This is a genomic window from Listeria sp. ILCC797, from assembly GCF_900186185.1.
In the GTDB taxonomy this organism is placed as follows: domain Bacteria; phylum Bacillota; class Bacilli; order Lactobacillales; family Listeriaceae; genus Listeria; species Listeria goaensis.
In genome coordinates, this window is sequence record NZ_FYBS01000015.1 from 1 (window position 1) to 47984 (window position 47984).

The 47984-nt window shown below is 41.4% G+C and carries 48 protein-coding genes, 14 tRNA genes and 1 rRNA gene; 12 read left to right on the forward strand and 51 right to left on the reverse strand.

The window, feature by feature from the left end:
- The 11 genes from BN1609_RS12630 to BN1609_RS12670 form a co-directional block, all read right to left on the reverse strand.
- Positions 1-226, reverse strand: a 226-nt coding sequence (locus tag BN1609_RS12630; RefSeq protein WP_369821891.1) for a hypothetical protein, incomplete at its 3' end; no start/stop codon positions are given.
- Positions 223-363 (reverse strand): hypothetical protein, encoded by a 141-nt coding sequence (locus BN1609_RS13940; protein WP_159458335.1) that lies wholly within the window; start codon positions 361-363, stop codon positions 223-225. The genes BN1609_RS12630 and BN1609_RS13940, both read right to left, overlap by 4 nt.
- Before the next feature lie 241 nt (positions 364-604).
- Positions 605-1432: a carbohydrate ABC transporter permease gene (locus tag BN1609_RS12635; protein WP_088809397.1), complete on the reverse strand. Its 828-nt coding sequence runs from the start codon at positions 1430-1432 to the stop codon at positions 605-607.
- A gap of 13 nt (positions 1433-1445) precedes the next feature.
- Positions 1446-2351 carry a carbohydrate ABC transporter permease gene (locus tag BN1609_RS12640; protein ID WP_088816402.1) on the reverse strand — a complete coding sequence of 302 codons (906 nt, stop codon included), beginning with the start codon at positions 2349-2351 and terminating at the stop codon, positions 1446-1448.
- Positions 2352-2370: 19 nt separating this feature from the next.
- On the reverse strand, positions 2371-3624 hold the full coding sequence (locus tag BN1609_RS12645; RefSeq protein WP_088816403.1) for a sugar ABC transporter substrate-binding protein: 1254 nt from the start codon (positions 3622-3624) through the stop codon (positions 2371-2373).
- A gap of 96 nt (positions 3625-3720) precedes the next feature.
- A complete protein-coding gene (locus tag BN1609_RS14130; protein ID WP_255377387.1) occupies positions 3721-3855 on the reverse strand; it encodes a hypothetical protein in 135 nt (44 codons plus the stop codon).
- 16 nt (positions 3856-3871) lie between these two features.
- Positions 3872-4741 carry a sugar phosphate isomerase/epimerase gene (locus BN1609_RS12650; protein ID WP_088809400.1) on the reverse strand — a complete coding sequence of 290 codons (870 nt, stop codon included), beginning with the start codon at positions 4739-4741 and terminating at the stop codon, positions 3872-3874.
- Complete coding sequence (locus BN1609_RS12655; protein WP_088840928.1) at positions 4738-5718, reverse strand: Gfo/Idh/MocA family protein; 981 nt, start codon at positions 5716-5718, stop codon at positions 4738-4740. The genes BN1609_RS12650 and BN1609_RS12655 overlap by 4 nt, the downstream gene beginning before the upstream one ends.
- A complete protein-coding gene (locus BN1609_RS12660; protein ID WP_240310420.1) occupies positions 5715-6194 on the reverse strand; it encodes a hypothetical protein in 480 nt (159 codons plus the stop codon). The genes BN1609_RS12655 and BN1609_RS12660 overlap by 4 nt, the downstream gene beginning before the upstream one ends.
- Positions 6194-7351 (reverse strand): Gfo/Idh/MocA family protein, encoded by a 1158-nt coding sequence (locus BN1609_RS12665; protein ID WP_255377388.1) that lies wholly within the window; start codon positions 7349-7351, stop codon positions 6194-6196. The genes BN1609_RS12660 and BN1609_RS12665 overlap by 1 nt, the downstream gene beginning before the upstream one ends.
- Before the next feature lie 8 nt (positions 7352-7359).
- Complete coding sequence (locus BN1609_RS12670; RefSeq protein ID WP_088816421.1) at positions 7360-8286, reverse strand: AraC family transcriptional regulator; 927 nt, start codon at positions 8284-8286, stop codon at positions 7360-7362.
- A 209-nt stretch (positions 8287-8495) separates the two neighbouring features.
- Between BN1609_RS12670 and BN1609_RS12680 the strand changes: the two genes are divergently transcribed.
- Positions 8496-9521 carry a Gfo/Idh/MocA family protein gene (locus BN1609_RS12680; protein WP_088840929.1) on the forward strand — a complete coding sequence of 342 codons (1026 nt, stop codon included), beginning with the start codon at positions 8496-8498 and terminating at the stop codon, positions 9519-9521.
- A 133-nt stretch (positions 9522-9654) separates the two neighbouring features.
- Here BN1609_RS12680 and BN1609_RS12685 read toward each other — a convergent pair whose 3' ends face one another.
- The 7 genes from BN1609_RS12685 to BN1609_RS12715 are packed head-to-tail and all read right to left on the reverse strand — an operon-like array spanning position 9655 to position 17799.
- Positions 9655-11286 (reverse strand): phospho-sugar mutase, encoded by a 1632-nt coding sequence (locus BN1609_RS12685; RefSeq protein ID WP_088825958.1) that lies wholly within the window; start codon positions 11284-11286, stop codon positions 9655-9657.
- Positions 11271-12347, reverse strand: a complete 1077-nt coding sequence (locus BN1609_RS12690) for a glycoside hydrolase family 130 protein (RefSeq protein ID WP_088809406.1) — start codon at positions 12345-12347, stop codon at positions 11271-11273. Before BN1609_RS12690 ends, BN1609_RS12685 begins: the two co-directional genes overlap by 16 nt.
- 3 nt (positions 12348-12350) lie before the next feature.
- Positions 12351-13265, reverse strand: coding sequence for a DUF1861 family protein (locus BN1609_RS12695; protein WP_088809407.1), 915 nt, complete (start codon positions 13263-13265; stop codon positions 12351-12353).
- A 1-nt stretch (position 13266) separates the two neighbouring features.
- On the reverse strand, positions 13267-14772 hold the full coding sequence (locus BN1609_RS12700) for an alpha-amylase family glycosyl hydrolase (protein WP_088816406.1): 1506 nt from the start codon (positions 14770-14772) through the stop codon (positions 13267-13269).
- A gap of 13 nt (positions 14773-14785) precedes the next feature.
- Positions 14786-15619: a carbohydrate ABC transporter permease gene (locus tag BN1609_RS12705; protein ID WP_088809409.1), complete on the reverse strand. Its 834-nt coding sequence runs from the start codon at positions 15617-15619 to the stop codon at positions 14786-14788.
- A complete protein-coding gene (locus tag BN1609_RS12710; RefSeq protein WP_088816407.1) occupies positions 15606-16484 on the reverse strand; it encodes a carbohydrate ABC transporter permease in 879 nt (292 codons plus the stop codon). Before BN1609_RS12710 ends, BN1609_RS12705 begins: the two co-directional genes overlap by 14 nt.
- Positions 16474-17799, reverse strand: a complete 1326-nt coding sequence (locus tag BN1609_RS12715) for an ABC transporter substrate-binding protein (RefSeq protein ID WP_088809411.1) — start codon at positions 17797-17799, stop codon at positions 16474-16476. Before BN1609_RS12715 ends, BN1609_RS12710 begins: the two co-directional genes overlap by 11 nt.
- A 242-nt stretch (positions 17800-18041) precedes the next feature.
- On the opposite strand from BN1609_RS12715, the gene BN1609_RS12720 reads away from it, so the two are divergent.
- Positions 18042-19064 carry a substrate-binding domain-containing protein gene (locus BN1609_RS12720; protein WP_088816409.1) on the forward strand — a complete coding sequence of 341 codons (1023 nt, stop codon included), beginning with the start codon at positions 18042-18044 and terminating at the stop codon, positions 19062-19064.
- A 77-nt stretch (positions 19065-19141) separates the two neighbouring features.
- On the opposite strand, the gene BN1609_RS12725 is transcribed toward BN1609_RS12720, so the two are convergent.
- Positions 19142-19642 (reverse strand): GNAT family N-acetyltransferase, encoded by a 501-nt coding sequence (locus BN1609_RS12725; RefSeq protein WP_088809413.1) that lies wholly within the window; start codon positions 19640-19642, stop codon positions 19142-19144.
- Positions 19643-19755: 113 nt separating this feature from the next.
- Here BN1609_RS12725 and BN1609_RS12730 point away from each other — a divergent pair, with 113 nt between their 5' ends.
- Both BN1609_RS12730 and BN1609_RS12735 read left to right on the forward strand, forming a co-directional pair.
- The gene (locus tag BN1609_RS12730) at positions 19756-20346 is read left to right on the forward strand and encodes a biotin transporter BioY (RefSeq protein WP_088809414.1); all 591 of its coding nucleotides are present in this window, start codon (positions 19756-19758) and stop codon (positions 20344-20346) included.
- A gap of 62 nt (positions 20347-20408) precedes the next feature.
- Positions 20409-21107, forward strand: a complete 699-nt coding sequence (locus BN1609_RS12735) for a Crp/Fnr family transcriptional regulator (RefSeq protein WP_088816410.1) — start codon at positions 20409-20411, stop codon at positions 21105-21107.
- A 37-nt stretch (positions 21108-21144) separates the two neighbouring features.
- On the opposite strand, the gene BN1609_RS12740 is transcribed toward BN1609_RS12735, so the two are convergent.
- From BN1609_RS12740 to BN1609_RS12755, 4 genes are all read right to left on the reverse strand, one after another.
- Complete coding sequence (locus BN1609_RS12740; RefSeq protein WP_088840930.1) at positions 21145-21972, reverse strand: acyltransferase; 828 nt, start codon at positions 21970-21972, stop codon at positions 21145-21147.
- Between the two features lie 118 nt (positions 21973-22090).
- The gene (locus tag BN1609_RS12745) at positions 22091-22546 is read right to left on the reverse strand and encodes a DUF523 domain-containing protein (protein WP_088840931.1); all 456 of its coding nucleotides are present in this window, start codon (positions 22544-22546) and stop codon (positions 22091-22093) included.
- 82 nt (positions 22547-22628) lie between these two features.
- Entirely contained in the window at positions 22629-23540 is a 912-nt protein-coding gene (locus BN1609_RS12750; RefSeq protein ID WP_088809418.1) for a pseudouridine-5'-phosphate glycosidase, read from the reverse strand.
- Complete coding sequence (locus tag BN1609_RS12755; protein WP_088809419.1) at positions 23537-24655, reverse strand: carbohydrate kinase; 1119 nt, start codon at positions 24653-24655, stop codon at positions 23537-23539. The genes BN1609_RS12750 and BN1609_RS12755 overlap by 4 nt, the downstream gene beginning before the upstream one ends.
- 282 nt (positions 24656-24937) lie before the next feature.
- Between BN1609_RS12755 and BN1609_RS12760 the strand changes: the two genes are divergently transcribed.
- From BN1609_RS12760 to BN1609_RS12780, 5 genes are all read left to right on the forward strand, one after another.
- Entirely contained in the window at positions 24938-26131 is a 1194-nt protein-coding gene (locus BN1609_RS12760) for a glycine betaine/L-proline ABC transporter ATP-binding protein (RefSeq protein WP_088816412.1), read from the forward strand.
- A complete protein-coding gene (locus BN1609_RS12765; RefSeq protein ID WP_088809421.1) occupies positions 26124-26975 on the forward strand; it encodes a proline/glycine betaine ABC transporter permease in 852 nt (283 codons plus the stop codon). Before BN1609_RS12760 ends, BN1609_RS12765 begins: the two co-directional genes overlap by 8 nt.
- A gap of 11 nt (positions 26976-26986) precedes the next feature.
- Positions 26987-27883 (forward strand): glycine betaine ABC transporter substrate-binding protein, encoded by an 897-nt coding sequence (locus BN1609_RS12770; protein WP_088816413.1) that lies wholly within the window; start codon positions 26987-26989, stop codon positions 27881-27883.
- A 256-nt stretch (positions 27884-28139) separates the two neighbouring features.
- Positions 28140-28835: a cAMP-binding domain-containing protein gene (locus tag BN1609_RS12775; protein WP_088809423.1), complete on the forward strand. Its 696-nt coding sequence runs from the start codon at positions 28140-28142 to the stop codon at positions 28833-28835.
- Between the two features lie 5 nt (positions 28836-28840).
- Positions 28841-29506: a Crp/Fnr family transcriptional regulator gene (locus tag BN1609_RS12780; protein ID WP_088840932.1), complete on the forward strand. Its 666-nt coding sequence runs from the start codon at positions 28841-28843 to the stop codon at positions 29504-29506.
- 55 nt (positions 29507-29561) lie between these two features.
- On the opposite strand, the gene BN1609_RS12785 is transcribed toward BN1609_RS12780, so the two are convergent.
- Positions 29562-31016, reverse strand: a complete 1455-nt coding sequence (locus BN1609_RS12785) for a lytic polysaccharide monooxygenase (RefSeq protein ID WP_088840933.1) — start codon at positions 31014-31016, stop codon at positions 29562-29564.
- A gap of 291 nt (positions 31017-31307) precedes the next feature.
- On the reverse strand, positions 31308-32069 hold the full coding sequence (locus BN1609_RS12790; protein WP_088809426.1) for an SDR family oxidoreductase: 762 nt from the start codon (positions 32067-32069) through the stop codon (positions 31308-31310).
- A gap of 161 nt (positions 32070-32230) precedes the next feature.
- Here BN1609_RS12790 and BN1609_RS12795 point away from each other — a divergent pair, with 161 nt between their 5' ends.
- Positions 32231-32800, forward strand: a complete 570-nt coding sequence (locus BN1609_RS12795) for a TetR/AcrR family transcriptional regulator (protein ID WP_088825952.1) — start codon at positions 32231-32233, stop codon at positions 32798-32800.
- Here BN1609_RS12795 and BN1609_RS12800 read toward each other — a convergent pair.
- From BN1609_RS12800 to BN1609_RS12820, 5 genes are all read right to left on the reverse strand, one after another.
- The gene (locus BN1609_RS12800; protein WP_088825951.1) at positions 32783-33496 is read right to left on the reverse strand and encodes a 16S rRNA pseudouridine(516) synthase; all 714 of its coding nucleotides are present in this window, start codon (positions 33494-33496) and stop codon (positions 32783-32785) included. The two genes, BN1609_RS12795 and BN1609_RS12800, sit on opposite strands and share 18 nt — an antisense overlap.
- A gap of 231 nt (positions 33497-33727) precedes the next feature.
- Complete coding sequence (locus tag BN1609_RS12805; RefSeq protein ID WP_088809429.1) at positions 33728-33958, reverse strand: hypothetical protein; 231 nt, start codon at positions 33956-33958, stop codon at positions 33728-33730.
- A gap of 249 nt (positions 33959-34207) precedes the next feature.
- Complete coding sequence (locus tag BN1609_RS12810; protein WP_088840934.1) at positions 34208-34558, reverse strand: hypothetical protein; 351 nt, start codon at positions 34556-34558, stop codon at positions 34208-34210.
- Positions 34559-34638: 80 nt separating this feature from the next.
- Positions 34639-36411: an ABC transporter ATP-binding protein gene (locus tag BN1609_RS12815; protein ID WP_088809431.1), complete on the reverse strand. Its 1773-nt coding sequence runs from the start codon at positions 36409-36411 to the stop codon at positions 34639-34641.
- Positions 36404-38131: an ABC transporter ATP-binding protein gene (locus BN1609_RS12820; protein ID WP_088809432.1), complete on the reverse strand. Its 1728-nt coding sequence runs from the start codon at positions 38129-38131 to the stop codon at positions 36404-36406. Before BN1609_RS12820 ends, BN1609_RS12815 begins: the two co-directional genes overlap by 8 nt.
- Before the next feature lie 293 nt (positions 38132-38424).
- Between BN1609_RS12820 and BN1609_RS12825 the strand changes: the two genes are divergently transcribed.
- Both BN1609_RS12825 and BN1609_RS12830 read left to right on the forward strand, forming a co-directional pair.
- Positions 38425-39201, forward strand: coding sequence for an ABC transporter ATP-binding protein (locus BN1609_RS12825; protein ID WP_088809433.1), 777 nt, complete (start codon positions 38425-38427; stop codon positions 39199-39201).
- Positions 39191-40987 (forward strand): ABC transporter permease, encoded by a 1797-nt coding sequence (locus BN1609_RS12830; protein WP_088840936.1) that lies wholly within the window; start codon positions 39191-39193, stop codon positions 40985-40987. The genes BN1609_RS12825 and BN1609_RS12830 overlap by 11 nt, the downstream gene beginning before the upstream one ends.
- Positions 40988-41270: 283 nt before the next feature.
- Here the strand turns inward: BN1609_RS12830 and BN1609_RS12835 are convergent, their stop codons facing one another.
- The 21 genes from BN1609_RS12835 to rrf all read right to left on the reverse strand — a co-directional run bounded on the left by BN1609_RS12835 (position 41271) and on the right by rrf (position 47976).
- Entirely contained in the window at positions 41271-41675 is a 405-nt protein-coding gene (locus BN1609_RS12835) for a VOC family protein (protein ID WP_088811077.1), read from the reverse strand.
- 29 nt (positions 41676-41704) lie between these two features.
- Complete coding sequence (locus BN1609_RS12840) at positions 41705-43273, reverse strand: amidohydrolase (RefSeq protein ID WP_088840937.1); 1569 nt, start codon at positions 43271-43273, stop codon at positions 41705-41707.
- Entirely contained in the window at positions 43260-44501 is a 1242-nt protein-coding gene (locus BN1609_RS12845) for an MFS transporter (protein WP_088839353.1), read from the reverse strand. Before BN1609_RS12845 ends, BN1609_RS12840 begins: the two co-directional genes overlap by 14 nt.
- A gap of 107 nt (positions 44502-44608) precedes the next feature.
- Complete coding sequence (locus BN1609_RS12850; RefSeq protein ID WP_088811080.1) at positions 44609-45082, reverse strand: GNAT family N-acetyltransferase; 474 nt, start codon at positions 45080-45082, stop codon at positions 44609-44611.
- The gene (locus BN1609_RS12855; RefSeq protein WP_088839355.1) at positions 45079-45510 is read right to left on the reverse strand and encodes a MarR family winged helix-turn-helix transcriptional regulator; all 432 of its coding nucleotides are present in this window, start codon (positions 45508-45510) and stop codon (positions 45079-45081) included. Before BN1609_RS12855 ends, BN1609_RS12850 begins: the two co-directional genes overlap by 4 nt.
- Positions 45511-45606: 96 nt before the next feature.
- Positions 45607-46146, reverse strand: coding sequence for a Crp/Fnr family transcriptional regulator (locus tag BN1609_RS12860; RefSeq protein ID WP_088811082.1), 540 nt, complete (start codon positions 46144-46146; stop codon positions 45607-45609).
- Positions 46147-46533: 387 nt separating this feature from the next.
- A tRNA-Leu gene (locus BN1609_RS12865) sits at positions 46534-46617 on the reverse strand.
- Positions 46618-46665: 48 nt separating this feature from the next.
- Positions 46666-46739, reverse strand: a tRNA-Cys gene (locus BN1609_RS12870).
- A gap of 14 nt (positions 46740-46753) precedes the next feature.
- Positions 46754-46825, reverse strand: a tRNA-Gly gene (locus BN1609_RS12875).
- Positions 46826-46830: 5 nt separating this feature from the next.
- Positions 46831-46902, reverse strand: a tRNA-Gln gene (locus BN1609_RS12880).
- A 15-nt stretch (positions 46903-46917) separates the two neighbouring features.
- Positions 46918-46990: transfer RNA gene (locus tag BN1609_RS12885), tRNA-His, on the reverse strand.
- Positions 46991-47018: 28 nt separating this feature from the next.
- Positions 47019-47092: transfer RNA gene (locus BN1609_RS12890), tRNA-Trp, on the reverse strand.
- Positions 47093-47105: 13 nt separating this feature from the next.
- A tRNA-Tyr gene (locus tag BN1609_RS12895) sits at positions 47106-47189 on the reverse strand.
- A gap of 15 nt (positions 47190-47204) precedes the next feature.
- A tRNA-Phe gene (locus BN1609_RS12900) sits at positions 47205-47277 on the reverse strand.
- A gap of 3 nt (positions 47278-47280) precedes the next feature.
- A tRNA-Asp gene (locus BN1609_RS12905) sits at positions 47281-47356 on the reverse strand.
- A gap of 4 nt (positions 47357-47360) precedes the next feature.
- Positions 47361-47434: transfer RNA gene (locus BN1609_RS12910), tRNA-Met, on the reverse strand.
- Positions 47435-47443: 9 nt separating this feature from the next.
- A tRNA-Val gene (locus BN1609_RS12915) sits at positions 47444-47519 on the reverse strand.
- Between the two features lie 47 nt (positions 47520-47566).
- Positions 47567-47638, reverse strand: a tRNA-Glu gene (locus tag BN1609_RS12920).
- A 32-nt stretch (positions 47639-47670) separates the two neighbouring features.
- A tRNA-Ser gene (locus BN1609_RS12925) sits at positions 47671-47758 on the reverse strand.
- Between the two features lie 17 nt (positions 47759-47775).
- A tRNA-Asn gene (locus BN1609_RS12930) sits at positions 47776-47850 on the reverse strand.
- A 10-nt stretch (positions 47851-47860) separates the two neighbouring features.
- Positions 47861-47976, reverse strand: a 5S ribosomal RNA gene (rrf, locus tag BN1609_RS12935).
- Positions 47977-47984: the final 8 nt, after the last annotated feature.

Here is a 47984-nt window from a genome sequence, read left to right on the forward strand (position 1 = left end):
GTGCTTCACTCGTATCTAAAATTTCAAGCAAACTCCCGCCTACCGTCTGATAGGTTTCGCGAAAATAATACTGGGAAGCTTGAATCGCTTGCCCGTCTAAGAAATAATCCGCCGAATAACGAAAGGCACTTGCTTGTACCGCTTGAATACGAGCACGCATGGTGGCATTGGCCTTTTGTAAGGCTTCTTGAAAGGCACGTACTTCGGCAATACTAATCCGGCTCATGATGACAACGCCTTTCGAAGCTCGGCTTGTTGCGCCTCTAGCTCGCGTAAGGTCTGATAAGTTTCCCCGCCGCTTGCCTCCCGTAGGTCGCCGGCATGGGTCCGCAGTTCGCTTTCGCTAATTTGAATTTTAATCATGTTCATCACCTCTTGGTTGTTTTATAAATGCATCCATTTTCATTATAACACGTGGAAGTTATAATTTAGCAAATTGCATTCAAACTCAAAGAAACGAGACTGGGACATAAATGAAAAATAAGAAAAAATCCAGTAAAATCCATTTTCAAAAATGGCATAATTACTGGATTTTTTGCTTGTCTATTTTCCTTTTTTATGGAACAAAGTCTAACTATGTCCCAAACTCGTTTTCTCGCTTCTTTTAATTCTTCGAGCCGCTCAGCGCAATTCCTTCAATAAATTGTTTCTGGAATATTAAGAATGCGATGATGAGTGGAATAATCGCTAGGAATGAACCCGCCATGATGAGTGGATAATTCGTTGCATACTGCCCACTTAATGAAGCAAGTCCGGCGGAAAGCGTCATTTTATCGGTAGATGTGTTGACAATTAATGGCCAAAGTAGCGAATTCCAGCCATATAATAGTGCGAAAATTGCCAAGGACACTAAGGCAGAGCGCGAAAGCGGCAAAATAATGCTAAAGAAAACCCTGATGCGCGAGCAGCCATCAATAATGGCCGCCTCCTCAATTTCTTTTGGAATCGTCATGAAGAACTGCCGGAGTAAAAACGTTCCAAAGGCTGAAAACAATCCGGGAATAAATAGCGCCGGAATGGTGTTGAGTAAGTTCATGTTTTGGATAATCAAATATTGTGGAATAAGGAAAATTTGAGCAGGTACCATTAAAACCGACAAAATTAAAATAAATAGCGCATTTTTAAACGGGAAATTAATTCGCGCGAAGGCGTAGGCGGCCATGGCACAAAGGAAAACTTGGCCGATTGTAATGACTGCGGTCGAAACGAATGTATTTAAATAGAACTTCCCGAACGGAAAAATGACAAAGATGTCTTTATAATTGTGCCATTGCCATTCACTTGGGAAAATGGTCGGCGGAATGGCAATGGATTCTGCAGTCGTCTTTAGTGATGTCATAATCATCCAGAAAAAGGGGAAAACCATCATAAAGGCCCCGAGAATCAACAATAGATGGACAAGCCATTTTTTGGAATAGCGATTTTTAAGCACGTTTTCCACTCCTTTACTGGTAATGAACCCATTTTTTTTGTAGGCCAAAGTTAACTACGGTAATCACTAGCGTTAACATGAGTAGCACGACTGTAATTGCGGCACCATAACCTTTGTCATTCAAAATAAAGGCATTTTTGTAGAAAAGGTAGGCGAGTGATTGCACGTCTTGAAGTGCTGGATTTGTTTGGCTGTACATTAGGAAAATTAAATCATACACCTGAAGGGCTGAAATGAGAGATGTAATTAAATTGAAAAACATCGTTGGTGTTAAAAGCGGCAGTGTAATTTTGAAAAATTTGCGTATTGGTCCTGCCCCGTCCATTTCAGCGGCTTCATAAAATGTTGTTGGCACGCCTTGTAAGCCTGCTAAGTAAATCACGATGGATGTGCCGAGCGAACTCCAAACGCCAACAATGATGAGCGCTATCATCGCGGTATTCGAATCCGTTAGCCAAGCTGGGCCATCTATGCCAAATAGGCCTAGGAACTGGTTGATAATCCCGTATTGTGAATTGAACATCCACTTCCATATCATCGCGACGGCGGACGTCATGGTCACGGCGGGTAAGAAATAGATCATCCGGTAGGCCGTGACGCCTTTAATTTTATTATTGAGTAGCGTCGCAATGAAAATGGAAATCGCCATTGCAATTGGTACTGTGAAAATAGCATACGTTAGCGTATTCTTTAGCGCTTTCAACACTTCTGGATCGGCAATCATTTTTTTATAATTGGCAAGGCCAGTAAAATTGTAGCCGCCAAACATGCCCCACTCCGTAAAGGAATAAAATACGCTTTGAACCATTGGTATCAAGTAAAAAATGAGTAGCCCCAAAAAAAGCGGACCAACAAAAAATAAGGCAGATAGCATATCTCTTTTCTTATATTTTTTCACAGAAAGTGTTTGTTTTGCCATGCTTATCAGTCCTTATTCATTATTTGTTTAATAGCGCGTTCGCTTTATCTGCGAGTTCTTTGCAGGCGGCTTCAATGCTCTCCTCACCTGTCCATGCTTTCGAGAGAACGTCACTTTCAATTGCGATGGCCGCGGAGCTGTTTTTTGTATTTGGTAGTGGCACCGCATAATCAACCGCTTCTGTGAAAACTTTTAAATTCTTGTCCGGATAGGCATTAATCCATGCATCAGCTGCACCTTGGTACGCTGGAATAACAACGCCTGATTCGGCTACTTTTTCACTTGCTTCTTTTGTGGATAAAAATGCGACCCAGCGCTTGGCGGCATCTTCATTTTTTGTCCCTGCTGAAATGACATTCGCGAGTGAGTTGGAAGTTGTCGCGCGCGTCTTCCCTTTTGGAAGCGGAGCTACGTCAATGTTATCTTTTCCATATTTTTCCTTAAAAATAACGGGTACCATGTAAGAACCTTCGACCGACATTGCAACTCGGCCATTAAGGAGCAACTCGGACCCTGTTGTCCCTGCCATATCTTTTAGTGGGGTTGCTGAGCCATTTTTTGTAAAACTGTACCAAAAATCAACGCCATCAATGGTCGCTTGATCTGAAAAGCCTGATTTCTTTCCTTTATCCACAAATGGGCTTCCTTCATTTTGATAAATGGTGTCATAATAGCCGCCTTGCCAAGTGAGTGGCGCTGCTAAGCCATAAATATTCTCATCTGCTTTTGTAAGCTTTTTCGCTGCATCTTGCCACGTTGCCCATGTCCAAGTGTCGTCGGGATAGCTTATTCCTGCATCATCAAACATTTTTTTATTGTAAAAGAGAGCATTTGTATCAAAATCTTTTGGTACGCCGTATAATTTTCCGTCTTTTGAATAAGCTTTTAAGTATTGTTCAGGAATTTTATCTTTATCAAATTTCACATCGTCAACTGGCATTAAAACGCCGTTGTTAATGTAATCTGGCGCTCGTGGGATATTGACCCAAAATACATCTGGCGCATTTTTTCCCGTGATGGCCGTTTCCAGTTTAGTAAAATATTGTGCAAAGGGTGTAATTTCAAATTTCACCTTTACATCTGGATTTTCTTTTTCAAAATCTTTTGCAATTTCTTGATAAACGGGTGCTTGTTCTTTATCCCAAAGTGCATACGTGATGACTTTCTGATCACTTCCGCTGCCGTCGTCACTACTGCTTCCTCCTCCACACGCCACAAGTACTAGGCTTAAAAGTAATACAGCTAAAGCAACTGCCCAACTTTTTCTTTTCATGTTAAAATAACCCCTTTCCTTTTTGTTATGGTTGGTTAATATGTAATCCGCTTCACCTTGCGAAAGATGCGGCGGATAACTTCTCCTTCTAGGGCGTTAATTTACTTGCTCGATTTCCACATTTCCACTGCCATAATTTTTGCCGCCACCTCCGCCGCTGCCCCCACATGCTGCGAGTGTTGAACTTAGAAGCAACATCACTAACACAATTGTCCATCCTTTTCTTTTCATCTCAAAATCGCTCCTCTCATTTTTTATAACAAGCTAATATATAATCCATTGCCTGGCTCGCATCTCTTGAAAGTTGCAATGGGTTCTCCCTATACGGGGTTAATTCACACGTAAGAGGGCCGTCATAACCAATTGTTTGAAGGGACTCCATAAGTTTCGGCCAGTTCATGTCGCCTGCGAGTAAGCCTGTGAAACCATGAATATTGCCAATAACTTTTGAGAAATCTTTAATATGCACTTTTTGAATGCGGCTCCCTAAAATAGCAACCCACTGCTCTGGATAAGCAAATTGCAACACATTTCCAGCATCAAAATATACTTTTACATTCGGATCGCCAATTTCATCAATAAACCGCTTCATTTCCAGCGGACTAAGCAGAAATTTATTCCACACATTTTCCACGCCAATGACAACGCCTTTTTCCTTTGCATACGGGGCCAGTTCAAGGAGCGCTTCTTTTGCTCTCTCGTAGCAAGTCGCATAATCAGCGTCCTCTGTCACAACGCCGGGAACAATTAAAACCGTATCGCCACCTAGAATGTGGCATGCATCAATCATTTTTCTAGCAATCATTTTGCCTTTTTCCCGCACTTTCTCATCATTAGCATTTAAAGGATACGACCAATGAAGCGCTGTAGCCACGCTTGAAATCGGTAGCGCAAATTTCTCTGACAGATTTTTTAACCCCAAAAGTTCTTGTTCTGTCGTTTCAGTCGTTAAAATTTCTGTATCTACAAGGCCCAGTTCATCCGCGAAGTTCGCGTCGGCATGCGCATCCGCCATGTTTAGCTCGATTGTTTCAAAACCTGCTGCCTTTGCTTCTTGGAAAATTTCATTCCTCGTGAGCGTTGTTGGTAAACACCAACTATTGATTCCCTTCCTCATCTTATATCCTCCCAGTAAATCAGTTTCTCCTGTTCAATGGAAGCGTAAGCCATTTTTGTGAGCAGCACCGTGAATCTCCCTGCAGCGCCTGGTACTGGCGACGGCAAACCTTCATCAACCGCTTTTTTAAACGCTTCTAGCATGAGAAAATCCATATCTGTTTCATAATAGTCAAAATGAATTGGCTTTTCTTCCGTATAGCGAAGGCCCTTGCGGCCAAAGCCATCAACATGGACGTAACCATTTTCCGTGACTAGCGCAAGCGACGCATCGCCCCAAACGGGATAGGCTTCTGGACGGTTCCAAGATGTGTCTAAGCTCATGAAAACGCCGTCTTGAAAGCGGATATGAAGTAGCCCTGTATCTTCCACGGCAGCCCCTTCCGTCCAGTTCTCACTTGTCGCAAAAACACTTTCAATTTTAGGTTGAAACAGCGCATAAACCATATCCGCCATATGAATGGTGTGGTCGATAATGGCACCGCCGCCTGACAATTCGGGTTCAGTAAACCAGCCGCCCGGATTTTTCCCATGATTCGTCGCATCAATTGCGAGCACGCGTCCGATGTTTCCGGCATCAACATTTGCTTTAAGCTCCTGCATTACCTTGGAGAAGCGAACGGGGTGTGCCACCATCAATTTGACTTTGGAACTTTCGCACGCAAGAATCATCTTGTCAGCTTCCGAAACGGATAGCGCCATCGGTTTTTCCACGATGACATGTTTCCCGTACATGGCTGATGCCACCGCATAATCAGCGTGAAACGCATTTTCCGAACAAATTAAAACTGTATCAATGTCACTTTTTAGCAAACGATTTAACTCTTTAAATGCCGGCAATTTGTGGCGCTTGCAGAACTCCGCAAGCCGGCTGTTATTCCTATCAAACGCGCCAACAATTTCAACATCAAGCGTTCGCAAATGTTTCACGTAGCTCTCGGCATGCATGTGTGCCGTCCCAATAATGCCTATTTTCAAAACGACAACCTCCTTAAATCTATTACTTTTTCGGATAAAATCAGTTCAAACAACTGTCTTCCTTGCGCACTAGGCACCCTATGATCCTTGACGGATTCAGTATTTAAAAAGTTCGAATAAAAAGCATTTTCCGTAGTCGTGTCAAATTGGAACAGTCCCTCTAGGCCGGCAATTTCAAATTTCTTGATTTTCGATGAATTATGGCCACTAAAATCCAGCATGACATTAAAATGCGCCCGATTTCCCCACTTTCCCGTTACGAGAAAGACCGTTTTATCTTTACCGATACTCGAAAACATAATTTCAGCCTCGCCTTCTTGAATCCCCTTCATAAAAGCATAGACTTCTTCAATCCGTACTATCCGCGCCGTCTCTTCCGCAATTGGTTCCACTAGAAAATACCGAAAAAACGTAAGTTGCCCCAACTTCTTTGCCCTCGCAAGTTTCACTGCTAAACGCTCTTCGTTTTCCAACATCATCCCTCCACACGTATAATTTTATTTTCTTTAATGGCCTCTTCCGCTGCAATGACAAGCCTCGATACAGATGCACTGCTTCCCAAATTGGAACGCGGTTTTGCCCCACTTTCAATACACTTTAAGAAATCTAGCAACATTTCATCGTCACCACCGCCGTGGCCAGCCAGTTCTGGTACATGAATCATGGTTTGCTCCGAATTCAAGCGGTCGTTTATCACAATTTCATTTCGCTCATCATCGAAATATAGCTCTCCTTTTGTACCGAAAAACTGAAACTCGCGTCTGTAGAACGCCGAAAATTGGCATAATGAATAGGTCAATTTCGTATTATTCTGATAAAGAATTAAAAGCGCTTGATGGTCATCTACATTTACACTAGAATCAAATACGCAATCATCTGGCCAATCTTTTTGCCACTCGATATTTTTATATTTTTTTATGTTTAAGAGGCTTTCCTCGCAGCTCCATTTGATTTGACAAGTTCGGCAATGCAATTTTTTTTGTAAGGGCGCGCCAAATTTTTCCTTCGCTCCCCTTTCTCCAAAAACTTCTAATCCACCGAGCCCTGAAACTTGCACGGGTTCAGAGTTTATCAACCAGTTCAAAATATCTAAGCTGTGCGTTGCTTTTTGCAAAAGCAAGCTACCAGAACGCACTTTATCGCGGTGCCAGTCGTGAAAAAAAGCATAACCGCCGTAATGAATATGATCCGTGCCGTTCACGAGCCAAATGCGCCCAATCGTTCCCGCGGCAAGGATTTGCTTCACTTTATAATAAAGCGGCGCATATCTGAGGACGTAACCTACAAGAAAAACCCCTTGAAAACGCGCAAGTGCAGCTTCGATTTCGTTTACTTTTTCAAGGGACACTTCAAGTGGCTTTTCACATAAAATGTGCTTCCCAGCCTGCGCCGCTTTTATTACCAATTCTGCATGTGTGTCATCAGGCGTCGCGATAAAAACCGCCTCAACCTCTTTATTTTGGAGTAAATCTTCGTAATTTGTGTAGGCTTCCACATCGAAATCTTCAAATAGCACAAACTTTCTTTCGTCCGCATCTGAAATGGCCACAAGTTCAAAATCAGGATGTGGTATGATGGAATGCAAGGCAAACTTGCTTCCGCGATTCCCGAGACCAACAACTCCAAATTTCACTCCCACATTTATCTTCCTTCCCCGTCTTCACGCAATTTTGTTTCGAGCGCCTGAATGGATCTGGCATATTCGCTCGGGCTAAGCCCAGTCTGTTTTTTGAAGCTGTTCGAAAAATAATGCACCGAATCGAAGCCTAGTTTTTGTGCAATTTGCGTAAAGGTATGATTGTTTTCTCGAATACATTTTTTCGCTTCTTCCATTTTTAACATTTTAAAAAAATTCATTACTGTGTAGCCTGTTTCTTTTTTAAAAATCGTTTTTAAGTACGTCTTGCTGAAAAAGAACGCTTGGCAAATGTCGTCTAAACAAAGATGCCCGTATAAATTGTCATTCATAAATTGAATAATGTCGTTTACAATTGATTTCTCAAACTTTTTTTTGGTTGCTATACTAATTCTTTTTTGATTAACATTGGTCGTTTCATCGCGAATCAAGCGGATTAAAAACTGCTCTAAATAAATGTACAGCATTTGCTCGGCGCCAATTCGCGGGTGATCCAGCCGCGTTTCTTTTAAATAAAGTCGACCTAGTTCGGGTTTAAATACACCTTTCGCTTCTTGTAACATTTTCGCAAGCAGTTCTCGCTCACCAGTTGCAAGACGCATGATTTTATTTTCAAAAAAATGCATTCCTTCTGAGCTGCAGACGAAGCTTACAACAAGAACATTCGGTGCAGTAATCCCGTTTGCCCATAAATTATGAAATTCATTTGGCTTATGGAAAATAATGTCGCCTTCTTTTAATTCATAACCTTCCTTATCTGCTGAAACTTCTAGCTCGCCTTTATCGACATAGACCATTTCCCAAAAATCATGTTTCTCCCCAGCATACAAATAGTTCTTAGAAAACTCGAAATAGTAAACGGTTACAATACTCTCCACATTAAGCAATCGCTTCATCGGCTCAAGTGTCATTAAGAAATCACTGTTTATCATTTCCAGAAGCCTCCCTTGGCTTAATTTGATTATTACAGGCAAAAAGCAATCTGAAAAGCCTCTTTTTAACATTTAGTCTTTTTTTATAAAATTTGTGTCTTTGATTCTAAATATCACAATATCACTTTCTGTGTAAGGTATTAGTACAATCACTTTCTTGTTTTAAAAAAGCAAGTTTGTGAAATACAAATCAAAACGGAGGCTTTATCATGCTAAAAGTTGGTCTTGTTGGGCTCGGTTTTATGGGGCACGCTCATTTGCAAAATTACATACGTCTAATGGATGAAGGGTTCCCAGTTGAACTTGTCGCAATTTGTGATGTTGATAAAACCAAACATAGCGGTGCACAAGTAGAAGGAAATCTGGAAGTTCACGGCAAACAAATTGACTTCTCAAAATTCCGTTTTTATTCCAGCTTAAAAGAAATGGCCGAAAAAGAAGACTTGGACTATGTAGATTTATGTTTACCTACCTATCTTCATGCGAGAGAATCAGTTCTTGCGATGTCGCTCGGCTTGCATGTTTTTTGCGAAAAACCAATGGCCATCTCAAAAACTGCCTGCGAAGAAATGATTCAAGCTGCGAAAAAATATGACCGCAAACTAATGATTGGCCAAACGCTTCGTTTCTTCCCTAGCTATCAATATGTGAAAGAAACTATCGAGAGCGGTCGCTACGGCAAAGTTGTAAGCGCTTCATTCTTCAGGGGTGGCGGAACACCAAAATGGTCGTTTGAAAATTGGTTGCTGCAAAAAGATAAATCAGGTGGCTGCTTACTCGATCAGCATATCCATGATGTTGACACCATCAATTGGCTATTTGGCAAGCCCGAAGCTGTTTCCACAACTGGCAAAGTGATTTTCAAAGGGAGTGGCTACGATATCGTTTCCTCTAACTACCACTATGCCGACGGAAAAGTCGTAAACGCACAAGATGACTGGACAATAAACGGCGAGTTCGGCTTTGAAATGCGCTACCGCATTAACTTTGACACAGGAACAATTATTTTAGAAAACGGCATTTTAACAGACTACCCAGAAGAAGGGGAAAAGTTTCAGCCAGCCATTAATAAAGAAGACGGCTATTATTTAGAGATTAAACATTTCGCCGACGCACTTTTAAATGGTCGCGACCCTAGCCTAGCAGTCCCACTTGAAAGCGCAAAAGAAACGATTAGCATCGCAGAACATGAACAAGCTTCCGCGGATTTAGGCGGCGAAAAAATCTCATTGTAGTACACTAGACCAATATACGTATAATCTTATACATCGTTTCTCCACATTTTCTCCACAAACTATACCAATTTTCATTTTCAGTATACGGCAATAAAAAAAGGAAGCCAAGACTTTTGATTATCTTGGCTTCCTTTTATATATGTGTAAGTATATTTTCGGTCAGCTTTTGAAGTGCTAATTCAGCCTTTTCAGCAGAATCTTCAACCACTTGAAAATAAATTTTACATTTTGGTTCTGTTCCCGAAGGGCGAATAAATGCGCGTTCACCGTTTGCAAAATCAAATTGCAACATATTCGTTTTTGGCAGCCCTAAATTGCCGCTTGCAAAATCAATTTTTTGTACGACATTTGGAAAAACGGTTTCTTTACGCAATCTTGTCAATAATTCATTCATTTTGTTTGTGCCATCTTCACCTTCAAAGGCCAAATTCGTTAGCGCTTCTTTATGATAACCAAATTCATCATAGAGCCTATCCAAAACGGTTAAGAGCGACATGTCTTTTTCTTTGAAATAAAGCGCCATTTCTGCTGTTAAAAGCGCCGCCTGAATCGCATCTTTATCGCGTACAAATGGCGCAACTAAATAGCCGTAGCTTTCTTCATAACCGAATAAAAAGTGTTCACCTGTTTTTTCAAAGCCAGCAATTTGTTCGCCGATAAATTTAAAGCCGGTTAGCGTTTCAACGTGCCGCGCGCCGTAATGGTTAGCCATTTTCCGTCCTAAATCGTTCGTCACAACGGTAGTCACCAGGACATCATTTTCGCTTACTTCGCCTTTTGCGGCAAGAAGATAGTGCAGCATGAGCGCCCCTAATTGGTTCCCCGTCAAAATTTTGTATTCGCCATCGTCCAAAACAGCTACACCAAGTCGGTCTGCATCAGGATCAGTCGCCAAAACAATATCAGCATTTTGTTCCTTCGCTTGTTTGAAAGCTAATTCAAAACTGGCTAATTCTTCTGGATTCGGCGAGACAACTGTCGGAAAACGGCCGTCTGGCTTGGCTTGTTCGGGGACTAGCGTGAGGTTTTTGAATCCGGCATTTTTAAGTCCTTCTGTAACGAGCTTTAGGCCGCTTCCGTGCAGCGGGGTATAAACGATTTTCAAGTGGCTTCCAAAATCCGTAATGAGATTTGGACGGTGCGTCACCACCTGAACGTTTTTTAAATACGCCTCGTCAATCGAATCCCCTACACATGAAATCAGTGGGCAATCGGCCGCTTCGACCGGTATCGCAAATAAATCTGCCTTTTCTTCCATAAACTGCATAATGCGATTCGCGGCTTCTAGCGTAATTTGGCAACCCGTTTCGTCGTACACCTTAAAGCCGTTGTAAGCTGCCGGGTTGTGACTTGCCGTTATCATAACGCCCGCTGCCGCTTGAAATTCGCGCACCATGAAGGAAAGTTCTGGCGTCGGTCGCAATTCTTCGGATAAAAAAACGGGGATATCTGCTGCCGCTAAGACGCGGGCGGTTTCAAGAGCGAAATCACGCGAATGAATTCGCGAATCAAACGAAATCGCAACGCCTTTTTGCCGCCCGCCCGTTTCACGCAAATATTCTGCTAGGCCGCTTGCCGCGCGACGAATGGTATAAATATTAATCCGATTGGGCCCAGCCCCCATTTTACCGCGCATTCCACCCGTACCAAATTCTAGATTCCGATAAAACTGGTCGTGCAAGTCGCGACTTGTTTTCAAATCGTTTTCAAGTTCCGCTGGCAGTTTTGCGTTCTGCCATCTCGAAAGCTCTACTTCGCTAAACATGACGTCCGCTCCAGATGTTCTAATAAATCGCTAATTTTCATTTCACAGCCAGCCATCGAAGTATCTGCTACGCCGTAATACATTTTAAGCAGGTCGCCCTCCTGAATCGTGCCGCATGCAAAAACTACATCGCCGAAAAAGCCGTTCTTTTCGTATTCCGCAACAGGTTCTAAGAATGGTTCTGTTGTTCGTTTTAAAACAATAGACGGGTCGTTTAAATCGAGTAGCGCCGCGCCCATAACATAACGGTGCCCTTTAGTTGCCCCGTGGTATAAAACAAGCCAGCCGGCCTCCGTTTTAATCGGCGTACAACCGCCTCCAACACGACCATCATCGTAACTATTTTGGCGAACACCAATCAGGCGTTTATGGTTCCCCCAGTTGACTAAATCTGGCGAAGAAGCTAACCAAATATCAAGCTCGCCGATATTTTTTGCACTGGGACGGTGCAACGCATAATAACTGCCGTTAATTTTCTCAGGAAAAAGAAGAACGTCTTTATTTTCAGGCGCAAAAATATTGCCTTTGTAGTCATACGTTTTGAAATCTTTTGTTGTGACTAGCGCATCGGCCACGCCGCATTCTGAAACCGCGCTAAAGGTGATGTAGTAAGTATCTTCCATCTGCATCACACGTGCATCTTCAATGCCAAACGTTTGATATTCATTAAACGGATATAAAAACGGCTCTTTGTCGAGCGTGAAATGATGTCCATCTTTACTGCGAGCAATTCGAATGTAGGAAATCGATGTTAAATAAATGAAACCGCCTAAATGATCTTTATGGCGAATCATACGTGGGTCATCAAAATTATAGGTTGGGTCATTTTTATCAAAAGAAACGCGCTCCAATTTTTGCTCCTGAACGTTAAAATAAGGCGCAACGACTTCATTTTCATGCGTCGCAATTGGTTTTTCAGCTACGCGAAGGAGAAGGAGTGTTTCATCTCCGTATTTCGCTACACCACCATTAAATGCACCGATAACTTCATAGCCATCATGATACGGTACAACATCAAGTGGTGTAATCAAAGGATTCTCTTCATAACGATAAATATTCATGTTTTATATTCCTACTTTCTTAAAAGGGTTATCAAGTTCTAAATACTGCGCACTAGCATCACTTATGCCAGCATATAAAATCGCGTTCTCATTTTGAAACACAAGACCACCACTAAAAACAACGTCGACTAAATCAGCGCGTTTAGCAGGACTTTCTATAAAATCTGACCGCTCCGCAATGATTTTCGGCCGGCAAATCGTATCGTCCTCCAGCCAAAAAACAAGCGGATAATAATGGCGATTATTTTCTTCATCAAAAAAAGCAATATGACCTAAAACGGCAATTTCACCCGTTTCAAGTTCGTAAATTTCGTTCGCGCCGCCCCAGTCCTCGTTGCTGAAATTGCCATTTAAAAGCGGCGCCGCTTCGATACGCGCTATCGTCAATTCATCTAACGAACGAATTCGCAACTGTCCAATTTTCCCACGACCGCCTTTTTCACCTTGCGGCCGTGTCAAAACCATAATTTCACCATTATGAAGCTGTTTCAAGCGCAAGTCTTTCATGCCATTTGGTCCTGAGAAAAACAAAGTCATTTCATTTAAAGCCTTTACGCTATAAAAATTCGTGCGCCAGCTCAGTTTTGTGGCATCTTCAGGACTTGGAAATGTTTCAACGCCGCCTAAAATGAGTTCCCCATCAATAAATGTCATAAATGGATCTTGAAGTTCAAGCTCCGTCGCGCCTTGAATCCGCTTGTACGTCGTCAAATCGATTTCTTCAAAAAAGGCAATGAACGACGCCTCACTATCGCGTTTTTCAACCCTCCCAGCAATCATTTTGCGCCCTTCGAGTTGAAACGGCGCGGTAATATTGTAAACATCAAATCCATCAACACCCAAAAATGTGATTTTTTTGCTATCGCCAACTTTTTTTGTTTTTCTGGATACTTCTAATAATTCACGTGCACTTTGCATTTTACGCCTCCAACTCTATCACTACGCCGCTAAACGGACTTACAATAAAATAATTTTCACTTTGCATCGCTTCGCCGAACGCCAATTTCCCACTCTTTTTAATAGAAAAATCCGTTTCGCCAAAGTTTGCCACAAATAAATAGCGCCCACGCACATATTGAATCGCGTCTTCCTCCAAAACAAGCTTTTTATACGCTTCCGTTTGAAAACCCGCTTGTCCTCGGAATTCCAGCAGACGTTTATAATAGCGGAACATCTCCAATTTATCCAAATCGGTTTCATTTCTTCCTAAAATCCAAGGTTTCCCTTCCGAAAATGACTTCCCGTCTGCAAACAGCATCGGACCACGCCCTACATCGCGCGTTTTTTGATTTGCCACCTCTAGCGCAGACTGCTCGCTCGCCCCGTCTTGAAGCGCCAAATGATAAGCTTGCATCCCTTGAATATCTCGCAATTCGTGAATGGCTCCAAAAACTTGGTTTCGCATGCCCACTTCCTCGCCATTATAAATAAACGGAATTCCCCGCGCCGTCAGCATGAGGAACGCCAAAAGCTTCGCCACACTTCTATTTTCATTCGCTAAGCGCGACATCAAGCGCCCCATATCGTGACTCCCAAAAAACAACGTTGGCAACCGCTCAGGAAGCACTTCTTCCATACGCACTAATTCATCAAAGATTTTCGTTACAGCCAATTTTTCAATGCTTCCGAAGTTAAAATTAAATGTAACGTCCAGCAAATCGTTTCGACTGTAGGACGCAATTTCGTTCAAGTCGTCCGAACTAATTTCACCAACCAAAAACACATCTGGCTTGCAAGCACGACAAAAGCTCGCTAGTTCTGCTATAACCGCCTGAACACCCGGCTGATTACGGTCAAACTTATGAATCATTTCGCCTAACTCGTCAAACGGGTTATCTGGAAACGTTGTGTCTACCGTTAAATTGTTAATCACATCAAACCTAAACCCAGCTACACCTTCCTCTAACCAAAACTGCAAAATTTGTTTCGCTTCTTGCATTACAGCCGGCTTCGTCCAATTTAAATCCACCTGCTCTTTCGCAAAACTATGATAATAATACGCATTTTGTTCGGCACTATACGTAAAAGCAGAACCACCAAAGAAGGACTCCCAATTGTTTGGCGCCTCCTTCCAAACATAGTATTCCGGATGCGCTTTAAACCAGCTATGATTAATCGCCGTATGATTCAAAACAATATCAATGATGACCGCCATACCATTTTGTTTGGCCGCCGTCATAAAATCGCGAAAGTCTGCCATTGTCCCGTAAATCGGGTCGACATTCATATAATCGGACACATCGTAGCCATTATCAACTTGCATGGAAGGATAAAATGGCGTGAGCCAAAGTCCTGTCACACCGAGCTCCCGCAAATAAGGAAGTCGCTCTTTTAAACCAATAAAATCACCAAATCCGTCCGCATTCCCGTCACAAAATGACTTCATATAAACCTCATAAAACACACTTTTTTCAAACCAACGCATTGTCTTCCTCACTTTATTTCAATGTAAATTGCATGCCTTCTTGGAATTTTTTCGAGAAGCAGAGGAACAAAATAATAAGCGGAACAGTTAATAAAACAGAAGCCGCATACATTGGTCCTGGATACGTCCCGTAAGGTCCAAACATTTGGGAAATCAACACGTTTAATGTAACGGTTGAGTCGCTTTTTGAAACTAGCAAATCCCAAAGTAAATTCGTCCATCTATCCGTGAATAAAAATAGGAAAATAACGGTTGTGATAGATTTTGACATTGGCAGTACAATTCTAAAGAGAATTTTCAAGTCACTTGCTCCGTCTAAACGCGCCGCCTCAATGAGCGCATCTGGAATAGCTTTAAAGAAGTTTGTGTACATGAAAACGGCCCACAAACTAAGCGCAGTCGGAATAATCATTCCAGCGTAACTATCGAGCAAACCGACATTTGTAATCATTAAGAACTGTGGAATAAGTAAAATAATCGCTGGAAAGAACATTTGGAAGAGAATCGCATTATTAACAAAGTTTTTTCCCCGAAAATTGACTTTTGCAAGTGCATAGCCAACCGTCAAACCGAAGAGTAGCATGAGTCCTGTTGCGATAGTAGATACGATGACGGTGTTAATGAACGAATGAATCCACGGTGCTGGCGCCGCTGTTACTGCATCACCAAACAACCACTGCCACGAACGCAAGGAAAATTCTGTCGGAATAAGTTTTTTATCGACTTGATCCCATGCGGCAAACGAGTTAAGCACAAGGTAAATGAATGGATATACCATGATGAGCATAAGAAGCGTCGTTAAAATATAACGAATAATCTTCCCGCTTTTTCTATTACGTCCAACCATTTCGTTCACCCCATTTTTCTAAAAGTTTTTTAATAACGCCGATTGATGCAAACGTCACAACTGCCGCAATAAGCGAAATCGCTGACGCATAGCCAGATTTCAAGTTAATAAACGCTTGGTTGTAAATTTCCATCTGCCACGTATTGGTAGCAAAATTCGGTCCACCGCCTGTTAACTGGTAAACTTCTGTAAAAATACCAAAGCTCACACCAACAGCTAGGACAAGCACTGTAAAGAGTGCTGGATAGAGCATCGGTATGGTGACTTTCCAAAACGTGCGGAACCGACCGGAACCGTCCATTGCCGCTGCTTCATAAATTTCATCGTTAATACTCGCAAGCCCTGAAATTAAAATCAGCGCGTAGTACCCCGACATCTTCCAAGCAATCATTAATGAAATAATAAATAACGCTGACATCGGCGTTCCTAGCCAGTCAATATCCCAGCCAAGATTATTTCTTAAAAAGACATTTAACGGGCTGTTATAAGACAACAAACCTTTTACAATTAGGGATGTTACAACGCCAGAAGATAAATATGGCAGGAAAAAAGCAACTAAATAGAGGCCTTTAAACCGAGGTAATCCATTCACTAAGACGGCAACTAGCATTGATAAGATTAGCGCCATTGGAACAAACACAATCAAGAATTTATATGTGACGAAAAACGCTGCATGAACAGATGAACTCGTAAGCGCCTTTTTAAAATTATCAAGCCCAACAAAGTTTATGTCCGGGCTCATCATATTCCAATCCGTTAGCGAGAGCCAGATGGCCCACACTAACGGAATTAGAAAGAATATTGCGGTAAAGATGAGGTATGGGCTAGTAAAAAACCAGCCCAATTTATTATTTTTATTTTTCATCTTCAAGCACCTTATTAATTTGCTTACTCATATCGCTCCAAGCTTTCGCGCCTTTTTTCTCACCTTTTACAACTGGATTCCACGCTTCTTCTCCGATAACTTGTTGAATATCGTTGTAATCCGCGTTATCCATCGCTGGAATCGCATTTTTAACATTCGCTGCATATACTTCTAATTGCGGATTTTCTTTAAAGAATGCTTGGAATGTTTCGTTTTCCGTTGCATCGTCACGTGCTGGAATTAGGTTTGTTGTTTCAAGGAATTTCAAGTCATTTTTGTCGTCACTATAAACGAATTTCAAGAAATCCATCGCTGCTTTTTGCTCTTCTTTTGTTGCACTTGCATAAAACACAATACCTTTTGCATCTGAATAAGTGGAAACATCTGTTGAATCTTTCATATTATCTGGCACAAGAGGTGTTGTAACGGTATAGTTTTCACCATATTTCAAGTCAGGATATTTTTCCTCCCAGTTCGGGAATGTCCAAGGTCCAAGATCCGTCATAATACTTGTTCCAGTTTCAAAAGGATCTGTTACTTCACCAGTCAACAGTAGTTTTTCGTTTGCTAGCGTACCCATGAAGTCAAGTAATCCTACGCCTGCTGTTTTATCGGCCACAAGTTTGTTATTTTCTACAAAAGCATTACCGTTCGATGCCGCGTTATAAAGCGGGAAGAAGTCGAACCAACGCATCCATGCAGTCGGATCGGACAAATCACCTTTTGCCCATAAAACTTGGTCAGGATATTTTGCTTTTAGTTTTTTCCCCACTTCAAGTGCTTCGCTATATGTTTTTGGCGGCTCTGAATAGCCAAGTTCTTTCAATGTATCTAAACGCCAACCGAATAAAATTGGGTTCGAGTATACAGGTAAGACGTATTGATTTTTATCCGAGAATGTCCAAGCTTTCATGCTTTCCGTCATATTTCTTTCTTTCACAACATCGTCATAACCAGCCACTTTGTTAACAGGTAAAATCGCTTTACTGTCAGCTAATTGAGCCGCAAAACTACGGTTGATGTTTTCTGAAATGGTTGGAGCCGTTTTTGATGCGATAGCCGATTGGATAGTCGCTTCAGAAGACGGACTTTCTTTCATTTGAGTCACTTCTACTTTTACATCAGGATTTTCTTTTTCATAAGCTGTCGCCATTTCCTTCCAAAATTTCACTTGGGTAGGGTTTGGTGCTGCCCAAAAAGTTACTTTCGTTTTTCCATCATCATTGGCTTCGCTTCCACCTGATCCACAAGCGGCTAAAATCGAGCCCGCTGCCACGACACTAAGTGCTGCATAAACTAACTTTTTGAATTTCATTACTAACTCCTCCTACTTCAATAATTGTAAGCGTTTTATAAACAATTACATTATTGCATTACAATTTTGTAATGTCAACAATTACTTTTCTAATAAAACTTAATAAAAGTGCATAAAAACGATAAAATTTCAACACATATCAAAATTATTCATAAAAATACTTATAAAATTACATTCTCCTTTGCAAAAAAACTATTTTCTGGCTATAATAGAATTATTATGTCGTAAAAGAAGGAGCTTTTATGAAAAAAATTACGATGCAAGATATTGCTGATCGTCTTAACATTACGAAAAATTCTGTATCTCAGGCTCTCGGCAATAAAAACGGGGTAAGTGAAAAAACGAAACTAGCTGTTTTTAAAATGGCAGATGAACTAGGTTACCAATATAAGAAAGAAATTGCGCGCGAGGTCGTTAAAAAGAGATATGCTTTGCTTGCAAGTTCATTCGCGTTGGCGCAAAAGAGTTTTTTTGGGGAAATCATTGCGAGCATAAAAAATCAACTTTTAATCGAACAAGCTGAACTTTTTATTTTCCCAATTGGAGAAATCGAAGCTGAAAAAGGCATCTTGCCAATTGAGCTTGAAACCGAAGAGTGGTCGGGCGTTTTTCTACTTTCGCACATCAATACAGCCTATAGTTTGAAAGTCATAGAATTGAAACATCCCACCATCTTAATTGACCATCACCACCCGCACTTAAAAGCGGATGCAATTTTAACGCAAAATAAAGACGGCGCGTTTCTCGCCGTCGAACACCTTATCCAAAAACAACATGAAAAAATCGGTTTTCTAGGAGATATCCAGTTTTCTCCAAGCTATGCGGAGCGCTTCGAAGGTTATAAAATGGCACTCAAAACCGCAGAAATCCCCCTTAACCCTGCTTTTACAATCACGCGGATTAAAGAGGAACAAACTGCACTCTATAAAACGTTAGACCAGTTGGATGAGTTTCCAACCGCCTGGTTTTGCGTTAACTCAGGTCTCGGCTTTATTTTAAATACATACTTGCAGTCGAAAGGGTATACAATTCCACAAGACTTCTCTATTATTTGCTTTGATAACACCGAATTCACGGTTTTAAGCAATCCAAAACTGACAACGATGTGTACCAACCTAAGTGCAATGGGCGAGAAAGCCGTCGACCTCATGAACTGGCGTATTCGTCATTCAGAAAGCGAATTCGTCCAACTCTCCATTGCAACCGAGTTAATCGAACGCGATTCCGTGCAGATGTATACTAAAAAGAAAATCGCCCGAAAATAAAAAACAAGCATATATCCAGTAAAATCCATTTTTAGAAATGGCCTGATTACTAGATGTATGCTTGTTTATTTTACAAATTACTCGTCCTCTTCCACATGATGCGTCAAATGAAGCCGAATCGTCGCAAGCGTATAGCCGTAAAAATCATCGTCAAACTCTTCTTCCACGACGAAACCTTTACGCAAATAAAAATGATACGCCGCGTCATTTCCCCGCTCCACATTCACATACATCGGAAGTGGCAAATGAAACAGGCTCATACCCTCATCTAGGAGCCTCGTACCAAAGCCTTTTTGTTTTAAAGCTGGATCCAAATAAAACGCCGAAAGCTCGCTTTTGCCTTTGGCAAGTTCCACGAAATTCGCAAAGCCAATGACATCCCCTTCTTTTTCAATGACCGCAAAAGCCGTAGCGCCAATTCGATTTTTAAGCGTTTCCAAATTATAAAATTTATTTAAAAAATGATCTTGCACATCAACTGGAATAATATTTTCATACGTGTCGTGCCAAGATTTTTCTGCAATTTGCTGAATTGCTGCCGCATCTTCAAGCCTTGCCTTTCTAACGTTTACAGTCATTTTGAACACCCCTTTAAGATTTCGCTTCTCTTTCCATACCCTTTTTTTCTTGAAAAAAAACGCATTTAATGTTAACCTTTAAAAATAAAAGTTAACATTAAGGAGTGAACAATTTGCCTAATACAAAATTAAAATTTCTAATCGTAGACGCGCTTTTTGCCGTCATTATCGCGATTTTAGCTCAAATAGCTATTCCGCTTGGCCCCATTCCATTTACCGGCCAAACATTCGCAGTTGGGCTTGCCGCCACCATTCTAGGTGCCCGCCATGCCACAATTTCCGTCACCGTCTACATACTACTTGGCGCGTTTGGCATCCCGGTTTTCCAAGGAATGACAGCTGGACTTGGCATCATTCTAGGCGTCACCGGCGGATTTATTATTGGCTTCATCGGCAATGCCTTTTTGACCGGCTTTCTGCTCGACAAGTTTGGCTACACCAATTTGAATGCCGCCATCGCCAATATTCTCGGAGCTTTTGTGACGCTCCTGTTCGGCATGTTTTGGTTGCAAATTAGCGCAGGCATGACGCTTGGCGCCGCTTTTTTCACGGGCGTATTCCCGTTTATCATTCCAGGCATCATCAAAGCCGTTTTAGCCGGCTACATCGGACTTAAAATTCGCCGTCAGCTCATCAAAAGCAAACTCCTTCCTGACAACACGCCGAACACGAAGGAAACGCTCAACACTACACAGTCTAAATAATTCAAAATCCCCTTTTTCTCCCGTATAATAAAAATCAAATACTGAGAAAAGGGGACTCGGTTATGGTTTTAGAAAAAGGGACAAGAGAGGCGCAAAAGCCCAGTCTTGCAGAGGTTTTATATGAAGCGGATGCAGCACAACTTCCGTATTTACGCTTAAGCATCAAGCGCGGGGAGAATATCCTCCTTGAAGGCGAAAATCACCCATATTTTTACATAGTGACAGAAGGCGTAGCCGCAATGAGCAAAAATACATGTAAAGAAGATAGCATTTTATCTTTTTGCGGGAAAGGGGAAGGCATCGGATTTCTCCACATCGAACCAGATGCGGTTTCACCCGTTACGTATACGGCCATTAGCGAAATGACTGTGCACCGTTTTCCGCGCGATTACGCGCATAGCCGCTTTAAACGCCACTCAGAGTTTTCTGCTTTTGCACAATTGAATCGCATCGTTCAGCCAATCTTGCTACGGGAAGCCGAGGCGCAACTACCTTCCGACCAAAAAATCCTAGCCGCTTTAATTCGCATTGGCGCTCAATTTGGTCGAATGGAGGATGACGGCGCGTGCCTCATTCCCTATTTTTTCACCCAAAAGATTTTAGGAAACTACGCCAATTTAGCGCGCGCCTATGTGGCGACTAACTTGCGGAGACTCGAAGAAGAAGGCATCCTTACGCTCTCACCTAAACCGTGGCGAATTAATGAGTTCGCCGCTCGAAAAGCGCGCTTAATGCAAAAATTTAACCACGAAACCTTTTAGCTTCGTGGTTTTTTATTATGTCTTAGATCAGATTTTCTTATTTTTTAAATTTCCCGAAAACGCCTTTATTTTTCTTTTCAACGTAACAGCAAAGCTTGGAATTTGAATCTATGCTGTCAATCAACGTTTTCTTTTCAAAAGAATTACGCTTATTAGACAGCGCCTGACTTAAATCTTTCCATACACTTTGCGTTGAAGGTCCACTAAAAATAAATTTATTCGTTTCTACTTCTTTCGTGACATTTTCGCTAGGATGTACGAGATGCATCGAAGGCCTTTCCCAAAAAACACTTTCTTTCACGACTCTAGCTGGATTTCCTGCTACTACAGCGTTATTCGGCACAACAGACGTGACAATTGCATTAGCACCAACAATGCTGCTAGAACCAATTGTAGCACCTTTTAACAACTTAACATCTTGTCCAATCCATACATGGTCCCCTATTAAAACGGATGCCGGTCTGTTTAACCGCTCCCCGCTTTCAATTTGATAGATGGGGTGTACATCAGACGTACGTATCCAACTTCCAAAAGAAAACATCGCATCTTTTCCAACGATAAGATTTTGATGTTCTGATATAATCGCATTTAAAACGCCATTAAAAGAAGCTCCTTCGTCGATAAACACTGTAGAACCTGCATGAATATTAAGATTTATCATAATTTGATTTTGAAGCGTTTTTTTAATATATACGACCGAATGATCTCCATGAAAAATAATTTTTGAATTTCTCAAAGTTACATTCTCATCTAAAATCAGCAAGTTGTCCTTCCCATTAAACACCACTTCTGAATTTTGAAACTGGACTTTTTCTTGATTTAAAAACACATTATTACTCTGTTCTTCTACATTTCCCTTGATCATTAACGCTCTCCCTTTAGCCCAAATTTTCGTAGTGAAAATTAAAACCCTCACTCCAAAATTGTATTCTTTTCCAACACTATCAGTATATCAATCTGTAGAATTTAAATCAAAACTTTCGTCACTTTTCACTACTAAATTGCTCATCAGAAACGACGCTCAAACCGTGGAGCTGCAAATAAGCCGCCGTCACACCAACACCTTTTTTTAATTCCCCTGAAAATGTGCCATCATAAATTTGACACGCACCGCAAGACGGACTTTTTTCCTTCAAAATAATTTGCTCGATTCCAAGCTCGCGGAGTTGCTCTAACGTTTTGCGTGCACCTTCTTTGTAAATTTCCGTCACATCTGCACCTAAATTATCCACTACTTTTGCCGTACCAGACCAGACGTCCTTACCGTCTCCGCCCACAATTTCAGCCGGATTTCTAGGCGTGGGAAGTCCACCAAGCATTTCTGGACAAAGCGAAATCGCAGCGCCACTCTCCACCAATTTTTTCAATGTTTCATTTTCCTTATGCGCCCCGTCGTAACGACAAGGAATGCCCGCAAGACATGCACTCACCATCTTCAAAGCTTTTCACCCCTTTTTTCACTACTTTTATTTTAACAAAAAAACGCCATGATTTCAGTTAAAGAAACCACAGCGTTTAGTTTTACAGATTTTGATATGCGACAGCAATTTGAGAACCAATTAAAGCGTTGTGCTTCACCAGTTCGATGTTGGCTTCGAGGCTTTTGCCAGCCGTCAGTTCTTTCACTTTAGCGAGCAAGAATGGCGTGACGTCCTTACCGTGAATGCCATTTTCCCGAGCCTCTTTCAAGGCCGTTTGAATGACTGCGTTAATTTCGTCAGCAGGCATTGCGTGCGCTTCTGGGATTGGATTAGCGATGACTGCGCCGCCGTCAATTTTCAAATCCCACTTCGCTTTCAAGCTTTCTGCGATAACTTTTGGTTCATCGGCACGGATAGTTAGTTCAATTTCGCTCGTGCGCGTATAGAACGCTGGTAGCACGTCCGTTGCGTATCCAATTACTGGAACCCCTTTTGTTTCTAAATATTCCATTGTTAAGCCTAGATCAAGAATCGATTTCGCGCCAGCACAAATGACTGCCACATTCGTTTTTGCTAACTCTTCAAGATCAGCCGATACATCCATCGTCGTTTCAGCACCGCGGTGAACGCCGCCAATTCCGCCGGTTACAAAAATCGCGATTTCAGCAAGTTCTGCACAAATCATAGTCGCTGCAACAGTTGTCGCCCCCAATTGTTTAGTGGCAACAAGATAGCCGATGTCTCGACGGGAAACTTTTGCCACATTATCACTTTTTGCAAAAAGTTCTAGCTCCGCATCTGAAAGCCCAATTTTAATTTGCCCATCCATAATTGCAATTGTGGCAGGTACAGCACCATTTTCACGAATGATTTCTTCCACTTCGCGCGCCATTTCAACATTTTGCGGATATGGCATACCGTGTGAAATAATGGTCGATTCTAATGCCACAATAGGTTTTCCTGCTAATTTTGCTGCCTTCACTTCTTCTGAAAATGATAAATAGTTTTTCATTTGATTTCCTCCAAATCTTTTTGTAGTTCAGATGTCGACAAATTTTGCCGTACTGTAAATTCCGATAGCAATGTTTTATACGCATTGACACTCCCGGCAAGAACCGTTTCACGAAGCGTCTTCCCTTCAAGCCAAGCGTAAATGACAGCGGAACAAAAAGCGTCCCCAGCGCCTGTCACATCGCGAATCACAGGCGCCACAATTGCTGGTTCATGAATAATCCCTTCAGCTTGATTTCCTGCCATTGCACCGTGTTTCCCATTTGTGATAACGACGTTTTGAATCCCTGTATCTAGCCATTTCTGAACAGCTAAACGCCAAGCTTCATCGTTTTCAATTTTCATTCCAAAATGCGTTTCGGTTTCATCACGGTTCGCGATTAACCAAGTAACTTGATGCAAATCTTCTGGAAGACGCGCCATTTTAGGTGAGGATACGGGAACTAAGACGAGTGGCACTTGACTTGTTTCCGCAAAGTTACCTAAATAGGCAAGCGACTCTTTCGGGCAATTCAAATCGGCGACAATCGCACTGGAACGCGCGAGCAGGGCTTCATTTTTGCGCAGTGCATCTGGCGTCAGATGTTCGTACGCTTCCATGTCAGCAAGCGCCACAAGCAAATCCCCATTTCCTTCCAAAACAGCCGTATAAGAACCCGTTGAAATACTTGGAAAGGCGGTGACGTAATCTAAATTCATATACGTATCGCTCGCCCGAACAATCGCTTCCCAGTCAGCATCAGCGCCGCATGCCGTAAGTAATATCACTTCTTTGCCGAGACGTCCTAGGTTTTCAGCAATGTTCCGTGCGACACCGCCTGCGCTCTGCGAAGACCGAACTGGATTCGACGTCCCAAGCTGCGACTTTTCTTTCATATAAAATTTACGGTCCACGTTCGCGCCGCCCACACAAATGATTTGCTTCGATTCGTTTAAAATGTATGCTTTGCCTAGAATGCGCCCTTTTCGAATCAGACCAGAAATTAAGTTAGCGACAGTCGGTCTTGAAAGGTCCAAAATGTCCGCAAGTTCTTGTTGTGAAATGTATGGGTTTTTGCGGATAGAATTAAAAATAATTTCTTCCTTTTCGTTCATTTTTTGATTTTCGTTTTCCACGGAGAACACCTCCATTTCTAAACTTTTGTTTATTTTTTAAACACATGTTTATAATAACAATAAAAGCGCTTTATTTCAAGAGAAAGAAATTTTTTTCGGATTTTTTTCATTTTCTGAAAACCCCTGCTATGATGGGATTGAATACACTAGTGAAACACCAATATTTTCCCTTTCCCAAGTCGAAAGGATGATTTTATCCCGAATCTTCGTTACAATGGTAAACGTTAGTTTTATTTTGTTATGTGAAATAAAACCAATCAACTACGAGAGGAGAATTAAGTTTTGAGTAAAATTGAAGTTAAGAATCTGACGAAGATTTTTGGTAAAAAAACTTCGAAAGCTTCCACACTGCTTACAGAAGGCAAATCAAAAACAGAGATATTAAAAGAAACTGGTTCGACGATCGGTGTTAATCAAGCATCTTTTCAAGTCGAAGAAGGCGAAATCTTTGTTATCATGGGACTTTCCGGAAGTGGCAAGTCTACACTCGTTCGTCTTTTAAACCGGTTAATCGAACCTACCAGTGGTGAAATTTGGTTGGACGGAAAGGATTTATCCAAGCTTGATAAAAAAGAGCTGCGCAAAGTTCGTAGAAAAAGTATGAGCATGGTCTTTCAAAATTTCGGACTATTTCCGAATCGTACCATTCAAAGTAATGTAGAGTATGGCCTAGAAGTACAGAAAATTCCGAAAAATGATAGAGCTAAACAAGCGCAAGAAGCACTTGAATTAGTTGGCTTAGCCGGTTATGGCGCGCAGTATCCTTCCCAACTTTCTGGCGGAATGCAACAACGCGTTGGGTTAGCCAGAGCGCTTGCCAACAACCCTGACATTCTTTTGATGGACGAAGCTTTTTCCGCACTCGATCCACTTAACCGAAAAGATATGCAAGACCAATTACTAGATTTACAAGACACGATGCAAAAAACGATTATTTTTATTACGCATGATTTAGATGAAGCTTTGCGAATCGGCGATCATATTATGATTATGCGCGACGGCTCGGTCGTTCAAACGGGTACTCCTGAAGAAATTCTCGCACATCCTGCAAATACATATGTTGAGAAATTCATCGAAGACGTTGACCGTTCGAAAGTTTATACCGCAAGCCACGTCATGATACGTCCTGAAATCGTTCACGTTGAAAAAGACGGGCCACGTGTTGCGCTGCAAAGAATGCGTGAAACTGGCACTTCAAGTATTTTTGTCGTGAAAAAAGGACGGGAACTAGTCGGCATTGCCCATGCAACGGACGTTTCAAAACTTGTGAAGGAAAACATCTCTTCGCTTGAATCCGTTATTCAAACTGACGTGCCAACCACCGATCCAGACACACCATTAAACGATTTAATGGATTTAATTTCCACGACATCGATTCCAGTCGCTGTAACTGAAAATGGGCGACTCAAAGGCATTATTATTCGCGGCTCCGTTCTAGCCGCACTTTCTGGAAATGAGGTGAACGCTAATGCCTAACATTCCTACAATTCCACTCGCAAGCTGGATTGACAGTCTTGTTGATAGCTTAACGCAATTTGAAGGATTTTTTAACGTTATCACAAATATTATCGGCGGAATTGTTGACGCTTTTCAGTGGGTTTTCGACTTGCTGCCACCATACATTTTTATTATTTTAGTTCTCGCTTTAACCTATTGGCTAAACCGAAAAGGTAAGAAATGGGGGCTTATGACTTTCGAATTAGTCGGATTGCTGCTCATTTGGAACCTTGATTTTTGGCGAGACATGACACAGACGCTAACCCTCGTTTTAACCAGTAGCTTAATCGCTCTTGTTATTGGGGTTCCACTAGGGATTTGGATGTCTAAAAGCAACGTTGCTGAAGCATTTTTCAAGCCAGTGCTCGACTTCATGCAAACGATGCCGGCGTTCGTTTACTTAATTCCAGCTGTTGCCTTTTTCGGCATCGGTATGGTGCCTGGCGTCGTCGCATCCGTTATTTTCGCCATGCCTCCTACTGTGCGCATGACAAACCTTGGGATTCGCCAAGTGTCGACTGAACTCGTAGAAGCTGCCGATTCGTTCGGCTCAACTGGTTTCCAAAAACTATTTAAAGTAGAGCTACCGATGGCCAAATCAACCATGATGGCAGGCATCAACCAAAGTATCATGCTCGCATTATCAATGGTCGTCATCGCCTCCATGATTGGCGCAATGGGGCTAGGAACGCGTGTCTACTTCGCTGTTGGACGTAATGACGCTGGAGGTGGTTTCGTTGCCGGAATCGCAATCGTCATCGTAGCCATCATTCTCGACCGTCTGACGCAAAGCTTTAATAAAAAATCAAAAATTGAAAACTAAGGAGGGCTACTATGTGGAAAAAATTAAGACTCGTGACATTGCTTAGTATCCTTTCGCTCCTTTTAGCTTCTTGTGGGACAGAACTTGCGCCTTATGATGCTTCAAAACCCCTCGGCGAGCAAATTAACTATACGATTACGGGAATTGATGCCGGCGCAGGAATTATGCTTTCCACGCAAAACGCAATTAAAGCGTACAACCTAGACGATTATAACTGGCAACTGCAAACGAGCTCCACCGCTGCCATGACATCCACACTCGAAAAAGCCATTAAAGATAAACGGCCAATCGTTGTGACCGGCTGGACGCCACACTGGATGTTCACAAAATTTGACCTTAAATTTTTAGAAGATCCAAAAAATGTTTTTGGTGATGCGGAAGATATTCATACAATTGTCCGTAAAGGTTTGAAGAAGGAAAAACCTTCTGCCTACGCGGTTTTAGATAAGTTTAATTGGACGCCTGAGGAAATGTCCGACGTCATGCTTGAAGTGAATGATGGCGCTGATCCCGAAAAGGCTGCTAAAAAATGGGTGAAAAACAATCCCGATAAAGTGGCCGAATGGACAGACGGCGTTCCAAAAGTAAGCGGTGATGACATCAAGCTAACGTATGTCGCTTGGGATTCCGAAATTGCCTCCACCAATGTCGTCGCCGAGGTTTTACGTAGCATCGGCTATAAGCCAACTATTCAAGCTATGGAAATCCAACCTATGTGGGCATCTGTTGCAACTGGCGCCGCTGATGGCATGGTCGCCGCCTGGTTACCAAACACAGCTGGCATTTACTATAAAGACTACAAATCAGATATTGAAGATTTAGGTGTCAATTTGAAGGGCGCCAAAGTTGGTCTGGCTGTCCCAACGTATATGAAAGACATTAACTCTATTGAAGATTTAAAAAAATAACGACTGTTAAAGCGGAAACCTCAGATTGTAACTTTATGCTAAACAAAATTCACCGCATAAAATCAGTCTGAGGTATTTTCCGGTTTATGGAAAATGCCTTTTTTCACTAAAACGACAAATTCTTGACACAATTCAACATCAAAATGAACTTTTCTCACCTAAAAAAGTATGCTATAATCACCGCAAACAGACAACAAATGCTGTAACAGAGCCATTTTGTATCCAGTGTACAATTTATAGTGAGGAGTCATTTCTTATGAAAACCATCTACCAATTCCTTACAACTGACGTCCAGCTAGCCAAAGAATATACAAAAAAAGTTGTATTTGTCCCCGAAGAAGTTGCCTACTGTAACGAAAAATCCTGCATGCGAGACTATATTATTTTTATAACAAAAGGAATGGCCATTTTAGAGATTCATCATAAAGGAAAATGGAAATTTAATACTTTTCTAGTTCCAAATGATTGCGCCGGTATAGATAACCTCTTAACCCCCCAGACAGCCAACCTCTTACCCTCGAAATTCAAATTAATTGGTGCCACAGACGGTGAATTCCTTGTCATCGAAAAGGAATACTTCATCAATCATTTTTATGCAAATCCACAAATTTTTTCCGCCTTATATGAAAAGCTTTCGTTGCGATATATCTACACTTCTTTTAACTGTCGCGAAAAAAAAGCCATGCTACGCCAGCGAATGGCCGATTTACTTCTCGAGTTTATTATCTTATCTGAAGCAACCGTTGAACAAAACGCGGTGCTTTTCCCCTACCCTATTAGTGCTGAAATGCTTAGCACCTATTTAAAAGCCTCTTTAATAACGATACAAGAGGTGCTTCATGAACTCACTGAAAAACAGATTTTGCTTGAGACGGAAGAAGCTTTCCACATTACAAACTATCAAAAATTGCAACAATTATCAAAAATAACTTGCCTCTCAAAAGAGGTGTAAATCCAATGCCTCCTTTAGATTTAATTGCTTCACTGCTGAATGAAGGTCACGGGAATAAATTGGAAGAAGTTTCTTTTTCACCACACTTGGATATCAGCCAAAACCTTAACCGTCCTGACACACTTTTAGTTTTAACAGAAGGAATTGCTAAAGTCGAAGTAAGTCGAAAACACAGTTGGGAATTTGAAACTTTAATAGCCGTAGGTGCTGTTTTCGGCATCGAACATTGTTTTTCAAACAGGAAATATGAGGATACTGCCAATTACCGGGCCATCGCTTTAACAGACGGTCAGGCATTTGAAATTCAAAAATATTTCTTTTTGCAATATATGTACACACACCCGGCACTCTTTCATTTCATCATTGAGGAACTGATTGTACGCTATAAGTTTCTCACTTTCAATTATCAAGAGAAAAAATCCCCTTTAAAACAAAGAGTGATTGATTTACTTATGGAATTTATTATTTTAACAAGGCAAGATCTTAAACAGCAGTACGTCACACTTCCTCTTTTTGACGAAAACATGGTGGCGAATCCTTTAAAATGTTCTACGCACCATATTGAAAATATTTTTAAGCGTTTAAGTAAGCAAAAGCTTATACTGAAAAGTGATGAAACTGGCATTGTTTTGGACTGCGAACGCTTAAAAAAACTTTCAACTTTTTCGTAAAAAAGCCTGAGCATTCCTCGGGGGGCTGAGGATATGCTCAGGGCATTCTTGTTGATTATTCCCAGGCACCACCAAGATCTGGGCTCTGACCTCTTACCCACCACTTGGCTTGATAAATCTTCCCGTTGTAGCTAACTCTTTCTCCAGCTGTATAAGCTTTTTGTGCATTCCACACTTGAACATGATCGCTAACTAATTGCCAAACGCTGTTATACTCTGGATTGTTCGCTCTCGTCCACCATTTTGCGCGATATGTTTTGCCATTATAGTTGACGACATCATTTTCAAAATAAATCTTGTTCGCTTGCCACACGTCATCTCCAACTACTGGCACGGGCGGAATTATTTCTCCTCCACCAATCACATTTACTGAAATCCCATTGCTTGCTTTCGAACGATTCCCTGCTGCATCAACCGCATAAACGATATAATCGTAAGTTCCTTTTACTAAGTTAACATCCTCAAACATCGTTGAAGCTGTTGTTTTGACTTTTTTCCCATTTCGGTAAACTTCATATTGTGAGACTCTTACATTATCTGATGCCGCATTCCACATGAGTGAAACACTCGATTCTTTTTGTCCCATGACATGAAGATTAGCTGGTGCAGTTGGCGCGACAGTATCTACTGCTGGTACTTGAGTAGTACTTAGCGTTAATGGTTGGCTGACCGTTGATTTATTACCAGAAAAATCTTCTGCAACAACCGTATAGGTGTAAGCTTTTTCACTTTGTAAATTTTTATCTGTATAAGAAGTTCCAGCCGTTTCACCAACTTTTACGCCATTGCGATAAACCGTATATTTCGCCACACCAACATTATCCGTTGACGCTTTCCAACTAAAAGCAATACTATTTGCTGTTGCCATGGTTCGTTTCAACTGAGTTGGTTGAGTTGGCGCTTCTGAATCGCTGCTTGGTTTAGCATCGCCACTAATATTCGCATCAATCACTTGATAAAACGCATTGCCAGTATCTGCAATACTCCAGACACCTAAAATGACATAGTAACCAGAACGATCTGATGGAATATCAATCTGTTGACGAACTACTTTTTCAGGCTTCAAATTCCCGCCATCAATATGTTTAATTAATTCCAGTTCACTTCGAACTAAAGGCATATTCGGATTCCAGCCCTTTTTCGTAATATAATAATCCCAGCTAGATGTTGGATGCGGCGCAGTTAGTGTCCACTCCACCACAGTCGGTCCAGGATTAAGATTTACTTTATGCCATCGTGATGCAGTTTGCTCATCTAAAGGTGCATATTTCCCTGCCCCAGCAATAGTACCATCTACAGGTCCTCTACTTGGAAAACCTTTCGGACCTTCAACGCTTTGCGGTTCATATTGAACAGCTCCAACGTTGACATTTAGCCCTTTATTAGCTAAATATGCTCTACTTTCAGGTTTTGAAATATACCCATGAGCATCTGCATTTAATGTAAATCCTGCTGTTAAACACACACTAACTACACCCAAAAACACACCTAACTTCAATTTATTCTTCATAATTCTCCTCCTTTAAATTAAGTTTGAACCTGACACTAGGTTCATTCTCTAGCATACCGAGGCCAAACCAGATTGTCTGTAGATATTCTATGACGGATTTTTCTATCTTTTTCTAAAGAAAACGTTCTCATTTTTGTCACATTTTCTCAGTATCGCCAAATTATCAATGTCCCCCTTACAAAACCAATAACCTTTACAATTTTCCGTAATGGAGAACCTATTTAAACAAACTATCACAATTTGTTCACATAAAAAAAAAGAGAAGAAAAATTCTTCTCTTTTTAAACCATTCTAGTAAGCCGTCCACCCAGCATCCGCCGTTATAATTGTACCATTTACAAAACTTGAATCATCTGACCCAAGGAATAAAGCGACCTTCGCAATTTCAGAGGCCTCACCTACACGAGGGTTAATGTTCATTCCCGCCATTGCTCGTTCTTGACCAAAAGCACTCGGGTCATAAATGGAAGTCCCAATATTTGTATTCACCGCTCCAGGTGCGATAGCATTACAGCGAATATTTTTATTTGCATATTGGAAACCAATATTTTTAGTTAAACCAACAACAGCATGTTTAGACGCCGTATAGGCCGCTCCTGCCCTCGAACCGAACAATCCGCCTGCTGATGCAATATTCACAATAACACCGCCACCATTTTCTTCAAATAACGGAATAGCCTTTCGAGCCGCCCGCATTACCCCCGTTGTATTAATAGATAAAACACGCTCCCAGAGGTCATCCGTCACTTCAGAAACGGGCACAAAATTATCCATGATTCCCGCATTATTTACCAAAATATCAAGCTTGCCGTATTTATCAACTGCTGCATCAATCATGCCATCAACATCTGCTTGTTTCATGACATTTGCCACAACCGCTAGCCCTTCACCACCACTCGCCACAATTTCGTCAACCGTCGCTTGCGCATTCTCCAAATTCAAATCTGCCACAACGATTTTCGCCCCTTCTTTTGCATAAAGCAGCGCAATTTGTTTCCCCATGCCTGACGCAGCCCCAGTGATGACAGCAACTTTTCCTTTTAATTTCCCCATTACTATTACCTCCTTGATTGCTTTCCAGCTAAAGTTTCTAGCTCTCCACTCAAGTATACAACCCATTGAAAGCGGATTCAATCAGTAACGAGAGTCATTATCGTTGCTTAAGCACCATTTTTCTGATATATGTTGAATAAGTAAACATTGGAGGGATAAAAATGGATAGACGTATCCAAAAAACGAAAAATGCCTTTTATCGTGCCTTCTTAGAATTACTAAAAACAAAAAATGTTCAGCAAATTACCATCACCGAGCTCGTCCAAGAAGCCGACGTCAATCGCTCTACCTTTTACAAGCACTATGGTGAAAAGGAGGATTTGCTACACGAATTAACAGAGTCTGTTTTAAACGATTTGCGCACCGCTTATGACGACCCTTATAAACAAAATAAAGCTTTTTCCACTAGAAATTTACAGCCGCACATGATTAAAATTTTTGATCACGTATATAGAAATCAATTATTTTATAGCCATGTCATCTCATCAAAAATAGGTCCCGGCTTTCAAAATCGTGTCTGTCATGTTATTCAAGACTTAGTTTTGCGCGATGCCACTAAATCCAACTTAGCCAACATCAATCCGCAAGTCCTCACAAGTTATCAGGCGCACGCCATTTTTGGCATCATCGTTTATTGGACAGAAAATCATTTTCAAGAAAGCGCGGACTATATGGCCGAACAGCTCTTCCTCATTTTAAAAGCACAGCACCAACTAGATACCGCGAAGTAACGCCAGTTCAGCATCTGAAAGAGGGCGATAGGCACCAAGCGCAAGCTGTTCATCAAGCGTTAAATCGCCCATTTTTTCTCGCTTTAAATACACCACTTTTTTCCCAACTGCTTCAAACATTTTTTTCACTTGATGAAATTTCCCTTCATAAATGGTCACCCGAACGTCTGACTGGCCGCCGTGTACGCGGATAATTTCAAGACTTGCAGGCATTGCTTGATAGCCATCCAAGAAAGTGACGCCCGTTTTAAATACTGCCGCATCTTCTGCCGTTACAACACCTTCTGTGCGCGCAAAATAAACCTTAGCAACATGTTTTTTGGGCGAAAGAAGCTCATGCGCCATCTGCCCATCTGTCGTTAAAATCAGCAAGCCTTCCGTATCTTTATCCAGCCGTCCAACCGGGAACAATCCTTGCCGCTTATCATTTTCTGCCAGCAAATCAATAACCGTCTTACTCGCCTTGTCTTCCGTTGCACTTAAAACGCCCTGCGGTTTATTCAACATATAATAAAGCTTTTCCGCATACATAACAGCCTCTCCATTGACCGTCACAATATTTTTCGCTGACACAACTTGAAAAGCCCCATCACGTACCCGTTTTCCGTCCACAAGTACTTCCTCTTTTTTTAAAACATTTTTCACAATTTTCCTTGTCCCAAAACCAGCATGTGCAAGCAATTTATCTAGACGCATCTTCTTTCCTCCATCACGAACTTTAATCTTTCTTTCATTCTATCAATTTAACATCGCTAACGCCATAAAAAAACAGACCCCCAGTAGGAAGTCTGTTTCTAATCTTACACACTACAAACGTATCATCGCACACATGGTCAAGAACAGCATTGAAAACAGGAAAGGCATTATTTGCCAGACCGTGCGGGGAAGCGAGCAAGGACTTTGAAAAATGCCAGTTACTGGCACAATCTAAGCATTGCGTAATAAACTTTCTAGCTTTACCGCATACGCAGATTCGATTGCTTGACCAGCCAGTGTTTGTTTAAGCCGATACTCTTCTAATTTCAATTCTATTCGGACCAATTTTTCAAACGCATCGAGATTGTTGCAATCTTTAATTAAATCCTCTAGTTCCATAAAAAGCTCTTCAACTTGTTTAATATCATCTACAGAAGCTGGCTCAATATTTAGCTTTTCCATATGTCCTTCCTCCAATCGCTGCCTTTATCACTTTTATTTTACTCGAAAAAGGAGGGATTGAAACCTATTTTCGGAAAGTTTCACATTTTAGCCACATTTAAACCAGTTTCTTATTATATTTACAGATTAGCTATATGCCTCAGCTTCTGTAACTACATGAACCGCACCCCTTGCTGTTCCCGCAATTCCAAAAACAAGTGTTTCTAAAAGTGTAGTTTCCACAACTGAAGCACACATCATTTAATGCCACTATTCCTTCACAATTTTAATAATATCTTTATAAGCAATTTCCCGAACTGCTTTTTCTTTCGTTTTAAAATCCGCCTTCAAATAGACTTGGACACGGTCCTCCACATCAAGCGACGCCACGTTCAGCGCCCGTCCGTCCTTCTCATTTTCAATTTTACTAATCGCATGAAGCTCCGTTTCACCTTGCAAATCGGTATCAAGAGAAGATAAGTCGCGCACAAAAACACCCGTATTTTCCCCCGTATGAGCCCGACTAATCACCCCGTCAAGCATCACATATGTATCCGCAGGTTCCGCATTTCCGCAGCCCGCTAAAAAAAGCAGTATAACTAGCCAACCAAATTTTTTCATTGCAAGCTCCTTCACCCATTATTTTGTTCCATTATACATGAAAAGAGGCCAGGACATAATCCCAGCCTCTCTCTAACATTTTATTCCAATACAAATTGATTATGATAAAGTTCCGCGTAGAAGCCTTTTTGTTGCAGTAAACCTTCATGCGTACCTTCCTCAATGACTTCACCTTGGTGCAAGACAACAATATGATCGGCGTCTAAAATGGTTTTCAGCCTGTGTGCGATAACAAAACTCGTCCGACCGGAAATAACATTGTCCATCGCCTTTTGAATTTTGCTCTCCGTAACCGTATCAACGTTACTTGTCGCCTCATCCAAAATAAGCAAGCTTGGGTTTGTTAAAATCGTTCGGGCAATGCTGATTAATTGTTTCTGACCAACACTAAAGATGTTGTTTTCATCACTAATTTCCGTATCATAACCTTTTTCAAGTGTCATAATAAAATCGTGAATATTGGCTTGTTTCGCAGCCGATACCACATCATCGCGGTGTGCTTCCGGTTTTCCAAAAGAAATGTTTTCGTGAATCGTACCGCTAAACAGAACAGAGTCTTGCAAGACGATTCCGACTTGTTTTCTGAGTGATTTCAGCTCAATGTCGCGAATATCTTTACCATCAAATTCAATCTCGCCGCTATCCACATTATAAAAGCGATTTAGCAAGTTCATGATAGTTGTTTTACCCGAACCAGTTGGCCCAACAACTGCCACCATTTTGCCTTTATCAAGCGTAATGTTGACATTTTTTAGAACCGGTTTTTCTGGATCATAACCAAAGTTCACGTTTTTAAGCGCAACTTGTGTATTGATACCATCAATTTTGCTCACATTTGGACGCTCAAACTCATCTTTTTCATTGAATACTTCACTCACACGACGCGCCCCAGTAATTGCAAGTTGTAACATGCTATACTGCGAGGAAATCTGCGTAAGTGGCATATAAAACTGTTGCGAATACTGCACGAACATTACGATTAAACCAAGTGCAACAGAACGTTCAAGGCTACCGTTTAAAGCTAAATATCCACCGAAGAAGATGACAATCGCCGTATTTAAAAGCGAAATACCTTGCATCACGGGGAAAAGTAAGCCTGAATAGACTTGTCCTTTATATGTTGCATTTTTAACCGTATTGTTGTGCTTCACAAAACCTTCAATCGTTTCTTCTTCGAGGCCATTTGTGATAATCACTTTTTGACCAGAAATTTTTTCATCGATATAGGCGTTTAGATGCCCCAAACTATCTTGTTGTAAGTCCACATATCTACGCGCCTTGCGAATAATAATCGCCGCAATGATAATCGCAAACGGTGAAGCAATTAGCGTCACAAGCGCCAACTCAACGTTTTGATTGAACATCATAATGATAACGCCGATCATTAAGGCCAGGTTAGATAAAACTTGAACGATCGCCTGATTAAGCGTATTTGAGATGTTATCCATATCACTTGTAAAACGGCTTAGCATCTCCCCATCATTATGACGGTCGAAAAAGCGAATCGAAAGTTTTTCCATTTTGCGGAACAAACCAATACGCATCCGGTTCGTTGCCTTACCAGAAACACCAGTCATAATAATGCTTTGAATAAATGTCGCTACAGAAGTTAACACATAAAACAGAAGTAGCATCCATAAAATATGATGGAACTCTGATTTATCATCAACACCCGTAGTAAATAGTTTTACAGCATAATTGGCAAGCTCTTGAATCGCATCACCAATAAATTGCGGCGCCTTAACTTGCAAATAAGTTGCACCAATAACCGCTAGGATGATAACAGAAAGTTGTAATTTATACGCGCGAAGATAGTGCCAGAAGAATTTTGTAATTTGTTTAAACTCACTCATTTCCCCACGCATCCTTTCCTTTTTGAGTTTCATAGATTTCTTGATAAATCGGGCTTATCTCAAGCAATTCTTTGTGCGAACCAACCGAAACAAGTTTACCCCCATCTAAAACTAAGATTTTATCCGCATGAATAACAGAAGAAATCTTTTGTGCAATAATAAATGTCGTTGTATCATCAAGCTCTTTGTTAAGCGCCTCTTTCACGAGTTTTTCGGAGCGAGCATCGAGCGCACTCGTACTGTCATCTAAAATCAAGATTTTCGGATCTCCGATAACACCGCGTGAAATCGATAAGCGTTGTTTTTGTCCGCCAGAAAAGTTATTCCCGCGTTCTTCCACAATCGCTTCATAAATTTTATCTTGACGTTCAATGAACTCTTTCGCCTGTGCAATTGATGTCGCTTTTTCCATATCATTGTCATTCGCATCTTTTTTACCATGGCGCAGGTTGTCAGAAATCGTACCTGAGAATAAAATCGCACGTTGCAACACTAACGAAACCGTTTTGCGTAGCGTATTTTTATTCACATGTACTAAGTTCTTTCCACCGATTAAAATCTCTCCTTCAGATGGGTCATAAAGTCGTGGAATTAGCTGCGCAAGCGTCGATTTACCAGCACCAGTAGCCCCAACAATCCCGACCATCTCGCCAGGAGCCGCCTTAAAGGAAATATCGCTTAACGCGTTTTGGTCATCTCCTTCGTAACGGAAACTTACATTTTTAAATTCGACACTACCAGATAAGTCTTCATCTGACGCATCTTCATCATATTTAATATCTGCATCTGTATTTAAAACTTCACTAATACGTCCAAGCGAAATGAATGCACGAGAAGCCATCATCGTAAGCATACCTCCGATAATGATTGCCATCATAATTTGCATTAAGTAGTTCATAAATGAAGCAATTGCCCCGATTACAGTTGGGTCGTCTTTTACCATATCCCCAACAAAATAAATCGAAACAACGACTGCCAAGTTCGAAACGAGCATAAACGCTGGAATCATAACAGAAAACAGTGTTCCTACAATAATTGTATGCCTTGTTAGCTTATCACTCGTATCTGAAAATCTTTTAAGTTCGTTATCTTCTTGGACAAAACTTTTGACCACACGCATCCCCGCTAAGTTTTCCTTAGCAATTGCGTTCACCTTATCTAGGAAAGCTTGGATTTTTGCAAAATGTTTCCCCATTGCCCCGAATGTAATCATAACGATTAATACTACGAGCACAACAAGTAAAATAATAACCCACCAAAGTGCAGGTAATGTCACTAACGCCAAGATAAAACTTCCGATAAACATGATCGGAATACGCGTTAAAGATTGAAGTGACATCATCACTAAATTTTGAACTTGTGTAATATCATTGGTTTGTCTGACAACTAAATTACCAGTCGAAAAACGTTCGATATTGCTAAATGAAAATGTTTGAACTTTTCGAAAGCTACTCTCTCGGATGTCAGCCCCCACGCCTTGGGCAATTTTTGCTGATAAAACCGTGTTTAAAATACCTGCGATTAAACCAACGATAGCAACTGCCACAAGAACAATACCGATTGACGTTATTTCATCCATTTTGTCTTCCATAATTGCATCGAGCACTTGTTGCAATAATTTAGGCTGCCAGAGTTGTGACGCTACCATAATGGCCACAAACAGCGTGGATAAAATCGTCTGCATTCGATATTTCTTCAAATGTTGAAATAAAATCTTCATTGTAAACCTCCCTGAAAAAGAATAAGACGAACACTTATTCTACTCGATAATAAAATCTTTTTCAACCCTCATTTGATTTATTTGTGAAAAATCAGTCTGTAGAATGAGAAAAACAGCTTTTAACATTTTAAAATCTCTAATTTAGCGCAGTTTTCTGACACGTTCACAAACTTGCTGCCGAAAATGACAAAAATGTAAGTAAAATAATCTACTTTTGTCACCTCGTTCGAATGTTCCAATCGCACAATTGCCTTATGATACTAATATAGACAAGCTATTAGGAGGAATTTTTCATGACAAACAATGTCGTACATGTAGAACATATTGAAAAAATCTACGGTAAAAAAAATCAAAATCAATCCATCGCATTAAAAGATATTTCTTTTTCGATGAGAAAAGGGGAGTTTATAGGTATCATGGGGCCATCTGGTTCAGGCAAAACAACCCTTCTGAACGTCCTCTCCACACTAGACCGCCCAACAAATGGGAAAGTCGAAATTGCTGGAGTCGATATTACCCAAATGAAAAACGACCAATTATCCGATTTTCGTGCTCAATCACTCGGATTTATTTTTCAGGATTTCAACTTACTTGAAAATTTAACGCTCTATGAAAACATTGCACTTCCCCTCTCTTTGCAAGACGTAAAACCGAAAAAAATCCGTGAGCGCGTACAAATTGTTGCCCGCCAGCTTGGCATCTCTGATATTTTACACAAATATCCTGCTGAAGTATCCGGTGGTCAAAAACAACGTACCGCAGCCGCTCGCGCTCTTGTGCATGAACCAGCGATTTTGTTAGGCGATGAGCCAACAGGTGCGCTAGATTCTAAAAATGCTTTAAGCTTACTCGAAACAATGACGGAATTAAATGAGGAACAAGATGTTTCCATTTTAATGGTCACCCATGACCCACAAAGCGCTAGTTTTTGCGAACGCATCTTGTTCATTCAAGATGGCGTGCTTTACAAAGAGTTAAATCGCGCAGGTAGCCGAAGTGACTTCTATAAAGAAATACTAGACGTGCTCGCAACTTTCGGACAAAATCGGGGTGACAGTGATGATATTTAAGCTCGCCTTATCGAGCATGCGTAGTCGAGCGAAAGACTATGCTGTACTTTTACTCGGTTTAATTATGTCCATTTCCATTTTTTACATGTTTGAAACACTTGCCTTAAATAAAGCCTTTATTCAAGAAAACGCGATGATTAATGCCGTCAGTTTTGTTTTCCAGGCGGGATCCGTTTTGCTCGCCATCATCACAATTGCCTACGTGCTTTACGCAAACTCATTTTTGTTTTCCTTACGCCAAAAAGAATTCGGCATGTACATGACACTTGGCGCTAAAAAACGTAAAATTTCACTGATTATGTTCATTGAAACGATGTTCATCGGCATCATTTCCTTACTGATTGGAACGGCGCTAGGTACAGGCCTTGCCGCCCTAATTGGTCAAGCTTTGATGAAACAACTAGAATTTCATTCGAGCACGTATGCACCATTTTATCTCCCGTCGCTCATTGTCACTTGTGTCTTTTTTGCCGCCCTCTTTATTTTGTCGGCATTTGCAAATTTGATTCAAATTTCAAAAGTGACCGTTTTAGATTTAGTCCACGGCGATGCCAAATCAGAAAAAATTATTATCCGTAAAAAAGCCATCGTTTTAAAAGCTATCATTTCGATTATCCTACTCGCAATTGGTTACTACTGCATGATAGATATTAAGCAAACGCAATATATCGGAATTATAGTGGCACTATTTACCATTACATTAGGCACTTATTTGTTTTTCGCAACCTTCCTGCCATTAATTATTCAAAAACGCCGCGAAAAACAAATTTTAAAAAGCAAACGACTGAACTCATTTACGTATGCGCAGTTAAATTTCCGTGTAAGCCAACTAACACGCGTTTTAGCAACCGTAGCAATGCTTATCGCGCTTGGCGTGGGCGCCATCTCAGTTGGATTCGCCTTTCAAAATAATGGGCCGCTACTCGCTGACCGAATGGATGCGTATGATTTAAAAATCGTCAATCCAACTCCGGCAGAGAAAGCTGTCATGAAAGAAATCGATTTCAAAGAAAAAACCACATATGCTTATAAACAAAAAAACGATACTGTCTATTTCAATGTCAGCGAACTTAATAAAAAACCAATTTTAGCACAAAACTATTCGCTAGATGGTGAAAGTGAAACGAAGCGTTTAAAAGAATACTCGGAAGCGACTCAAAACGCTTGGGACACTGCCTTATCTTTAGCTTTCCCGCAAACTGAAACGCAGAATCAAACTTTCAAAATCGTGTCTGCCGCTGATTTTTCTAATGTGGACGGCGACCTTGGCACAGTTTATTTTGGAAAAACAACGAACTTTGTTTCGCATCTCGATGAATTAAAGAAAATGGACGAATTGGAGAGTGCTCGCTACGGAAAAGAGATTACAAGCAGCAAATATAGCTCTTATAAAATGTACAACTCGTTTGCGAGTGGAACAGTGTTTATGGGCTTCTTCCTCGGTTTCGCTTTCCTTACAATGATGGCGAGCTGTCTAATGTTTAAAATTTTGACTGGCGCTACTCAAGATATTCGCCGCTATGAAATGCTTGAAAAAATCGGTGTGCGTCGGCGCCTCTTAAAACAGTCCATTTACAAGGAAATGTTTCTTATCTTCTTATTCCCAGGCATCATCGGCTTTATTCATGTTGCGCTAGGCATGGAAATGTTCTCTTTCCTTCTCATCAACCCGTATTATCATTTTTATGTTCCCGTGTTACTTTTCCTAGCGATTTACTGTATTTATTATTTCATTACCGTGACACTTTATAAAGGAATCGTTTTGAAAAAAGCTAGTTTGGATTGAAAATAAGCGACTGAGGTATAATTGTTAGCTGAACATAAAACCAGGGTAGAAAATCTTTTCCGATTCTCTACCCTGGTTTTGCTAATGAACAGACGATATTATTATGTAATCCAGTAGCCACTTGAACACTACTGAATTTTTGTTTAAACCTCATTAATTTACCCATCTCTTTTTGGACTAGATGAATAAAAGCATTCCCCTTCTTTTATTAATTAAATATCCTTGCATCATCCCAACAAAAAAACAAGCTTCCTCACACCAAAAGTGCTCAGGAAGCTTATTTTTATTTCTCGCAAACAAGTTGCCACGTTGGACCGAAGCGGTCTGTCACCCATGCCACTTTGCTGTAAATCCCCATCTCTTCTGGGCCCATCATAACTGTTCCACCGGCTTTTAGTCCCTCGAATAAGCGATCGAACTCTTCTTCATTTCGCGTTTCAATGAAAATCGAAGTTGCCCATGAAAAGTCAACGGCGTATTTCTTTTCCATGTCCATCGCCATGAATTTTTGATCGCCAATCTCGAATACTATCGTATAAACCTTGCCCAGCTCTCCCGGCTCACCTTCTTCAAAATAACGAGTTGATACGATTTTTGCTTCATCAAACAAGTCCACATAAAATTGAACCGCTTCTTCCGCTTGCCCACTAAACGTCAAGAACATACTAATTTGCGTTTTGTCTAGCATTCTCATCAACCTTTCCGTTTTCGTACATTTTAATACACTTTCAGCCCACTTACAAATGTTTGAATTACTTGAATGTCGCGCAAATCGTTCGTCGCCACTTCAAACGGGTTGGTTGCTAGAACTGTGAAATCTGCGGCAAATCCTGGCGCAATTTTTCCCCGAGAAAAAGGTTTATAGCTAGCTTTTGCACTACCGGTTGTGTAGAGTGACATCGCTTCGTAAACAGTCAGCGCCTCATCTGGAAAGTAGCGTTTACCGTTTAAGTCGCTTGTCGCAGTGCGTGTAACTGCGGCATGAATTCCGTAAAAAGGATTGGGGACTTCAATTGGCGCATCGCTTCCTCCCGCTAGTGCAAAGCCGTTTTCTAGAAGTGTCTTCCAAGCAAATGCTCGTTTGGGATAATTCTCTCCTAAAACGTCAAGCGCCCAAGGCAAGTCGCTCGCCATAAACTGCGGCTGAACATCAAACAAAAGTGGCATTCCTTCTGCTTCTGCAATGAGCTCATCTGTTAACCACGGCGTGTGAATCATTCGGTCGTGCAAGCCACTTTTCGGCGGATATTTTTTCAGCACACGAACCACCTCTTGAAATGCCGCATCACCTAGAATATGAATCGCCACCGGAAGCCCCAGTTCGCGCGCTTTCTTGACGATTGCCACAAACTCCTCGTCCGAATGAATCTTCAACCCGTGATTGCTTGCGTCGTCCGCATAGCCATTCGCCATATATGCCGTTCTCGACCCCACAGTGCCGTCAAAAAAGATTTTCACAGCGTCCAGCTCCACAAAAGGATTTCCGTCCATGAAAAGCTCTTTTTCCTGCTTAAACGCAGCTAGTTCCGCGTGATGAATTAAAAGTTGCGCGCGAAATGGAAATTCTGCATTAATTGTATCGCGAAAAGCGCCGAGCGTTCCCTTAAAGCCATCAAAATAGTGCAAATCCTCTGAATGGGCCCCTGTAATTCCTTTTTTCCACAAATCACAAATCGCCAGTTCAAGCCACATTTTCATTTCAGCGGTAGTTGGAATTGGAAACGCCTGAATCGCCAAATTCGTTGCGTTATCTTTTAGAATGCCCGTCAATTCGCTATTTTCATCTGTGTCAATTTCACCGCCACCTTCAAACTTTGCGTCTTTAGACAAAGAAATAGCTTCCATTAATGCGTGATTAACCGTCACGCTATGGTAATCGATGCGTCTTACGAGTAGTGGTGTCTCGCTGATAGAATCCAAATCAGCGGCTGTGAGTAGCGTTTTGTCGTCCGTCCATTTATTTTCATCATATCCCTCTACAAAAAGCCATTCGGTTTCCGAAAGCTCGGCCAGACGCTGCTTAATCTTTTCCAAAGCTTGCTTCTTCGTTGTTGTTTCGTTTAAGTTCAACCGCGCTAGAGCTTGTCCGTACCAAAGCAGATGAATATGTGAGTCGACAAAGCCTGGAAAAACAGTTGCCCCGTTCAAATTGATGCGCTCTGCCTCTAAATGCGCCGCAGGATCGACATCAATCGCCCGAATTGTAGCCCCATCAATTAAAACATTCCGCACAAATTCGCCTTCTTTTCCCATCGTATAAAAGCGAGCATTCTCAAGCAATTTCATGCATTTCCACCTCGGTTTCCACATCATTTAAATTCGCCTTTTTCTGAGTAAGTGCTTGTAGTGTTATCGTGACAAACGCAAGGAGTAGCAAACTGAAAATCCCTATAAACAAGGCTGTTATGCCGCCAAATTTCGTGACTACAACAGCTCCCAAAAACGGCGCTAGCATTCGTGCGGCTGTTGCCATTCCGTTCACTAATCCTTGATATAACCCCGCGCTCCCTTTTGGTGCTAGTTGATAGGCAATCGTCGGAATTGCTGGCCATGCGAACATTTCACCAAGCGTCAGGAAAATCATTCCTAGTACAAATCCGCTGTATACAGTTGCTTGCATTGCAAATACAAACGATAGCGCAAATAGCAAAATACCGATATAAACTTGAAGCAATAAATGCTTTTTGAAACGATGAATAAGCGGAATTAAAATCAACTGACCGAGAACGATTAATGCCCCGTTTAAACTCCAAAGTTTCCCGTACTCGGATGCCGACACACCAACATCTGCTGTCATATAGGTAGATAAATTAGACTGCCACTGTACATGTGGCAACTGGCAAAACAGATACGTCAAAAGTAGCAAGCCCATTGAAATGAGACCCCATTTTGTCGCCTTCTCACGCGCCCCGCCACGTTTTCGGTGCTTTGTTTCCGCACCCAATTTTTCGGACTTCCAATCTATTTTTCTAAAAAAGATAAAGAAGAAAAGTGCATAAAAAATCGCGAAAAGAAATGCACCTAAATAAACTTGTCCCATACCGCGCTCCGCCAAGAATCCGGCTAGAAACGGTCCAACCGCAACACCAATATTTTGAGCTACATAAATGGCATTAAATCCAGTGCGCCCGCCGCTCGGATGTGTCAAACCCGCCGCCGCGTATAGCCCTGCAAACACCATTCCCATGGCAACACCCACAAGCCAAAGATTCCAAACAAAATAAGGATAGCTATGAAATGTCATCAAAAGAAACGTCCCCACAACTAAAATACAAGTTCCAATCATAAGCGAAATATACCCCGTTAACCGGTCAAAAATAATTCCGCCAACAACACTCGCCACCATTCCCACAAAAGAATTCACAAGCAACACAAGCGATGCATCCATGTCCGACATGCCAAGTTCTGTCGTCATATACACCATATTAAATGGCCAAATAAAGGATAGTCCTGTATACAAAAGAACCATCCCAACTATTACAATCCATAAATCACGAGGTAACCATCTGCTCAAAAAACTCGCTCCCTTTCTAAAAACAAATCACAAACATTAGTATAGCTCACAACTTATCTTTTGTAAAAAAGAAAAAAACAGCCGGGCGTACCCAAACTGCATTTTTCCTATAGCGCTTTATGATAAAACTTCGAATCCACATCCAAAATATCAAAATCAGCTGGTAAATCCGCTTTTGAAATCTCGATATAGTCATTCTTTTCGTAAAACCGGTGTGCCGCCTTAAATTTATCCGTCGTTCCTAAAAAAATATGTGACTTGCCGTTTTGCGCACAAAATTCTTCAAGCGTTTCTAAAAGGCGCTGCCCCGTTTGATATTCTTTTCCTCGATAATTTTCATCCGTAAAAAGCTTGCGAATGGTTGCGTTTGGCCCGTCGATAAACCATGTAGCAATCGTGCCTACAACAGTGTCTCCATCACGCGCAATCCAAAATCCCCCGTCAGCGTAGAAGTTCCCAATATCCATCAAATCTGGCTGATCCGAAAGCGAAATCGGCACATTAAACTCTTTCTGCTGAATGCGCAAAATCAATGCGACAACCTCTTCATGGTAACGTTCCGTATATTTTTCAATCTTCATGTCAATTCCTCCTTTGAAAGCAATTTTTCAATCACGCTCATCGCTTCAACCAAATCCCGCATCTCCTGATCCGTCAATTTCTGCGTCATTTCGCTAAGCGCCAAGTTTGCAAGCGCCACAAATTTCTCAATCTCCGCCTGCCCCTTTTCCGTAATAAAAAGTGCAAAGTGTCTTTTATCACCAGCAAGCTGCTGTTTTTGAATCAGCCCCGAAAGTTCAAATCTCTTCACAATGCGACTCATGTACCCTCGGTCAACCCCAATCGCATCGCCAATCTCAGAAGCCGTCTTCCCATTCTCAAAATCAATTTGTTGCAAAACCCTCACTTCAGTCAGCGGATAAGGATTATGATAGATTTTCTGGTCAAGTTTTCCTAATATGCTAGCATAAAAGCGATTAAATCGCCGAATCTCACTAATTTGATCCATCCAATTCCCCTTCTTTCATTTTTATTAGTATAAAACATATAGTTGACAAAATCAACTATATGTTTTAAAAAAAGCATTCAAACTGAATGCTCCTATCTATTCCTCTGTCATACAAACTGTTTCCCATTCTTCCTTTTCAAGCAAAATCCAACTACGATTTCGAATTTCAATGCGCTTTTCTTTAACTAAATCATTTTTAATTTTGATAAAATATTCCCGACTTACATTGCTATATTTTGCGAGCTTTGACTGATTACAAGCTATCGGAATATAAATTTCCTGATCATTTTCAACCCCAACATCCAAAGCAATTTGATATAAAACTGCCTCAATTCGTTCTCTGCCTGGCAACCGATATCTCTCAAGCGATTCAGTCATCCGCTTCATCGTATCGCAAACAATTTCATCCGTATACTTCTCACGCTCAATCTCCATTAGAAAACTTTTTCCCCTTGAAAAAAATTGAAACCATTCATGCTGAGAATCAAGACGAAAAATACTCCCTTGCTTTAAAACTTTTATTAAAGTCCCATTGGATTCCTGCACAAGGTATCCTTCTACAACTAAAAAAACACCTTCACCCTGAATCTGCTGGTTTCCAGTAAAAGCTATAACCTCTTTTTTTGGTATGTACATTTAATCTCCTCCAGATTCTATCACTCTATTCCTAATAAGGAAAAAAGTTAGCTGTTTGGCTGACAGCTAACTTCCAATGGGATTGCGGCAACTAAAAGTAATCAGATTCGTATAGGTGCCTGGTGAGCAAATACAATCTTTTTAGAAGTCACAATGTGATAACTCTATAATAACACACTTTTCTTGTGTTAAATTTGTCTATTTGTACATTTTTAGCCTTAAATTGTGACCATTTTTCTACAATTTTCCATTCTAGAAAATTCAATTAATTTATTTAGCAATGTTATAATAAAAACTGCAACGAAAACAACGTAATTAAACGTTAATTTTAACGCATATCTAAAAAAGAAAACCCCCAAAACCTATACAGGTTTGGGAGTGCTTGGATACCGGCGGCCGGGGTCGAACCGGCACGACCTTGCGGTCACTGGATTTTGAGTCCAGCGCGTCTGCCAATTCCGCCACGCCGGCATAATGTTTGAATAAACTTATTATAAAATTTTTGAAAGAAAAAAGCAATGGAGGCGCCAACCGGATTTGAACCGGTGATAAAGGTTTTGCAGACCTCTGCCTTACCACTTGGCTATGGCGCCTTAAAAAAGAAAAAAGCGGAAGACGGGGTTCGAACCCGCGACCCCCACCTTGGCAAGGTGATGTTCTACCACTGAACTACTTCCGCAAAAACTGGGCTAGCTGGATTCGAACCAGCGCATGACGGAATCAAAATCCGTTGCCTTACCGCTTGGCTATAGCCCATCAATAAAATTAAAGGGCGGATGATGGGAATCGAACCCACGAATGTCGGAACCACAATCCGATGCGTTAACCACTTCGCCACACCCGCCATAATTCAATTATAAAGTTTTATGTTATGGCAGGGGCAGTAGGAATCGAACCCACACTGGAGGTTTTGGAGACCTCTGTTCTACCGTTAAACTATGCCCCTATCAAAAAAATAATGGTGGAGGGGAGTGGATTCGAACCACCGAACCCGAAGGAGCGGATTTACAGTCCGCCGCGTTTAGCCACTTCGCTACCCCTCCGTATTAAAATAAAAGTGGCTTGGGACAGAATCGAACTGCCGACACCTTGAGCTTCAATCAAGTGCTCTACCAACTGAGCTACCAAGCCAAATGGCGGTCCCGACGGGATTTGAACCCGCGATCTCCTGCGTGACAGGCAGGCATGTTAACCCCTACACCACGGAACCACGATTGCGGGGACAGGATTTGAACCTGCGACCTTCGGGTTATGAGCCCGACGAGCTACCAGACTGCTCCACCCCGCGATAATAATATGGTGGAGGTTAACGGGATCGAACCGCTGACCCTCTGCTTGTAAGGCAGATGCTCTCCCAGCTGAGCTAAACCTCCATAAATAACATTCTAACTTAAAAATAAACTTTTGTCTAAAATAAAAGTGACCCGTACGGGATTCGAACCCGTGTTACCGCCGTGAAAGGGCGGTGTCTTAACCGCTTGACCAACGGGCCATAAAATAAAATATGTAGTAATCACTTGGAAACGGAGAGCAAGGGATTCGAACCCTTGAGACGGTTATCCCGCCTACACGGTTTCCAACCGTGCTCCTTCGGCCTCTCGGACAGCTCTCCAAGATTTTAAAATTAAATGGCTCCACAGGTAGGACTCGAACCTACGACCGATCGGTTAACAGCCGATTGCTCTACCACTGAGCTACTGTGGAATAATACATTGCCCGGCAGCGACCTACTCTCACAGGGGGAAGCCCCCAACTACCATCGGCGCAGAGAAGCTTAACTACCGTGTTCGGGATGGGAACGGGTGTGACCTTCTCGCCATAACTACCAGACAATGAAA

Coding starts and splice junctions, on each gene's coding strand:
- BN1609_RS12795 (WP_088825952.1), top strand. CDS start 32,231: ATGGATAGACGTATCCAAAAAACGAAAAATGCCTTTTATCGTGCCTTC.
- BN1609_RS12710 (WP_088816407.1), bottom strand. CDS start 16,484: ATGAAAAATAAAAATAATAAATTGGGCTGGTTTTTTACTAGCCCATAC.
- BN1609_RS12825 (WP_088809433.1), top strand. CDS start 38,425: ATGACAAACAATGTCGTACATGTAGAACATATTGAAAAAATCTACGGT.
- BN1609_RS12695 (WP_088809407.1), bottom strand. CDS start 13,265: ATGCAAAGTGCACGTGAATTATTAGAAGTATCCAGAAAAACAAAAAAA.
- BN1609_RS14130 (WP_255377387.1), bottom strand. CDS start 3,855: ATGAAAAGAAAAGGATGGACAATTGTGTTAGTGATGTTGCTTCTAAGT.
- BN1609_RS12720 (WP_088816409.1), top strand. CDS start 18,042: ATGAAAAAAATTACGATGCAAGATATTGCTGATCGTCTTAACATTACG.
- BN1609_RS12850 (WP_088811080.1), bottom strand. CDS start 45,082: ATGAAGATTGAAAAATATACGGAACGTTACCATGAAGAGGTTGTCGCA.
- BN1609_RS12715 (WP_088809411.1), bottom strand. CDS start 17,799: ATGAAATTCAAAAAGTTAGTTTATGCAGCACTTAGTGTCGTGGCAGCG.
- BN1609_RS12735 (WP_088816410.1), top strand. CDS start 20,409: ATGGTTTTAGAAAAAGGGACAAGAGAGGCGCAAAAGCCCAGTCTTGCA.
- BN1609_RS12645 (WP_088816403.1), bottom strand. CDS start 3,624: ATGAAAAGAAAAAGTTGGGCAGTTGCTTTAGCTGTATTACTTTTAAGC.
- BN1609_RS12830 (WP_088840936.1), top strand. CDS start 39,191: ATGATATTTAAGCTCGCCTTATCGAGCATGCGTAGTCGAGCGAAAGAC.
- BN1609_RS12820 (WP_088809432.1), bottom strand. CDS start 38,131: ATGAAGATTTTATTTCAACATTTGAAGAAATATCGAATGCAGACGATT.
- BN1609_RS12790 (WP_088809426.1), bottom strand. CDS start 32,069: ATGGGGAAATTAAAAGGAAAAGTTGCTGTCATCACTGGGGCTGCGTCA.
- BN1609_RS12725 (WP_088809413.1), bottom strand. CDS start 19,642: ATGACTGTAAACGTTAGAAAGGCAAGGCTTGAAGATGCGGCAGCAATT.
- BN1609_RS12855 (WP_088839355.1), bottom strand. CDS start 45,510: ATGGATCAAATTAGTGAGATTCGGCGATTTAATCGCTTTTATGCTAGC.
- BN1609_RS12685 (WP_088825958.1), bottom strand. CDS start 11,286: ATGTTTAGCGAAGTAGAGCTTTCGAGATGGCAGAACGCAAAACTGCCA.
- BN1609_RS12805 (WP_088809429.1), bottom strand. CDS start 33,958: ATGGAAAAGCTAAATATTGAGCCAGCTTCTGTAGATGATATTAAACAA.
- BN1609_RS12785 (WP_088840933.1), bottom strand. CDS start 31,016: ATGAAGAATAAATTGAAGTTAGGTGTGTTTTTGGGTGTAGTTAGTGTG.
- BN1609_RS12810 (WP_088840934.1), bottom strand. CDS start 34,558: ATGAAAAAATTTGGTTGGCTAGTTATACTGCTTTTTTTAGCGGGCTGC.
- BN1609_RS12690 (WP_088809406.1), bottom strand. CDS start 12,347: ATGAATATTTATCGTTATGAAGAGAATCCTTTGATTACACCACTTGAT.
- BN1609_RS12740 (WP_088840930.1), bottom strand. CDS start 21,972: ATGATCAAGGGAAATGTAGAAGAACAGAGTAATAATGTGTTTTTAAAT.
- BN1609_RS12840 (WP_088840937.1), bottom strand. CDS start 43,273: ATGAAATTGCTTGAGAATGCTCGCTTTTATACGATGGGAAAAGAAGGC.
- BN1609_RS12660 (WP_240310420.1), bottom strand. CDS start 6,194: ATGTTGGAAAACGAAGAGCGTTTAGCAGTGAAACTTGCGAGGGCAAAG.
- BN1609_RS13940 (WP_159458335.1), bottom strand. CDS start 363: ATGATTAAAATTCAAATTAGCGAAAGCGAACTGCGGACCCATGCCGGC.
- BN1609_RS12800 (WP_088825951.1), bottom strand. CDS start 33,496: ATGCGTCTAGATAAATTGCTTGCACATGCTGGTTTTGGGACAAGGAAA.
- BN1609_RS12770 (WP_088816413.1), top strand. CDS start 26,987: ATGTGGAAAAAATTAAGACTCGTGACATTGCTTAGTATCCTTTCGCTC.
- BN1609_RS12860 (WP_088811082.1), bottom strand. CDS start 46,146: ATGTACATACCAAAAAAAGAGGTTATAGCTTTTACTGGAAACCAGCAG.
- BN1609_RS12775 (WP_088809423.1), top strand. CDS start 28,140: ATGAAAACCATCTACCAATTCCTTACAACTGACGTCCAGCTAGCCAAA.
- BN1609_RS12670 (WP_088816421.1), bottom strand. CDS start 8,286: ATGATAAACAGTGATTTCTTAATGACACTTGAGCCGATGAAGCGATTG.
- BN1609_RS12700 (WP_088816406.1), bottom strand. CDS start 14,772: ATGCGTTGGTTTGAAAAAAGTGTGTTTTATGAGGTTTATATGAAGTCA.
- BN1609_RS12780 (WP_088840932.1), top strand. CDS start 28,841: ATGCCTCCTTTAGATTTAATTGCTTCACTGCTGAATGAAGGTCACGGG.
- BN1609_RS12650 (WP_088809400.1), bottom strand. CDS start 4,741: ATGAGGAAGGGAATCAATAGTTGGTGTTTACCAACAACGCTCACGAGG.
- BN1609_RS12680 (WP_088840929.1), top strand. CDS start 8,496: ATGCTAAAAGTTGGTCTTGTTGGGCTCGGTTTTATGGGGCACGCTCAT.
- BN1609_RS12750 (WP_088809418.1), bottom strand. CDS start 23,540: ATGAAAAACTATTTATCATTTTCAGAAGAAGTGAAGGCAGCAAAATTA.
- BN1609_RS12640 (WP_088816402.1), bottom strand. CDS start 2,351: ATGGCAAAACAAACACTTTCTGTGAAAAAATATAAGAAAAGAGATATG.
- BN1609_RS12815 (WP_088809431.1), bottom strand. CDS start 36,411: ATGAGTGAGTTTAAACAAATTACAAAATTCTTCTGGCACTATCTTCGC.
- BN1609_RS12835 (WP_088811077.1), bottom strand. CDS start 41,675: ATGCTAGACAAAACGCAAATTAGTATGTTCTTGACGTTTAGTGGGCAA.
- BN1609_RS12705 (WP_088809409.1), bottom strand. CDS start 15,619: ATGGTTGGACGTAATAGAAAAAGCGGGAAGATTATTCGTTATATTTTA.
- BN1609_RS12765 (WP_088809421.1), top strand. CDS start 26,124: ATGCCTAACATTCCTACAATTCCACTCGCAAGCTGGATTGACAGTCTT.